A 48,900-nucleotide genomic window follows, 5' to 3' on the forward strand; every position below is an offset into this window, starting at 1 on the left:
AAGATTCCAAAGATTCCAAAGATTCCAAAGATTCCAAAGATTCCAAAGATTCCAAAGATTCCAAAGATTCCAAAGATTCCAAAGATATATTAGAGCAAATACTCTACGCTCAACCTATATTTCTTTCTTCTTATTTGCTTTGATTACTTTTTCATTATTACGATGATTAGATTGTTCCACGTGGAACGTTGAATTGTTTTTGTAATCCTTAAATAAAAAAAGCAGGATTACTCCTGCTTTTTATCACGACACAACATTCTTAGTCAGTAAACGTTACACGTGCAATTGCTTTTTTACCTGACTGGATAATGAAAGTACCGTTTTCTTTTACAGAGAAACTTGCATCAACAGCTTTCCAGTCAACTTTTACTGCACCACGAGCTACCGCATCTTTTGCAGCTGCTGCATTTGGATTCAGGCCTGCTAAACGTAGAATCGTGGCAATAAAGATTTCTCCACCAAACTCACCACGTGAAATAGTCACTTCTGGGGTGTCTTCGGGTACTTCACCTTCTGTAATAAGGTTGCCAGCACTTTTATGTGCATTAGCTGCAGCTTCTGCATCATGGAAACGTTCAACTAGTTCAAGTGCAAGAATACGTTTTACTTCTTGCGGATTACGACCAGCAGCAATTTCATCTAATAAAGTTTTGATCTCATCTAGAGATTTAAAGCTGAGTAAATCGAAATAGCGTTCAATTAAAGAATCAGGCATTGATAAAACTTTTTGGTACATTGCCCCTGGTGTATCAAATACACCAATATAGTTACCTAAAGATTTAGACATTTTATTTACGCCATCTAAACCTTCTAGAATCGGTACAGTGATACACACTTGTGATTCTTGGCCATAACGACTTTGTAAAGTACGGCCCATAAGTAAGTTAAAAGTCTGGTCTGTACCACCTAACTCTACGTCAGCTTCAAGTGCAATAGAGTCATAGCCTTGAACTAAAGGATATAAAAACTCGTGGATCGCAATTGGCTGATGGTTGCTATAACGCTTTGTAAAGTCATCACGCTCTAACATACGAGATACGGTTTGTTGGCTTGCCAACTGAATAAGGTCAGCAGCAGACTTCTGATTAAACCATTCTGAGTTAAAACGTACTTTTGTTTTATTTGGGTCTAATATTTTGAAAACTTGTTCTTGATAAGTTTTAGCATTGGCTTCTACTTGTTCGCGTGACAACGGCGGGCGTGTTGCGCTTTTGCCTGTCGGGTCGCCAATCATGGCAGTATAGTCACCAATCAAGAAGGTTACTTCATGACCTAAATCTTGGAACGTTTTTAATTTATTAATAAGAACCGTATGTCCTAAATGTAAATCTGGTGCTGTAGGGTCAAAACCAGCTTTAATTTTAAGAGGACGGTTCTCTTTGAGCTTTTTCAGTAAATCTTCTTCTGAAATAATTTCGTGCGTGCCTCGTTGGATGAGGGCAAGCTGTTCTTCGGCGGGCAAGAAATTTGACATCACAAAACCTAAACACATCAGTTATTCAATTTGTGCGATATACTAACATTTTTTCAGCGTCTTGCAGGGGAAGTTGCATATGAGCGCAATCTATATCGGCGTAATGACTGGCACTAGTATGGATGGTGTAGATATTGTTGCGGCTTCATTTGAACCACTACAGCTTCATGCCACTCTTACAGTTCCATTTGAACCCGAGTTACGTGATGAGCTTATGGCATTAACTTTACCCGATGACAATGAAATTGACCGCATGGGTAAAACTGATGTTGCTCTAGCGAAAATGATTGGTCATGGTATTAATACTCTCATTGAAAAACATCAATTAGATCGTAGTCAAATTAAAGCGATTGGTTCACATGGGCAGACAATTCGTCATCGCCCAGAGCATGGTTTTACTTTACAAATTGGTGATCCGAATATCATTGCAGAAATCACTCAAATTCCTGTCGTTTCTGATTTTCGTCGCAGAGATATGGCAGCTGGCGGTCAGGGTGCACCATTAGTTCCAGCTTTTCATCAAGCATTATTTCAGCACCCAAGTATTCATCGTGTGATTTTAAATTTGGGTGGTATTGCCAATGTGAGTATGCTACCTGCCAACAATGCAGATGGTGTATTTGGTTTTGATACAGGCCCCGCAAATATTTTGATGGATGCGTGGTGTCATCGCCACACGGGTCATCCATATGACGAAAATGGCGATTGGGCAGCTTATGGACACCCTATCCGCTCTTTACTCGACCGTCTTCATGCACATGAATATTTTTCTAAAGAACCACCGAAAAGTACAGGACGTGAAGATTTCAATATTGACTGGTTAGATGATCAGTTAATCGATTGGCGAAACGATTTAACTTATGATGAGTTGGAAGACACACCTGAAAACATTCAAGCCACCTTATTAAAGCTTACTGTGCGTGCCATTCAAAAAGCGATTTACCGTTCTGAGATGGAAACAGGTGAAGTATATGTATGTGGTGGTGGTGCTTATAACTCTTATTTATTAGAACAATTACGTTGGCGTTTACGTAAACACAATTGGTCAGTTCAACCTACAGATGTGTTAGGACTATCCCCGACTTGGGTCGAGGCTACAGCGTTTGCTTGGTTAGCAATGCGTTTTGTAAACGGATTAAGTGGTAATTTGCCAGCGGTAACAGGTGCTTCGGATTTCAGAATTTTAGGGACGATCACGGCAGTATAAAGCTATTTATTGATTTGATTGGTCAGATTCGACCTCATAGCACATTTACTGACCCGAAATGCTGTTATTTAAATGAGTATAAAAACTCATGATAAATGCCGACAAAAATAATTTAAGGCATGTTTTCATGGATCTGACCAAACGTATTCATCAATACACACGTGGGGCTTGGACATTCGATGTAATTGATTCCGGCCCTATATAGATGGTCCACTCGTTGTTTTATTGCATGGTTTTCCAGAAACTGCTCATAGTTGGGAGCAAACCTCCAAGTTATTGCATCAACATCAATTTAGAACACTTGCAATTCATCAACGCGGTTATAGCTTAAATGCTAGACCTCAAAGCCGATTTCAATATTCACTGAGTGAACTTGTAGAAGATGTTGCAAGTTTTATTAAGCAATTAGATCAACCCGTCTATTTAATTGGGCATGACTGGGGATCGGCAATCGCTTCAGGCGTAGCAATGAAGTATCCACAATATATTCAACATCTCACTTTAGTTTCAGTTCCTCACCAAGCTGCATTTTTAAAAGCCTGCCTAAGCAGCAGCCAACTCTTTAAATCTTATTATTTTGCAGTTTTTCAGCTTCCTCTTCTTCCTGAATTTTTATTTAAAAAGTTGCCTAAATTAGGTCGTAAATTTCTTAAGTCATCTGGTATGACCGAAGAGCAAATTGCGATATTTGAGGCTGAGTTTATAAAGGAAAATAGATTATCTACGGCGTTGAATTGGTATCGTGGCTTTTTTTGGGATAAGCCTCAAAGCCCGTTTAAAACAATAGATGTTCCTACTCTTTTTATTTGGGGTAAACATGATATTGCCGTTACAGAAAAAAGTGCCAAGTTAAACTCAAGTTATTTTAAAAATAGTTATAACGCAGTTTTTATGGATGCTTCGCATTGGATTCCATATCAGAATGCACCTGAACTTGTGCAATACTTTTTAGAATCTATCCGTGAAAAGTAATGATCTGATCAATAAAAAAACCTCTCAAAACAGAGAGGTTTTTAAATTTTAAAATTCTTTTTAAATCGAGAACGAAGAACCACAACCACATGTTGTTGTCGCATTCGGGTTTTGTATGATAAAACGTGACCCTTCAAGGCCTTCTACATAGTCAACCACTGAGCCAATTAAATATTGGTAACTGAGCGAGTCAACAAGCATTTTTACATCGCCATTTACAAATTCTGCATCATCTTCATTTGCGCTTTCAGCAAAATTAAAGCCATATGAAAACCCTGAACACCCGCCTCCTGTCACATATACACGTAACATGAGATCGTCATTCCCTTCACTATCACGGAGTTGGCGTACCTTATTGGCAGCATTATCTGTCAAAACTAGAGCTTGGGCATTCATGAGATTGTTCCTCGGATTTTGCTGTGTCTTTCAAAATAAAAAAGACCCTATATTGAGTATAGCATAATCAATATAGGGTCTGTCTTCGAAGTTTAAAGCTAATCTTGAGTGTTTTTATCAAGATTATTTGTAATTCTCGTCTTGCAAGCCACATTCAAAGTTTTTAGCATCTTGCTTACAGCGGAATTGCCATAATAATTTCATCATACGTTTATCATATACACCACGTTGTGTAAGGCTAATTCGTGACTCACGCATCAGCTTTTGGTAACCCGGTTTATCTGCTGGTGGAACATCCATCCAGTATTTTTGTGGAATATCAGCTTTCATTTTACCTAAAATGGTAAAGGCACGTGGTAACTGACCCGAAACCCACTCTCTAGATTTCTGACCAAAACCAGCTGGGAACTTATCAGGACGGATAATAATATTTCCTGTCACTTGTAAGATCGGATAGTTCACGATCGCCCCTTTTGTCCCTAAACCTTTTTGTAGTTCCAAAGGTTTAAAGGCCGCCGCTGGCGCACCAATAATGTCTACCTGATGGTTATTAAATTTAGCACCGAAATTTGTTATATCGGCACTAACAGCCTGCGCCCCTACCTGCTGAACCATAATCTTTTGCGCTTCATCATAATCAAGAACAGCAATTTTTTTACCTGCGGCTTTTGCTACTGTATTGATGCTACGGTCATTTACTAACAGATAGGCATCTCCAACTGGTATAACACCTACAACCTCATAGCGGCCATTAACCATATATTTACTAAAAGTCGAACTTGCCAGACCTTGCATCACTTTTACAGCAAGCTTGAGGTCAGGAATGGCACCAATGGCATCTAATGAGCCTGTAAAAGAGTTAAATTGACGACCACGCATGCCTGATACACTAATACCGTCACATTTGCCTGCTTTAAAATCTTCGGCAATCACGGCTTCATTTTGGTTTACTTTAAGTTCGATATCAGCTCCCCAAGTTTTAGCGGCAAGTTGATAGTCCTTCATCAGCGCATATACATCACCATTTTTACCAACGAAGTCAAAAACACATACTGTTTGTTTAGCCTGAGCTGCAAAAGAAACTGTTGTAAGTCCCATCGCAAGTAATAGCATTTTGGAAAATCGCATATTCTTTTTCCTTTCCTTGTGGAGTTTTTTGTTTTTCGATACCAAGAAATTTCACACCAATATGGTATGAGTCGGATAGTCTTCATATAAAAAATCATGTTGAAGATATTTTTACGGATCCATTTTGCTTTTATGATTTTATTTCCATCAAAAATAGATAGTCGTCTATCTATTAGCAATTATTTTAATCACAGAAGTCCTTGATCCATTTTTATACCTTCATATTTCCTTATGAAGTTTTTATCTAAATTTAGCTTAACGTCTTTCTAGTTATCCACAATGGCAGAATTGACAACATATACAAAACAAAAAGCCTAGAACTAAGTCTAGGCTTTCTGAGAAAAATTAAGATTATTCACCAGGCATTGAACATTCAAAGTTAGCCTTGTCTACAGAACAACGTGCTTTTTTCAATACAGACATCATACCTGCATCGTAAACACCGCGTTTAGTTAAGTCCATGCGGCCATCACGCAACATTTTTTGATACTTAAGTTTGTCTTCTGCACTTAAGTTCATTTTGTATTTGCCAGGAATTTGCGCTTCTAAACGATTGATCATTGCAAAGTTCTTAGGCAACTGTTTAACGAACCAGTCACGAGATTTTTGACCAAAACCAGCTGGGAATTTATCAGAACGTAATACTAGATCTGCTGTAACGTGCAATACAGGGAAGTTCCACATTACACCGTTTGCACCTAAACCTTTATTTAACTCTAATGGTTTATAAGCGTAAGCGGGCGCACCAACCATATCTACTTGGCCATTATTAAATTTAGCAGCAAAGTTTGAAATATCAGAAAGAACTGCTTGAGCACCTACACGCTGCACCATAATTTTTTGTGCATCGTCATAACCTAATACAGCGAATTTTTTACCCGCAGCTTTTTCAACAGAGTTGATGTTTTTGTCACGTACGAAAATGAATGCTGAACCTAGCGGAGAAATACCAGCAACTTCGTATTTTTTACCACCCATATTAGTGGTCATTTTTGCTGCATTACGCGCATCTAATACATAAGTAATTGCACGTTGAGCGATTTGGTTATTTGGAACACCACCGAGTGAGTCGATAGATCCTGCGAATTTGTTATATTGGCGGGCACGCATTGCTGTCATTGCTACAGCATCACATTTACCAGCTTTAAAATCATTATCAGCAACAGCCTCGTCCTGACGAGGTACCAAGTTAATTTCAGTACCCCAGCCTTTTGCAGCTAGAGCCCATTCTTCCATCATTTTATATGAGTCGCCTGCTTTTCCTAAGAGGTCGAATACACATACGGTACTCGCTGCTTGCGCTGAAGCAGAAAAACCAACAACAGAAGCGGCAGCCATAGCAAGTACGATTTTTTTCATTTTCTTCATCCTTCCACGGAATAGATTTTTTGTTTGAAGTTTCCTTTCAAAGACAGATATTAATCATGTTTTCTACAAAAAAATAGAGCTTTTACTCAATTTTTTTTACTCTCTTGGACCATTGTTTGTCTGCTATAAATTATTTACTAGCCAGAAAAATGGCTGATTTTACGTAAGTTATTTTTTATATTCATAATTTTCATATCCATATTTAGTTTTGAAATATATGTAGCGTTTTTGTGATGAAAAAACAATCTACTCTCCAGTCAGTGTGCATTCGAAATTTGTCCGCTCAATTGTACAACGGGCACGCTTCAGTACATTCATCATTGTCACATCATATACGCCCTGTTTTGTTAATTTGAGACGTCCTTCACGCAAAAGTTTTTGGTATTTGGTTTTATCTTCTGTTGAAAAACTCATTCTAATTTTTGAGGGTACATTCATTTCTAGCCGTTTAATCATGGCAAAGTTCTGAGGTAATTTTTGTATAAACCAATCGCGGGACTTTAGGCCAAAATCCGCAGGGAACTTATCACTTCGCGTAATTAAATCTCCAGTGACATTTACGACTGGAAAGTTAAACATAGCTCCATTTGTTCCAATACCTTTGCCAATCTCTAATGGTTTATAAGCATAGGCCGGAGCGGCAATTGCATCGACTTGCCCACTATTAAACTTTTTCACAAAATCGGTTATTTCAGAGGGGATGGGCTCAGCCCCTACACTTTCTACCATAATTTTTTGAGCAAGGTCATAATGTAAAATAGCGAATTTTTTACCCTTTACTTTTTCGATCGAATTAAGGCTCTTATCTCTTACAAATAAATAAGCCAAACCAATCTGAACAATACCAACAACCTCATAGTTCGTTCCATTTTGGATAGTTACTAAGCGCTGTTTATTGCGTTTATCTAGAACATAACTAATTGCTTTTTGGGCAATAGCGTTACTCGTCACACCACCAATTGCATCGATAGAACCCGCAAATTTATTATAATTTCGCGCGCGCATTGAAGTCATATAAGCTGCGTCACATTTGCCTTCACGCAGTTTACGGTCAACCAGACCTTCATCTTGAAATGGAATTAAAGTGATATCAGCTTGCCAGCTTTTAGCTGCAAGTGCCCACTCTTCCATCATTTTATAAGATTCCCCTGATTTTCCTAATAGATCAAATACACATACATTTTGTCCCGCATGTGCTGTCCCCATAGCACAGCAAAATACTGTACTCATCATCCCCAATCCCTTTTTCATTTTACTTTCCTTAGTCTGGTTTTATTAGTAGCTTATTAATCAACCAAATTTTAAACTGTTTTTATTTTAGTCATATTTTTTTAAATGTGTTCTATCTTATTCAATATTTTGAAAATTTCGGATGAATAGCTGAGTCTAGAGTTTTTCTATTTCTATAATTATTGTCTGCTTCTAACTAAAATCCGGAAAGTTTTGTTTTCATCGGCAGTTCTCTTTAAAATACAGCATCCCTAACTCACCTCGATACAATAAGATGATTCAATTTGACCAAGTTTCTTTACGCCGCGGTGGACGTGTTCTATTTCAAAAAGCGTCTATGCAATTACACCCAGGCTGGAAGATTGGTCTGACGGGAGTGAATGGTGCAGGCAAATCCACCTTATTTGCAGCTTTACTTGGAAGTTTAGGTGCCGATGAAGGTTCGCTGACTCGCCCTTCAGGCTGGATCGTGGCGCATATGGCGCAAGAAGTAAAAGCACTAGACATGCCTGCAATCGATTTCGTTCTTTCAGGTGATGAAGAGTTTTGGGATATTCAAAATAAGCTTACCCAACCCGACCAACTTACTGACTCTGAACTGGCTCAATTGCATGGTCGCTTTGATGAAATTCATGGTTATTCAGCACCATCTAAAGCGGCTCAACTCATGGCTGGTCTTGGTTTTCTAGAAAATCAATTACGTTTAAACGTTGCGAGTTTCTCTGGTGGATGGCGTATGCGTTTAAATTTGGCGCGTACCCTAATGAGTCGTTCAGATTTATTATTACTAGATGAACCAACAAACCACTTAGACTTAGATGCAATCTTGTGGTTAGAAGATTGGCTTAAAGCTTATGAAGGTACACTCATTTTAATTTCGCATGACCGCGACTTTTTAGATGCGATTACAGATCATATTCTTCACATTGAAAATCAGGAACTCACCCTTTACACCGGAAACTACTCTACATTTGAAACTACGCGTAGTGAACGTCTTGCTCAGCAGCAACAAGCTTTTGAGAAGCAAGAAGAAACACGTGCTCACCTACAAAAATTTATTGATCGTTTTAAAGCAAAAGCGACGAAAGCTCGTCAAGCACAAAGTCGAATTAAACAACTTGAGCGCATGCAAGAGCTCGCTCCAGCCCATATTGATACACCTTTCACTTTTAGTTTCCGTGAACCGACCAAAATGAGTTCGCCGTTACTGACTTTAGACAATGCCAGCATTGGTTATGGCGATAAACAAATCGCCGAAAAAATCAGATTACAAATTACACCAACCTCTCGTATTGGTTTACTTGGTATGAACGGCGCAGGTAAATCGACCCTAATTAAGAGCTTAGTGGGTGATTTGCCGCTCTTAGCTGGTGAACGCAAGGCATCAGAGTTACTTAATATTGGTTACTTTGCACAGCACCAAATGGATGCTTTAGATGGCCATGCTACTCCAATGTTACAAATTGCCCGTTTAGCCGATAAAAAAATTAGTGAAGCGTCTTTACGTTCTTTTTTAGGTAGTTTTGGCTTTAGTGGTGAGCGCATGGATACACCATGTGAAACCTTTTCTGGTGGAGAGCGTGCTCGTTTGGCCCTTGCACTGATTGTATGGCAGCGTCCAAATGTTTTGATTCTGGATGAACCGACGAACCATTTAGATCTTGATATGCGTCATGCATTGAGCATGGCATTACAAGATTTTGAAGGTGCTGTCGTATTGGTTTCCCACGAACGTCAACTCATTGCAAGTGTTTGTGACGAGCTTCTTTTGGTACACGGCGGGAAATGTACCGAGTTTGAAGGTGATTTACAGGATTATGCAAAATGGCTACGTGAAGCACGTCAGCAACTCATCAATGCTCAAACTACTGTAGGGCAGAATAATTCTTCCTCTACCGCTCCTGCCCCAGCTAAAGTCGATAAAGAAGCACAGCGTAAAGAAGCAGCTCGCCGTCGTGAACAAACTCGACCTATTCGTAAAAATATCGAAAAAATTGAGTCTCAAATTGAGAAACTTCAACTACAACTTGCCAAAATTGAAGAGTCTTTAGCAGATACATCTTTATATGATGCAGCACGTAAAGATGATCTACTCAAGCTTATGAATGAACAGACTGAGCTGAAAGCTAAACTTGAGCAATATGAAGAACAGCTTTTAGAACTCATGATGGAATTGGAAGAGATGGAAGCCTCTTTTGATTAATCTATTTTTCAAAATAAAAAAGCCGATTTCTTAATCGGCTTTTTTATTCATTAATAAGGGGTATAAAAAGCCCCTAATTCATTTAAACTGGTATTGATTGGCAAAGGCCAAACATTGCTTGATAAACTATCTGCAATATATAAATCATAACCACTACGATTTCCAGTTTGTCCAGCAAGAGAAACCACCATGTAACGCTGGTCTAAAGGTGCTGGGTCTGATGTATCTACAACAGTGCTGTTAAATGGCAAACGTGTAGTTTGTTTAGTACTCGTATCATAAACATAAATCTGATCATGTTCATTCGTTGCGCTATACCAGCGTACATATAAAAAACGGCTTCCCTGCCACCATACTGGATAATATGAGGCAATATTAGTCAACTGCGTATCATATGCACCTGACTGATCAATACTAAAAATTCTAGAATTACTACTCGCACCTTTGGCATATAAGATTTGCGTAGTATTGACCATTGGATAAGGCATAGACTCTTCGATATCCCAACCATTTTGAGTGACTGAAGTAATTGCACGATCAGTCATTTTGACGATTTTTAAATCACCATTTTGCTTAAAAATAATACGTTGATTATCTATAAATTTTGGATCTTCATCCCGTTTATTATTTCCCTGAGTCAGATTAATAGGTAATTCCGTACTTCCTACTTTCCAGGCATACACATCCCATGCATCGCCATAATGCTGTCCAGAATTAACCCCCATAAAAGTGAGCCATTTACCATCTGGGGAAAAATGACCATTCATCATGTGGTCAATTTTCCAATTTGCGCCCAGTAATGTGGTTTGCTGCGTGGTGAAATTATAAAGATAAAGCTTACTGTCCCATGCGTCATAATCACTATAACGATGAAATACTAATTTTCCGTAAAAAGTGGGTGCTGTAGCCGCATGTAGTTGAAATAAGCAATTAAAAAATAAAATTACAATACATAAAAGTTTTTGTGTTTTTTTCAAAATTATATTCTCTTGTAATAAATGAGTATCCAAGAGAATAGCAGTTTGCAAATTTATTTTCTTATAAAACAAAAGGCTTTGTCTCAAATTAAACAAAGCCTTTTCTTAATCATCATAAAAAAGAATTATCTAAATTTTTTATGATTTTCATTTCGAATTTTGACTAAATTCATTGCTTCAGTTTTTGCTTGATCTAACTGTCCGTGCTCAACCAATGCTGTTACTTTATCAATCTCGGCAACAAGCTGATCTAAACCAGCTTGGTACTCTTTTATCTGTACATTTTCTGAGGGCAAACCTTCGAGTTTATGCGGCAAATATTGCTTAGAAGAAACCGCTGCTTCACGCATTACAACAAGTTGTTGTTTCGCATTAGCAGCATCTTTCGTTTCAGCAAATGCTTTAGTGCTCTTAGCTAAAGTTTTCATATTCGTTTCTAAATCAGCTGCCCAAACCGCAGAGCTTCCTAAAAACACACATGAGATTAACAAACTAGCTAATACTTTCTGACCCATCATCTTCTCTCCCTAGACTGATTTAGAATCATGTTATGAATTAAGCATCAATATCTGCATTTAAAGCATTCTCTTCAATGAATGCACGACGTGGTTCCACATCATCACCCATTAAGCAAGAGAACATACGATCTGCTTCAATCGCATCGTCAATGGTTACCTGCAACATATGACGGTTTTCAGGGTCCATTGTCGTTTCCCAAAGCTGTTCAGCATTCATCTCGCCAAGACCTTTATAGCGTTGGATCATCATACCGCGGCGCGAATCTTGTAAAATATGCTGCCAAACTTGATGGAAGTTAGCCACTTGAATACGACGGTCACCTTTTTGTAAATAGGCTCCATCTTCAACTAAACTGAACCAGCTTTTCGAATTTTTCAATAAACGTGCATATTCAGCTGAATTTAATAAACCTGCATCAAGCAAATAGGCATGTGGCAAGTTATGAACATATACTGTAATACGTGGCCAATAATGTGCAGATTTTTCACCTTGAGCATTTTCACGTTCAAATGCTTCAAGCGTAATTTCCGGACGTAAACTTGGCTGTAATTTAACAATTGTTTCACGTACTTTCTCAGCCCATTGCTCTACATAAGCCTGATCATGATTTTGATCAGCTTTAAATGCTTCTACTTCAAGTAAAGCATCAAGCAGACTTGCAGGATAACGCAACGTTAAGCGCTGTAAGCTCTTTTGTGAAACTTGGTAATCCTGAATAACCTTTGCAAGGGCTACACCAGTAATTGCAGGAGCTTCAGCATTGATATGTAACGACAATTCATCAATTGCATTCGAAATTAGGTAGTTTTCCAATGCATCATTATCTTTGATGTATTGTTCTTGCTTGCCTTTTTTCAACTTATATAAAGGTGGCTGTGCAATATAGATATATCCACGCTCAACCAACTCTGGCATTTGACGGAAGAAGAACGTTAACAACAAGGTTCGAATATGCGAACCATCAACGTCGGCATCGGTCATGATAATAATTTTATGATAACGTAACTTATCAGGATTATATTCTTCGCGGCCAATACCACAGCCAAGTGCGGTAATTAAAGTACCCACTTCCTGACTAGAAATCATTTTGTCAAAGCGTGCACGTTCAACGTTCAGAATTTTACCTTTCAACGGCAAAATAGCCTGCATTTTACGGTTACGACCTTGCTTGGCACTACCACCCGCCGAGTCACCCTCGACAAGATATAATTCAGAAAGTGCAGGATCTTTTTCCTGACAATCTGCCAATTTACCTGGTAAACCAGCAATATCAAGTGCGCTCTTACGACGCGTCATTTCACGCGCTTTACGTGCAGCATCACGAGCACGTGCAGCATCAATAATCTTACCCGCAATTGACTTCGCAGCTTGCGGATTTTCAAGTAAGTAAGCTGAGAACTCTTTGTTCATCGCTTGCTCAACCGCCGGCTTTACTTCACTTGATACTAGTTTCTCTTTAGTTTGAGATGAGAATTTCGGATCAGGTACTTTTACCGAAATAATAGCCGTCAAACCTTCACGTGCATCGTCACCCGTTACATTAACTTTTTCTTTCTTGAGAATATTTTCACTTTCAAGATATTGGTTTAAACCACGAGTCAAAGCTGCACGGAAACCAGCTAAATGGCTACCGCCATCTTTTTGAGGAATGTTATTGGTAAAGCAACGAACATTTTCTTGATAACTTTCATTCCACTGCAAGGCTACTTCTACGCCAATACCGTTATCTGTATCCGCAGTAAAATGGAAAATCTCATTTAGATGAGTTTTACCTTCGTTAATGTATTTTACAAACTCAGATAATCCACCTTCGTAATCATATACATGTTCAAGGTTAATACGTTCATCACGCAAAACAATACGTACGCCTGCGTTTAAGAATGAAAGCTCACGTAAACGACGCGCTAGAATTTCTACGTTAAAAATGGTTTGAGTAAATGTTAGTTCACTTGGCCAAAAGCGTACCGTTGTACCGCTCTTATCCGTTTCACCAATCACACGTAATGGGTATTGCGGATCACCATGTTGATATTCTTGCTCATGCACTTGACCAGCACGAGAAATCATTAAATGTAATTTACGCGACAGTGCGTTTACTACAGAAACACCTACGCCGTGTAAACCACCGGAAACCTTATAACTGTTGTCATCAAACTTACCGCCTGCGTGCAGAATGGTAAGAATTACTTCCGCTGCTGAAACACCTTCTTCAGGGTGAATATCGGTAGGAATACCACGGCCATTATCGGAAACACTTACTGATTCATCTTCATGAATAGTGACAATAATTTCATCACAGTGACCAGCTAAGGCCTCATCGATTGCATTATCGACTACCTCGAATACCATATGGTGTAAACCGGTACCGTCGTCTGTATCCCCAATATACATACCTGGACGTTTACGAACTGCATCTAATCCACGTAATACTTTAATACTAGAGGAATCATAAGCCTTTTCATTGGTTTGTTCTGTTTGAGAGGCTGATTGAGACTCTGAACTCATGGTTTCTCCCTAGCAAATATAGATTTATTCAAAGATGGGTAACATCAAAAAATTATGGTGAAGCAAGACTAACTTGACCGGATTCAACACTGAATAATTGATATGAAATAGACAAATCATGTAAATGTTTTTTTACCAATGCATGATCTAAAGTTGTCATAAAAACCTGGCTACCAAGTTGGCTTAATCGTTCAATTAAACGTTGTTGTGCGGTTAAGTCTAATTCTGCTGTCAGATCATCTAATAATACCACAGTTTCCTTATTACTCGCATGCAACATTGCAATTTGTGACAGTTTTAAGGCAATAATCAGGAGTTTTTTCTGACCTCTTGATAAAACCACGTCAGCATGTCCATAAGGGGTTTTTAAGCGTAAATCTGCTCGATGTGGACCATATTCGGTATAACGTCGTTCGATGTCTTTTTGGTGTTGATTAAGCAGATCTTGCATGAGTCCCTGCTCTGTATGAAAACCTGGACTGTATTCCAGTTCAATTTCAAGATCAGGCAGTAATTGACTTAAATCATTTTGAAAAAAGACATTCCATTGTTCCACAATACCCAAGCGTTGAGAGTGTAAAATTTCACCATAGTCACTCAGCATTTTATTCCAAGGCTCTAAATCAGCCAAAGACAAATTCCGTCGGGTTTTAAGTAACGTATTTCGCTGTTTTAATGCACGCGAATAGTATTGCCATGCAAAATAAAACTCAGGTTCCACGTGGAACATCAGCCAATCCAAAAGTTGGCGCCGAGGTTTTGCCCCATGGTCAATAATATCTGTACTTTGTGGATCAAGATGCTGCAAAGGAAGTAATTTAGCAAGTTGGCCTTGGGTAGCCACGGTATCGCCATTGACCTTCATCAATTGCTCACCAGATGCCAACTTTTGCATGCCAATTTTTTCAGTTGTAGATTGCGCAAAGACTATCGCATCTTCGGCAGCATACTGAATATAATTTTTAGGAATATGAGTGCGGAATGAACGCCCTGTTGCAAGCAAATGAATTGCTTCCAGAATTGAGGTTTTTCCTGAACCATTGGCGCCATAAAATATATTAAACGGTTGCAATCCTTGGAGTGCAACCGTTTTTAAATTACGCACACGTTCAATATTTAAGCGCGTAAGATGCATATAAGATAACCAGACTATACACGCATCGGCATAACTACATAAGTTTGATCAGCATGGGCCGGATCTTGAACTAAAACAGACTGATTTGCCTCACTCATACTCATATTTACATCATCGCCATCAAGTACACTCAATACTTCAAGTAAATATTGCGCATTAAATGACATTTCGAGCGGTATATTTTGATATTGAATAGCTAAATCTTCAATAGCCTCATCTTGCTCAGGGTTATTCGCACGAAGCTGTAAAGAATCCTGATTAAAGTTCAAGAAAACACCACGCAACTTTTCATTACTCAAAATTGCGACACGCTGTAATGATTGCTTAAATACATCATGGTTAATTAATACATGCTTATCGCCACCACGTGGAATTACACGACGATAATCAGGGAATTTTCCATCAATCAATTTTGTAGTAAAACGAACAGTAATATCACCCTGTTCCTTATCACGACTTGGCGTATTGATGGTTACATTTAACAACTCACGACCAATCAGCAAAGTTAATTGTTCATCTTCAATACTCAGTAAGCGCTGTAATTCACCCACAGCTTTACGCGGTACAATGGCCTGAACCAATTGAGATGATGTAGAAGAAGCCGTAATTTCACAAAGTGCTAAACGGTGACCATCTGTTGTTACTGCACGCAATTGATTTTCATCAATTTCCAATAAAGTACCCGTTAAATAGAAACGTACATCTTGTACAGCCATCGCAAAAGCAGTTTTTTCAAATAAACGCTTTAACTCACGTTGGGTTACATGTACTTGAGTGCCTTGACTATTTTCAGTCGTCAATAATGGATAATCTTCTGCTGGTAAAGTTCCTAATACGAAACGGCTATTACCAGACTTTAAGATACATCTTTGATCTTCAGTAATTTGTAAATCAATTAATGCAGCTGTAGGCAATGATTTACAAATTTCCATTAACTTACGGGCAGGGACTGTGGTTTCCCCTGCTTCAAGGCATGCCCCTTCTGTTAAAACAGTGCTCGCAACCAGTTCGACTTCTAGATCAGAACCAGTAATGGTGAGCGCCTGAGCATTAGTCTGAATTTTGACGTTTGAAAGAATATTCAATGTATGACGACGTTCTACTGCACCGACAACATGCGATAAAACATTGAGTAAACTTTCTTTAGCGATTTTCAAACGCACGATTCATTCCTCTAGCAACTTGGAGCAAATATTTCATTTTTTAGCTGTGTACTATGCTGCACTTGCGTAGACTTTGCAACAAGCTCTTATTATTTCATTAACTCTGAAGTAGACGCAGTAGATTTTTATAATCTTCGTCAAAAATTGGATCTTCTCCACGCAGACTGGCTACTTTTTCACAAGCATGCATCACAGTACTGTGATCGCGCCCACCAAAAGCCATTCCAATTTCTGGAAAACTATCACCAGTCAACTCACGAGCAAGTCCCATTGCCAACTGACGTGGTCGGGCATAAATTCGCGTACGTTTCGGTCCTACTAATTCTTTTAATGGGATACGGAAATATTCACTAACCACACGCTGGATATTTTCTACGCTAATTGTTCGTGCACGGATCGCCAACACATCTTTTAAAGACTCACGAACGACATCCAGATCGATTGGTGCACCTTTAAAACGGGAAATTGCAACGACTTTATTAAGTGCCCCTTCAAGTTCACGCACGTTCGCAACAACTTGTTGTGCAATAAATAATGCACAATTTCGAGGTAAATCAACGCCGCTATTTTCCGCTTTCTTTAATAAAATTTCGATACGAGTTTCAATATCTGGTGGTTCAACCCCTACTGAAAGTCCCCAAGAAAAACGAGAAACTAAACGCGGATCTAACTCTGTTAATTCTTTTGGATAACGGTCTGAAGTTAAAATAATTTGTTTAGATTCATCAAGTAAGGCATTAAATGTATAAAAGAACTCAACTAGACTCGCCTCTTTACCAGCTAAGAGATGAATATCATCGACTAATAACAAATCTAAAGAACGGCAGTTTTTCTTAAATTCTTCTACTTTGCCTTTTTGTAAAGAACTCACAAAATCCTGAACAAAACTTTCAGAAGTCATATACATCACACGGGCATTAGGTTTGGCTTGTAATAAAGCATTACCAACTGCCTGCATTAAGTGCGTCTTACCTAGCCCTGTAGGTCCATATAAAAACAAAGGGTTATGCTGTGATGCACCTAACTGAGTTAATACTTTTCTACATGTTTCAGCAGCCATCTGATTCGAACGGCCTTCAACAAATAAAGAAAAAGTAAACTGAGGATTGAGCAGTTTCTTTTTCGATGTTTTTGGATTGACCACGCTATTAGCATGAGGACTAGAAATAGATTCGGGTTCTTTTTTTACTTTAAAACTTTGTGGTGGCGCACTTTGCAAAGCAGCCGTAGTGGTTGCTGGTTGTTCAGCAGATGACAAAATACTCCCAGGACGAGAATCAACTAAAATCTCAACCTGACGGACACGCCCTTCTGATAACTGCTCAGCCAATATAGAAATTAATTCTAAATGATTCTCTTGAATGTAACGCGTCCAATAAGGGTTAGGAGCATAAAGACGGAGTATTCCTTCTACTTCTTCAGCAACTAATGGGCGAATCCACATCGCAAAGACGTTATCAGAGAGCTCTTGTCGCAAGCGAGTTAAGCAGTCTGTCCAAAGCATGTGTATCCCCTATTTCTGCGTTTTTAAATTCAAATAATCCAAAGATCAACCCTTCCTGATGAGAAGGGGTCGCCATTCTAACCAAGTTATCCACATCTGTCATGACGAATTCGACTGATTTTGCTTAAAAAGAAATCTCTTGTGAATAAATTTAAATTCAAAACCACTTGTGTATAACTTTTTGCACAACCTGTGGATAAATTATCACATAAACTTATCCACAATCCATAAATATAATAGAAACAGGGTTATCAACAACCCAAACATATGTTTTTTAAATTTAAAAGTGCGAAATCCACAGAAAAAGTGCCTCCTAATAAGAATAAATATAAATTTTAAAATTTGAATTTATTTAATAGGGGTTAGATCTTTTGTGGATAACTGCAAAATGTGAATTTAAATTCAAAAGTAGAAAATCAAAGCCAAGATGATATCTTATTTTGTTGATAAGTATGTATATAAGGTATGTATATAATAAAAGCTTTAATAAAAATAGACAATTACTTTGTGTATAACTTTGAAAACTATATATTGCACTGAATTATGAGAATCGTAAAAAAGAAGTAGAGAGATTAAAATTTGGGTTAAATACAAAACTTTCTTGGTTTTTCATTGACAGCGTAAACATTGCACAATAAAATCGCGGACCTTATAAAAGATCATTTTTGGGAGTTTCGATATGAAACGTACTTTCCAGCCATCTGAATTAAAGCGTAAACGCGTTCATGGTTTCCGTGCTCGTATGGCAACTAAAGCTGGTCGTCAAGTATTAGCTCGTCGCCGTGCAAAAGGTCGTCATAGCTTAACTGTTTAATACTGTTACGCTGACCAGACTTGGGTGTGATGACACTTTACAATTTTAGCACAGATGTGCGAATACGCTGTGCTGCAGATTATAAAAGTGTATTCGATGGTGCGCTTTTTAAAGTGCATCAACCCCATTTTTTATTTCTTGCAAAATTAACCGAACAGCCTAATAGCCGTTTGGGTATTGTTGTTGCTAAGAAAAAAGTGCGCCGTGCGCATGAAAGAAATCGAATAAAACGTCTTGCTCGTGAGAGCTTTCGTCTACATCAGCCGAATTTTGGATCAGACATAGATATTGTGGTCATGCCGAAAGTTGGTATAGAAACGATTACGAATGCTGAGCTATATCAACAATTAGATTTTGCTTGGCAAAAATTACAACGTTTGGCAAAAAAACATTCTAAAGTTGGCACAACCTCGCAAAATTAAGAGATAGCCAATGGTTCGTTTTCTACGTTGGTTGATTCGACTGTATCAAATTGCGATTAGTCCGCTTCTTGGACCCCGTTGTCGTTATATTCCGACCTGTTCCCAATATGCGATAGAAGCATTGCAAACTCATGGTGCGATAAAAGGCGTTTGGTTATCTTCTAAACGGATTTGTCGTTGTCATCCGTGGGGAGGATCTGGATATGATCCGGTACCGCCAAAAGCAATTCGTTTTATTTCGTTTCATCAAATAGATTCTCAAACGCATCATGTTGCTGTACCCTTTCGTGATCGTTTACTGAAGCAAAATCTCTCTAACCATTTGGGGTAATAGATATGCAACAATGGGCCAGGTTTGCAATTCTCGGGGCCATGTTTGTCACCGCATATTTGCTCATTTTGGCTTGGCAAAAAGATTATGGAAATGCTGCAACTGCACCGCAAAAACAAGCGGCGGCTGTAAGTTCACATGAAGTATCTGCTGATTTGCCAAATGCTAAAAATGCAACAGTGGCTTCCGATGTGCCACAAGCAAATATTGCGCAGTCACAAACCACAGATGCAACTGCACCTGTGAATCAACAGCTTATTTCAGTACAAACTGACCTTTACCATATTTGGATCAATCCAAAAGGTGGTGATATTGTTCGTATTGAATTACTCTCACACGACAAAAGCAAAGACAGCGATCAGCCATTTGTTATGCTTGAAAATGATGCCAAGCGTACATACGTTGCTCAATCTGGCTTAATTGGTTTGAATGGACCAGATAGTAGTCGTGGTGGTCGACCATTATATGCTGTTGAAAAAACATCATATACTTTGGCTGATGCTAAAGGTGTACAGGATCAAAAGGGTCAATCTGAAAAAGTTTTAAACGTTCCGATGGTATTTAAAACACCTGAAGGCGTTGAAATTATTAAAACTTTTACCTTTACCCAAGGGCAATATCCAATTGTTGTAAGACATCAAGTTATTAACCGTAGCCAACAAAGCTGGCAAGGTCAGATGTTCGGACAATTAAAGCGTGATAACTCTGACGATCCTGGTAAATCTTCTCAAGGTATTTTCACTCTAGGAACTTTCTTAGGTGGAGCTTGGGGAACACCTGATTCACACTACAACAAGCTTAAGTTTGCTAATTTCTCAGAAGAAAAAGTAAGCACTGAAGCTAAAGGTGGATGGGTTGGGATTGTTCAGCATTATTTTGTAAGTGCTTGGATTCCTGGAAATCTTAAACTGACTCAAGCAAATGGTCAGCCTTATGTAGCTAAACTTGAATCTCGTCAATCTGCTGATCATATGAATATCATTGGTTTTACCTCACCAGTGATTAATGTTCCGGCAGGCACTTCAATGGAAGTGGACGCAAAACTTTATTCAGGTCCAAAAGTACAATCTGAATTAAAAGATTTAGCGGTTGGCTTGAATCAGACTGTTGATTATGGGTGGTTATGGCCGATTGCCAAGTTATTGTTCTTAGGTCTTCAATTCTTCCATAGCATTGTGGGCAACTGGGGATGGTCAATCATCTTACTTACCGTTATGGTGAAGATGATTTTATGGCCTTTATCTTCAAAAAGTTATCGTTCTATGGCGAAAATGCGTGTGATTGCACCAGAAATGCAACGCATGAAAGAAGAGTTCGGTGAAGACCGCATGCGCTTTTCGCAAGAAATGATGGCTTTATACAAACGTGAACAAGTGAATCCTCTTTCAGGTTGTTTACCATTGTTGCTACAAATGCCAATTTTCCTTGCCTTGTACTGGGTACTCATGGAAAGTGTGGAATTACGTCACGCACCATGGTTAGGCTGGATTCAAGACTTGTCAGCAATGGACCCTTGGTTCATCTTACCGTTAATCATGGGCGTAACCATGTTTGCACAGCAAATGCTGAACCCGCAACCAGCTGACCCAATGCAGGCAAAAGTGTTCCGTATTATGCCAATCATGTTTACGGTATTTATGCTGTTCTTCCCTGCAGGTCTCGTGTTGTATTGGATTGTGAACAACAGTATTACTATTTTACAGCAGTCGTTTATTAATAAGAGTGTTGAAAAAAGTCGTTTAAGTAAGACTGAATCAGCATCTTAATCGTTGAACTTTTGCTGAATAAATCCGCTTAAGATGGTAATCTTAGGCGGATTTTTCTTTGGCTGGATTTTAGGTTTTTAGGTGAATAATATGCAAAGTCAAACCACAATTGCCGCAATTGCAACGCCGCCAGGGCGTGGTGGTGTGGGGGTTATTCGCCTATCGGGACCTAAGGCTTATGAAATTGCTCAAAACCTGACACAGAAAAACTTGCCTGAAGCACGTATGGCGGGTTTCCGTAAGTTTTATGATGTCGATGGGAGCATTATGGATGAAGGCATTGTTCTATGTTTTCCAAATCCTCACTCATTTACAGGTGAGGATGTTGTAGAGCTACAAGGCCATGGTGGCCCAGTTATCCAAAATGCCTTGCTAGGTCGACTATTTGAACTTGGTGCCATTGCCGCAAAAGCGGGTGAGTTTTCCATGCGAGCCTTTGAAAATGGCAAGATGGACTTAGTTCAAGCTGAAGCGATTGCAGATTTGATTGATGCGACATCGCAAGCTGCTGCACGTTCTGCTGTTCGTTCTTTGCAAGGCGCTTTTTCAACAAAAATTAATACCGTTTTAGAAAAACTGATTCATTTACGTTTGCATGTGGAAGCCGCAATAGATTTTCCTGAAGAAGAAATCGACTTTTTGGCTGATGGCAAAATTTTAGCTTTACTTGAAGACGTACAACAGTCTGTACATGGCGTGCAAATGTCTGCACGACAAGGCCAATTACTACGTGAAGGTTTGCAAGTTGTGATTGCTGGTAAGCCAAATGCGGGTAAATCGAGCTTGTTGAATGCGCTTGCTGGCGTTGAGCGTGCAATTGTGACAGATATTGCTGGTACAACTCGCGATGTTTTACATGAAAAAATTAGTTTAAATGGTTTGCCAATTACCTTAACAGACACCGCAGGCCTTCGTGAAACGGGTGATATCGTTGAAAAAGAAGGGATTCGCAGAGCAATTAAAGAAATTGAACAGGCTGATTTGTTATTGTTGGTTTATGACTTAAATCAAGGCGATGATCCATTAAAACTAGCTCAAGAATATTTTGCTGAACATATTGAGCCGCGTCGTTTAATGTTAATTGGTAATAAATGTGATTTAACGGGTCAGTTAGCTGAAATAAGTGATTTTCAAGGGTTCCGTCATATTACCGTTTCTGCCAAACAAGAGATGGGCGTACAAGGCCTCGTAGAGGCGATTACAGCTCATGCAGGCTTTCATCCTGAGGAAGACACCTTTATTGCCAGAACACGTCATTTAGACGCAATGAAACGCACACAGCGCTATCTCTCAGAGGCCCATGAACAACTTGTGGTATTTAACGCAGGTGAACTTGTTGCTGAATCATTACGACTTGCTCAGAATGCTTTAGGTGAAATTACCGGTGACTTTAGCGCCGATGACCTGTTAGGCAAAATCTTTGGTTCGTTTTGTATTGGAAAATAATTAAAAAACTGAATGATGCAGAAGGCTGTGTCATTCAGTCATCTCATTAGCCGTATCTTTTTAGAACTTTTAAAAACTCATCTAATTCATTTTGATCAACCTGTGCTTCTTTGAGCACATGGTGATGTAAGTGTTGTTCCATCAATTCACTCATCAGGCCGTTTATCGCCCCTTTAATTGCAGCGACTTGCTGTAGTATTTCTATGCATGAAATATCCGATTGTTCAACGGCATGCTCAATACTGTTAATTTGCCCTTTTAGTCGTTTTACACGATTAAGTATTTTTTTATCCTGACCAATGTGACTCATCTGTGTTCTCTTGTATAATTCAATATACTGGTAGGGAGTATATTGGGTTTAAATTTTATGCAGGATCATAGTGTATCACGTCATCATCAACATCAGTTTGATGAAGGAAATCCACTTGCACAAAAACGTATTTTGATTGCAACCATTTTAACGGCATCCATGATGGTGTTAGAAATATTCGGTGGATGGTTTTTCAATTCAATGGCGCTTCTGGCTGATGGTTGGCATATGAGTTCGCATATGTTGGCACTCGGTTTAGCCTATTTTGCTTATCGTGCGGCTCGTCATTATTCCAAAGATCATCGGTTTAGTTTTGGAACTTGGAAAATTGAGATTTTAGCGGGTTATAGCAGTGCGATTTTGCTAATGGTTGTAGCCATTTTTATGGCGTTTCAGTCGATACAACGTTTATTTAATCCGGTTGAGATTTTTTATAATGAAGCTATTCCCATTGCAATTCTAGGGTTGATCATTAACTTGATTTGCGCATGGTTACTTCACGATGATGGTCACCATCACCATCACCATCACCATCACCATCATGAACATGGGCATCAGCACCATGATTTAAACCAAAAAGCTGCCTTTTTACATGTGGTTGCAGACGCCGTGACCTCTGTTTTTGCAATTATTGCGCTTTTCGCGGGTAAATATTTTGGATGGGATTTTTTAGATGCACTTTTAGGCATTTTAGGGGCTGTTTTAGTCGCGAAATGGTCTTTGGGATTAATGAAAGAAACAGGAAAAACCCTTCTAGATGCAGAAATGGATCATCCTGTGGTTGAAGAAATTCGTGAAGTGATTACTGAATTTCCTAAATATATTGAAATTACGGATATTCATGTCTGGAAAGTCGCAAAAGGCAAGTTTTCTTGTATTTTGGCCCTAGAAACCGATGACATTTCTTTAACCGCAGACCAGATTCGTCAAGCTTTATCGATTCATGATGAAATTGTGCATATATCCGTGGAAATTAATATTCTAAAACCTACTTATGTTCCACGTGAAACATTGGCGTAAATGAGTGGCAGTTTGGTTATAACTCGGTAATCAGTTCTGTTTCAAAGAGCGGAACTGATTAAAATGAGGTCCTCTCCTACCTATGAGTCGGTTTTATGCTTAAAAAACTAGGAATATTGGCATTATTTAGCTTAACGGCAAGTTTGAGTTTGGCTAATGTGGATACTGTTAAGGAAAATATTAAAAAACAGTACCCTAATTTGAAAATTAGCAATATCCAGAAAACCGAAATGCAAGGATTATATAGCGCTAATCTGGATGAACAAATCATCTATGTCGGCGAAGATGGTCAGCATATGTTTGTTGGCTCTATGATTCGATTAAAAGATCAGAAGAATTTGACCAAAGATCTAGTTTTAGGACAGAACTCAATTGACTGGAAACAGCTCCCTTTAAAAGATGCAATTAAAACGGTTAAAGGTAATGGACAGCATGTTTTAGCAGTATTTACTGATCCAAACTGCCCTTATTGCAAGCAGCTTGAACCTGAACTCGACAAGTTGAAAGATGTGACCATTTACACGTTCATCTATCCTTTAAAACCTCAGTCTATCGTTGTTTCTAGGCAGGTTTGGTGTGCGCCAAATCAATCATATTCATGGAAAAAATTGATTCAGCAAGGTGTTAAACCAAAGGTTACGAGCTGTGCTAATCCAATTGACCGTAATTTAGAGCTCGGAAGAAAGTTAGGCTTTAATGGTACTCCTACTCTGATTTTTGCAAACGGATTTAAACTGGTAGGTGCTCGATCTGCCGAAGAAATTCAGTCAGTTTGGAAAGAGTTAGGTCTATAAAATGAATTAAAAAAGCACCATCTGGTGCTTTTTTATTACCTAAAAGTCATTAACTTTTTCGTGCAATTAAATTATAAATAAAGAGAATAACGACTGCACCAATAACGGATGCGATAAAGCCCGCAGCTGAATTTTCTCCGTAGAGGCCAAGTAAACGGCCACCATACGTGGCTAGAAGTGAGCCTGCAATACCAATTAAGGTAGTTACGATAAAACCTGCTTTATCATCTCCAGGATGTAAGGCACGAGCGATTAAGCCAGCAAAGAAACCAACCACAATAGCGACAATGAGTGACCACATATTTGTTCTCCAGTTGTTTTTTTGATGAAGTTAATGATTTTGCTTCATATTCTATCGTGCTTGAGAGCTGTCTATTTTGTCTGTAGCAGATTGCGACTTTTTGTGTCTTTTTTGTTCGAAGCTAAGTTTTATATAAAAAAATAGCACCTCACGGTGCTATTTTTTTAAATTTATAAACCAATTTCGCCAATAAATGGTAAGTGGCGATATTTTTGGTCGTAGTCTAATCCATAACCCACAATGAACTTATCTTCAACTTCAAAACCTAAAAATTTAACTTCGAGATCAATTTCACGGCGAGATGGTTTACTCACCAATGTGCACAATTGAATTGAATTTGGATCTCGAGTTTGCAACATTTCCATGACTTTGCTTAAGGTATTACCTGAATCGATAATATCTTCAACAACTAACACATCTTTACCGCGAATTTCACCATCAAGATCTTTTAAGATTTTAACATCCCGACTTGAAGTCGTACCGCCGCCGTAGCTAGACACTGTCATAAAGTCGAGTTCATGCGGTTTGGTAATTGTTCGGCATAAATCTGCCATGAAAATAACAGAACCACGCAGTAGCCCAATCAGGACCAACTCTTTGTCACTATTGGCGTAGTGAGCGTTAATTTGCTCGCCGAGCTCTTTGACTTTTGCTTGAATTTCTTCGGTTGAAATCATGATGCTCATTGCAACAGTCATGTCAGATTCCTACAAGATATAAAAGAAAAAATAAAAAAGGTGTTGACCTGCAACACCTCTAAAATCTGAGTTAATGGTAAAATTTTAAAGCAAAATGACTTTTCATGCACCCTTTGATGACTCTGAAATTTTATCATTTTGAGAGATATGCCGATCCCGCTTTAATGCAAGAGCACATATTCCAAATAATAACAAAAATTTAACGGCCCGATTTTTATTGGGCTGTTTCTTTTTGATAAGCACGTTTTCCATAAATATAAGTCGCCTCAATATTACGGTCATCACCTAAAGTGAATAATGCAAACAGCGCATCTTCAACAGACTTAGATTTAGACTGGCGAAGTTGCTGTAATGCTGTTGGCTTAAGATTCAAGACAACAAAATCTGCTTCTTTACCGATGTTGAAATTGCCTAACCGGTCGTGCAGATCAAGTGCTTTTGCTCCACCTAACGTTGCATGATAAAGCGCTTCAAAAGCAGAAAGCTTATCGCCTTGTAATTGTTGGACCTTATAAGCCTCGTTAACGGTTTGTAATAAGCTAAATGATGTACCTGCACCGATATCTGTACCTAAGCCCACCTTCACTTGTTTTTCCCATGTTTTTTTCAACGGGAATAAACCACTACCTAAAAACAAGTTTGAAGTTGGACAAAATGCGATGGCCGATTGTGTATCGTGCATACATTGCCATTCTTCATCTTCTAAATGAACACAATGAGCAAAAACAGATCGTTTGCCAGTTAAACCATAATGTTGATAGACATCTAAATAGCCTGATTGTTCTGGAAATAGAGATTTCACCCATGCGATTTCATCTTTATTTTCACTTAAATGCGTATGGACATAGACATCAGGGAATTCTTGTTTTAACTGCCCTGCTCTTTCTAACTGTTCAGGAGTAGAGGTTGGCGCAAAACGTGGGGTAATCGCATAAAGAGCACGACCTTTACCATGCCATTTTTCAATAAGTGCTTTTGTATCGCTGTAAGCGGTTTCTGGTGTGTCACACAGCGCATCTGGCGCATTGCGGTCCATGAGTACCTTACCAGCAATTAAACGCATCTGAACGTCTTCTGCGGCTTCAAATAAAGCATCTACTGACTCAGGATGAACTGTACAGAAGACTAGAGCGGTGGTTGTACCGTGTTTTAAGAGTTCCTGAACAAAGAACTGGGCAATTTCACTTGCATATGCTTTGTCTTTAAACTGGATTTCAGTTGGAAAAGTATAGGTATTTAACCAACTCAAAAGTTGTTCGCCGTAAGCTCCAACCATTTCAGTTTGTGGGAAGTGAATATGGGTATCAATAAAGCCGGGTACAATCAACTGTTCTGGATAGTGTTGAATTTCAACTCCAGCAGGAAGATGCTTTTGAGCTTCTTCCCATGCGCCAAACCAAATGATTTTTCCATGTTCACTAATCAATACACCATCTTCCAAATAGCGCACATAATTTGGAATATCAGTTGGCTCTGAGACAGTTTGTTGGATATCTAAAAAACGACCACGAACTACAGTGGTATTTGCTATCAATGACATGGAAAGCCTTTATATTTTCACTTTTTTCGGTTGATTGTACCCCAGTTAGCCAAGATTTAAACGGTATAACGTTCACTTAGTCCCCATTCAGCCAAAATCCGGCGGTAAGTTGTTGAAGAGCGGTCTGCTTCAAAATGAGCTTCCATCATCAAGTCCAAAGGAAGCTCTTCTGGCTTTTGTGATTCGATGATGTCCTGATCTTCGGCAAAAATTTGGGCATTAAATGCATATACTTTTTCTAAATCACCTGTTTGATCAAAGTTACGTGTTAAAGGAACAAATAATCGGGTTTTATTGCTTGATACAGGACAACAAGCGTTCAAGATTTTTAAAATGCCGCCTTCTGGAAAATCGACAGTAAGTATTGCTGAAAAAGGTGGATAAATATCAAAGGTGCGTTTCCATAAAAAGCCTTTCGGCTCTAAATGTTTTAGCTCATGTGGATAGTTGCTGACATTACTGATATAGACCGTTTTTAAGCCATAATTGGTACGTTCAGTTTGGTATTTGGGCACTACAGGGTTATCGCGATCAGCAAATGCATTGTGATGTACCCATGCAAAATGTGCGACATCGATAAAACCTTCAAGTTGACGTCCGCTAGTACCGCCAATATCGACAAAAGGTGGCAAAATCGCTTGATGATTTGTCTGGTCCCAAGTATCTAATACAGGAATATTGGCTTGAACAACATCACGACCATGAATACTGGTCCAGATTAGACCATAACGTTGCACGACTGGAAATTTTGTTAAAGAAAAGCGATCTGAAATTTTGGTTAATTCGGGCTGTGCGGGAATTTGGGTACATTTCCCTTCGGTGTTGTAACGCAGACCGTGATAGGGACACACAATTTCCTCCCCTTCTACCCACCCTTTGGTTAAAGGCACACCACGATGAGGGCAAATGTCCCGAACGAGGTGAATTTCACCACTTTCTGTTTTATACAGAGCCATATTCACGTCTAATAGCGTCACTCGTTGTGGTGCAGTAGAGACGTCTTGAATACGGGCAACTGGGTACCAGTGACTAGATAAAATTTCCCAATCTTTTGCATCAAAACTGCTGTTACACGGCATAGCAAGTGGGGTTAAAGTGGGAATAGCATTCATGGCATCACTCCTTAAAAAAATTAGGGCTCTCACGAGCCCTTAAAATCTAGGCTTTTTTCTTTTTAGGAGATGCAAAGAGCTTGCCAATATAGATTTTTAATAAAGAAAAAGAGAGTAAAATTTTTAAAATACAAAAGATTAAAGGGTTCTATTTTTGAGTATTCGTTATAGTCTATGTTTAAAAAATTAAGGTGATTGTTGGCAATGCACTTAAATGACACTCATTAATTACGAAGAAGCCACAATAAAAAGCACTTTTAGGCGGATATATAATATTTCTGTATTTTTAAATACAGCCTACTTTGAAAATTTGAATATCAAGGCATCTCATCTGTAGATGCCTTGATATGATGAATTAAGACTGCAACTGCTTTTTGTTGTGTCGCAATGATAGATAAGCAGTAATTGCTAACACCAATACGATAAAGCTTAACGAGATCCAGATTGGCATATGGAATACATCAAGCAACAACATTTTTGCACCAATGAACAATAAGATGATGCCTAAACCGTATGGCAAGTAATGTAGTTTAGTTGCAGCGCCAGCAAGTAAGAAGAACATTGCACGTAAACCTAAAATTGCCATTAAGTTCGCTGTTAGAACAATAAACGGATCGCTGGTTACCGCGAAAATAGCAGGAATAGAGTCGACTGCGAAAATCACGTCAGACGCTTCAACCAAAATTAAAACTAAAAATAACGGCGTTGCCCACAATAAACCATTCTGACGAACAAAGAACTTGTCACCTTCAAGCTGTGGCGTAATACGCATGTGGTTACGTAACCATTTTAGAACTTTGATGTCTTCAATATTGGTTTCTTCTTCTTGACCTTTTAAGAACTTAAAGCCTGTGTAGACCAAGAACGCACCAAAGATATAAAGCACCCAAGAAAACTCTTGAACGAACCATGCACCAATAAAAATAAAGAGAGTACGAAGTACAATTGCACCTAATACGCCGTAGAGCAAAATTTTACGTTGTAGCGCAGGTGGAATAGCAAAAGCTGCGAAAATCATTAACCAGACGAAAACGTTGTCAATCGCGAGTGACTTTTCAAGTAAGTAACCTGCAAAGTATTCCATGGTTTTTTGGTTTGCTAAGGTCACACCAGCAGTTTGCTGTAGATACAACCATAAACCACCACCAAATAATGCCGCGACACTCACCCACGCCACACTCCAGTAAGCTGCTTGCTTAATTGAAACATCCTGACCTTGCTTTTGCTTAAAGCCTAAAAAGTCAATCAGGAGCATTACGATGACAATGCCAAAGAACGCTATATACAGCCATAAATTGCCGATCGATTCCATAAAACCTCCACATCCGGCAATTGGGCATAAAAAAACCTTGACCCGTTGCCAGATGAATTAAACATCTGTACCAACATGATCAAGGTCTTGCCTACATCATGAATTTCATGATGCTCAGATACCGACTTTTTAATAAAAGTGTATTGACGATATCTGACACATAACATTGCTGCTATGTTTGGAGGAGGCTACTCCCCTTGTCAAACTAAATTCTGTTTTGGATAAAACATATCCAACTACGCATAGAATGGCAGATTTTTTAGGATTACGCAACTGAACTTAATTTCGTGTTTTTTAACACAACAATGGATTTAGAAGCTATTTAATTAAACCCCGATCTAAAAGCGGTTTGCATATGATTTTGTAGAGATGAATAAAAAATGCAGTTAAGCGTGTGCCGTAAGCATTCCAGAAATAATAACCAGCTGTATTTACCAACAGAGCAACAATAAAAGCGCCAAACATATCTAAAGGGAAATGCACACCTAAATAAATACGCGACCATGCCACGACAAATGATAAGGATAGAAGAATAATTCCAATCAGTTTGCGCTGAGCAAATAAATAAGACAGGGCTATGGTGCTGAAAATCAGCATATGATTACTTGGAAAAGATGCGGTTGGCGCATGTTCGATAAAAGTGGTACCAACACCCATCACAAACGGCCGTGAATGATGGTAAAACAGAGAAATAACATAACCTACTAAAAGCGACACACAGGTCAAAAATACAGATTTAACGACCCTATTTTTTAAATCTTGGTCGCCATAAAACCATAAAAAAGTAAGAATGAATAAAAGGATATACAGGAGATCATTAGCAAAAAAGATAGCAAGACGAATGATAAATTGACTCGCATCCTGAGCACCATTAATGACATGGAATAAGCTAAGGTTGAGTGTTTCTAAAGACATTCATATTCCAAACAAGAACAAAAACGTGAGCTATCATAAAGAATTCAGCTTAATGTCTTGATAAAGAATTGTCACAAAAATGAAATATAGTTTATTTGTGAGTAAAGATTAAACAGCAAATCTAGATAATTTTTAATGCGTGATCTGGGCGTTAATATTAAAGTGCTAACGTGTTGGCATTTTATTCGAGAACGTTATTTTATGACTACTCAAGAAAAACAGAAAAAATTAAGTTTGAGGCCTTTATCTCCAAGAGATCCAGAACAGCCGCATAGAGCAGCAACTCCCCTCGAATTATTGTTCGATTTAATTTTTGTGGTCGCGATTGCAACAGCAGGTCAGCAGTTACATCACGCCATTATTGAAAATCACCTATGGCATGCGTTACCAAGTTACCTGATGGTATTTTTCGCGTTGTGGTGGGCATGGATGAATTTTTCATGGTTTGCTTCGGCTTACGATAATGACGATGCGTTGTATCGGTGCCTCACTTTTGTGCAAATTGCAGGTTCATTGGTGATGGCAGCAGGCATTCCCGATGTATTTCATAGTCAGGATTTTGACGTAATGATCATCGGTTATGTCATTATGCGAATGGCGTTAGTGACCCAGTGGTTGCGTGCAGCAAAATATGATCCTGCTCGACGTATTACGGCTTATCGCTATGCAATAGGGATTGTACTGGTACAGATTGGTTGGTTAGTTGCCAATTTTACCCATGTACTTTCAGTCCCTTTATTTTTATTTCTGGCTGCGATGGAGCTATTTGTTCCCTACTATGCAGAAAAATATTCACCTACGCCGTGGCATCCACATCATATTGTAGAGCGTTATGCCCTGCTTACAATTATTGTGTTGGGTGAATCAATTATTGGTAGCTTTAATGCAATCCGCGATGCGCTGACTGCTCAATCTATTAATATTCCTGCCGTTTTTTTAATGATCGGTGGATTGATGCTTATGTTCGCGATGTGGTGGGCTTATTTTGACCGTAGTGAACAGCATCACCATTTGAAAGGTGTGCGCCCGTTTGTATGGGGATATGGTCATTACTTTGTTTTTGTGAGTATTGCTACGGTGGGCGCTGCGCTTGCAGCGGCAGTGGATGTCACAACCCATCATGCACATATTTCCGATTTATATATGGGAATAGTGGTTGCGGTGAGTGTGGTGCTTTATACCACCTGTATTTGGGTACTATACGAATTTGAATGCTTAGCGGGAATCAGCAAATGGTTTTACCCTATTACGGCCCTCATCATTTTATGTATTCCGTTTATTTGTAATAACGTGGGATATAGTGTTTTTGCGATGGGTATTGTCTATAGTTTACGTTTAATGGTTTCTAATAAATTTATAGCCAATATAGATCCAGAACAAGTTTAAAACGGCTGAATAAAAAAAACGGGTTTCCATTTGAAACCCGTTTTTATTGAATCTTTAAAGCAAAAGTTAAGCAGCTTTTGCTTTTAATGCATTCATTAATTTTTGATGTAATCCGCCAAAGCCACCATTAGACATAATCACAACTGCATCACCCTCACCTGCTTCATTAACAATACGCTCAATAATTTCATCAAGTGAACGGCTGACTTGAGCATGGTTAGACGCAGCTTCAATCACGGGTTGTAAATCCCAATCTAAACCTTCTGGCTGATACCAGATGACTTCATCTGCTAAGCGTGCTGAGTGTGCTAAACCTTCTTTATGGCTGCCCATACGCATGGTGTTTGAACGTGGTTCGATAATCGCCCATAAACGACGTTCGCCTAAACGTTTACGTGCGCCATCTAAAGTCGTGTCAATTGCAGTCGGATGGTGAGCAAAGTCATCATAAACCTCAATGCCATTGACTGTGCCGAGTAACTCCATACGACGTTTCACGCCACCAAAGTTAGACAAAGCTTCACAGGCTTGTTCAAGCGCAACACCCACATGCTGAGCAGCTGCAATCGTTGCCAAAGCATTAGCTACGCTATGTTGTCCTGTCATTGTCCATTTCACTTCACCGATGACATTGCCATTTTCGAGGACTTTAAAATGGCTACCATCAATTGAAATGAGTTCAGCAGATAAAGCCGCTTTTTCATTCGCTTCTAGACTTGTACGAATCACTGGTGTCCAGCAGCCCATTTCAAGTACTTCATCAATATGAATTTCCGTAATTGGCGCAATAATGCGGCCTTCACTTGGAATGGTACGCACAAGGTGATGGAATTGCTTTTGAATCGCTGCAAGGTCATCAAAAATATCGGCATGGTCAAATTCAAGGTTGTTTAAAATCGCCGTTTTTGGGTGATAGTGAACAAACTTAGAGCGCTTATCAAAGAAAGCTGAGTCATATTCATCGGCTTCAACGCAGAAGTATTTGCCGCCACCTAAACGAGCGCTTTCACTAAAACCAAGTGGAACACCACCAATTAAAAAGCCTGGGTTTAAACCCGCCTGATCAAGTACCCAAGCAAGCATAGTCGTAGTCGTAGTTTTACCGTGAGTACCAGCTACACCAAGTACATGTTTACCTTGTAAAACATGGTCAGCAAGGAACTGTGGACCAGAAATATATGGCAAGCCTTCGTTCAGCATATATTCCACAGCATCAATACCACGTTTCATGGCATTTCCGACAATGACTAAATCAGGATGAGGCTGCAAATGACTACGGTCATAGCCTTGCATGAGTGTAATGCCTGCATTTTCTAACTGGGTAGACATTGGCGGGTAAACGTTTGAATCGGAACCGGTTACCTTATGTCCTAAATCACGAGCTAAAAGTGCTAAAGAGCCCATAAAAGTGCCACAAATACCCAAGATATGCAGATGCATTGCTCGTCTTCTCCACTGCTTCTATACACAGCACGTCAAGTGTCTGCGCGTTCATTATTGATAAATTTGGCAGCAACGATAGCAAGGCTAAACGGGAAAAGATAGTCAAAAATCGTTGTTGTTCTATATGGTTGAAGCCCCAATGAAAACGTGTCTTTTATTTTTTGTATTTAAGCTGAATGACAGTTTTATCTTTTATAATGTTTTGTATCTTTAAAATACTTAAATCATCGTAAAGATGAAGGATGTGCCTTTGAGCCCAACGGTTTTAGCTTTTGCGTTATTAGTTATTTCTAACTGCTTTATGACCCTTGCATGGTATGGGCATCTAAAATTTTTACATCACGCTCCCCTTTGGCAAGCGATTTTATTCGGCTGGATTATTGCTCTGCTTGAATACAGTTTTATGATTCCCGCAACTCGTATGCTGAGTGCGCAAGGCTGGCTACTCGGCGAGATGAAAATCACTCAGGAAGTCATCACTCTGATTGTGTTTGTACCGTTTATGCTTTTCTTGTTTAAGCAGCCATTTAAATTGGATTATTTGTGGGCAATGGTATGCCTATTTGGTTGTGTCTATTTCGTATTTAGAAGCCAATAAGCTGTAATAGCTTGTATAGAATCAATTATTCACTACAAGCTATTACTTTTCCAAATACCTGATTATTTTGCAGGATGTTTAAATAATATTAATAAAATTTGAGAATGTTTCACTGTTAAACCATGACATTTTTTTATGAGATTAAAAATATTCGCAGAGCTGGTCAGTTAAATTTTCGTGAGATGAAAAATCAGTCTATAATAATGGGCTTCCGAACCATTTAAAACTTGGCTCTCGTCGAGATTTATCTTCTTTTACTTTTGTCTCTGGAACATTAGCAATGAATGCGGCCGCAGCACAAGACGCTCAACCTCTCGTTGGAATTATTATGGGTTCTCAATCTGATTGGGCAACTCTCGAAAACACAGCCAATATGCTTAAACAGCTTGGTGTCCCATTTGAAGCGGAAGTGGTATCTGCTCATCGTACTCCAGATCGTTTATTTGAATATGCAGAAACTGCGCGTGATCGTGGTATTCAAGTGATTATTGCTGGTGCTGGTGGTGCAGCGCATTTACCTGGAATGTGTGCCGCAAAAACTGATTTACCAGTTTTAGGTGTGCCAGTTAAATCATCAATTTTAAATGGCGTAGATTCTTTGCTTTCAATTGTACAAATGCCAGCTGGTATCGCAGTAGGTACTTTAGCGATTGGTCCAGCAGGTGCGACGAATGCTGCAATTATGGCGGCACAAATCTTAGGTTTAACTCGTCCTGAAATCGCAAAAAATGTTGCTGATTTCCGCGCTGCGCAAACCGATAAGGTTGCAAGCAAAAATATTCCGGGTCAGGTGTAAGAGGCTGAGATGGATAAAACTATCGGTATTTTTGGTGGTGGGCAATTGGGCCGAATGATGGCTCAAGCAGCATTACCATTAAATATTCAATGTACTTTTTTTGAAGCAAATACAGATTGTCCAGCAGGTGTTTTAGGCCAAGTCTTTTCTAGTCAAGATGAGCAAGGTTTAAAGCAGTTTATTGAAAGTGCTGATGTTTACAGTCTTGAGTTTGAAAACACCCCCGTGGAAGATGTTGATGTTTTAACAAAAACTAAGGCATTGCACCCTCCCCGTGTTGCTTTAGCGACTGCGCAAAATCGTTTATCAGAAAAAGCATTATTTGATGAACTTACTATTCCTGTTGCGCCGTATCGTGCTGTAGATAGCTTAGAAAGTTTGAAAAAGGCTGTTGCTGAGCTTGGCTTGCCGATTGTGCTCAAGACTGCAACTGGTGGATATGATGGTAAAGGTCAGTTTGTACTTCGTTCAGAAGACCAGATTGACACCGCGTGGGCTGAACTTGGTCCTGCAAAGAGCCTAGTTGCCGAAAGCTTTGTTAAATTCTCTCGCGAAGTTTCAATTATTGCGGTGCGCGGCCAAAATGGTGAAGTAAAAACTTGGCCATTGGCTGAAAATCACCACCATAATGGCATTTTATCGCATTCAATTGTTCCAGCACCGAATAGTGAAGCTTTACAGCCTGTTGCTCAAGACTACATTACACGCTTGTTGAATCACCTCAACTATGTTGGTGTGTTGACTCTAGAGCTGTTTGTGACAGAGCAAGGTTTATGTGCAAATGAGATGGCACCGCGTGTGCATAACTCAGGCCACTGGTCAATTGAAGGCGCTGTTTGTTCTCAGTTTGAAAACCATATTCGAGCTGTTGCTGGTCTTCCATTAGGTTCAACAGACGTTGTTCGTCCAACGGTCATGATCAATATTATTAGTCAGCATCCTAAAACTGAAGATGTACTTGCCTTAAATGGTGCTCATCTACACCTTTATAACAAGTCAGAACGTGCTGGCCGTAAGTTAGGTCATATCACTTTAATGCCTTTGGATAGTAATGAATTGACGACGTTATGCCGTCAATTGGCAAAAATTTTGCCAGAACCACTCGCTCTAACAGAAAATATGACTCTCTAAAGTAATTTTAATTTGCTAAAAAGCGGTCTTCGGATCGCTTTTTTCGTCTTTTAAATTTAAAAAATAATAAATCATGAGCATTTTTAGGTGTGGATAACTTTTTACGTGAATTTTTGAATTTAAATATTGGTAGTGTTTTTAAATTTAAAAAAGTGAAGACAAGTTTTTTACATTTTTTGAATTTAAAGTTAGTTATCCACAAGAGGGTTTAATTTATAACAGACGTTAGGGTCATATATTTTGAATTCAAAACGAATGATGTTTGTTGAAGTGTTTTAAATTCAAAATAACGTGGCAAGTTTGAATTTAAAACATGGGTCGATTTTTGAATTTAAAAATACAGATTGTTCAGTTGAATGACTTTCCTATGTTTAAGGAATGATGAAATATAGAATAGAATCAATAAATAGGGGTATTTTTGTTTGGTTGTGGATAAGTTTATCCACAGAAACACTTGTTTTATAGTTTAAATTTAAAATAAGTTTTTTGAATTTAAACTATGCGCTATTATTTTGAATTCAAAACTGGTAATGCGCATTGCAGAGGTTTTAAATTCAAAAACAACGTAAGGAATTTGAATTTAAAACAATAGAAATGAATTTAAAGAAGAGATTATGAATTCAAATTTACGTTTTCTCTCTGAAATTTTAGACTCATAATGGTATGGTACTTAAAAATTTAAATTCAAAAATTGAAACTGGGATAATATGCGACGTTTTTCTTGTATTGTTGGCTCTGTATTTTTAGCAATGACTCAGGCTCAAGCAGAGCTCGTAATTAATGGTTCTACAATATCTAGCAGTGCCACTGTTCCGGCAGTGACTAACGAAAATTATACGCCTAATAATAATTTCCAAAGTTGTTTGGCAAATTTACGCTCTCAAGCGATTGCTGCTGGAGTCTCTGGTACAACCTATGACCGTTACACTCAAAACTTAACTCCAGATTATTCGGTGATTGATAAATTAAATTATCAACCAGAATTTTCGACTCCAATTTGGGATTATCTTTCTGGGCTAGTCGATGAAGAGCGAGTTGAGTTTGGAAAACAAAAACTGGCGCAATATCGCGATGTTTTAAATCGTGCTTCTCAAACCTACGGTGTACCTCCAGAAACAATTGTGGCAGTGTGGGGTGTGGAAAGTAATTTTGGTGATATTTCTGGAAAATATCCTTTATTACAGGCACTCGGAACTTTAAGTTGTGAAGGCCGCCGACAAAGTTATTTCCGTACTGAATTTTTTGCCACCATGCGTATTTTACAGCGTGGTGATTTAACCGAAGATCAACTGAAAGGTTCATGGGCTGGGGCATTTGGACATACGCAATTTATGCCATCGACCTATGAACGATTAGCTGTTGATTTTGATGGAGATGGTCGTCGCGATTTGGTGTCTAGTACAGCTGATGCACTGGCTTCAACAGCGAATTTCTTAAATAAAGCGGGCTGGCAAGCAGGAATGCCATGGGGTTTTGAAGTAAAAGTTCCCCAAGGTATGTCAATTGATGGAGAAGGGCGACGTTCAAAGAAAGCTTTAAGTAGCTGGAGTGCAAGAGGTGTTACTCGGATTGATGGCTCTCCACTTGTTCAAGGCGCTTTATCTAGCAGTACTTCGGCAGGTTTAATGGCACCAGCAGGTGTAAATGGTCCAGTATTTTTAGTATTTAAGAATTTTGATGCTATCTATAGTTATAACGCTGCTGAAAGTTATGGTCTTGCAATTGCTCACCTATCTGATCGTTTAAAAGGCGCTCGTCCTTTTGCAACATCTTGGCCAACTGATGATCCAGGAACTTCACGTATGGAACGTCGTGAAATTCAACAATTTTTGATTAATCGTGGCTATGATATTGGCGCGGTTGATGGCCTTATTGGTGATAAAACCCGTGTAGCTATTCGTCAGGAGCAAACTCGTTTAGGTTTAAATCCAACAGGACGGGCTGGGCAACAAATCTTACGTGCATTCCGTCAAGAACAAGCCCAAAAAATGATGCAATAAAATGAAAATAATAAAAAGGTCTGCACATGCAGACCTTTTTTATAAATATTTTTATAAGATTGCTAATCTAATTTAACCGCTTCCAAAATATCAAAAATAACTGAAGTGACATCTTGGCTTAAATCTCGATCATTAAAGATTTCATACGCAGTGATCGTAACATCTGTATCACTTGGTAATTGCTTTTGTTCTTCTTCAATTAAATGTTCAATCGGTAACAGAGTCTGTTTTACTTCAAGATGTAGAATATCTTTATATTCAATATTTTCATCTTCAAGCTCGATTTCATGCTCATTGAAAAAGGGGATTAGAATAGAATGAAGGTAAGGTTTAATTTCAATAATATCAAACAGTTCAATATCACGTGTTTGTTCAATTGTACTGATATGATCATTTACTTCAATCAGGATATGATAGTAACTCATCTTCATCTCCATTCTATTTTCGTTAGCTTTGATGACCACAATAACATGACTTTGACATGAATTTCGATGTATCTATTTAGAAATAGATACATCATTTTATATGAAGTTCTTAATTATTGAGGTAAAGCACTTAATAGATCGCGATCAGCATCGGTAAGGCCAGTGATTTTTTTGTCACCATCTTTACGAACGGAGTACATCAAGGCATTTGGTTGATCACTGTGTTTTAAACCAAGCGCATGCCCTAACTCATGAGCAATCGTTAAACGTAAATCATCAATAGACTTAAACTCGTAAATCACAATTTGTTTGCCGTTGTAGATACCTTTTTTAAAGACATCCGCTTGAGCATTTTGCTTAAATTGGTTTAATGAATCATTAAACTCATTATTAATCTGATTAAAGTGAGTAACTTTAGTATTTAAATCTTTAGCTTGCTCATTATATGCAGCAATTTCTTTCTTTAAAGCAACAGTTTGCTTTTGCAAATCTTTCTGGGTTTTAGCCAAAGATTTAGCACTGTATTCAGGTGCTAATTTGCCTTGGTTAAGTTGCATCATTTGCTGGTCTAGATTTTTCAATTTTCCATTCAAAATCTGCTTTTTATTTTCAAGGTCAGATTGAGTTTGACCAAGGGTTTGCTTTAATTGCTTAATTTGTTGCTGTTCATCAATTACACGTTGCTGTTCTTGCTGGAACTGAGCTGCAATTTTTTGACGCTGTTCAGAACGACTTTGACCATTATCGTAAACTAGGCGAATTTCTAACTTTGCATTTGGATCATAAGTAAAATAATCCTGCCCAGTACCTTGTTTCCAAATATCCGCAGCTTGTTGGCTAATCTGAATCAATTGATCTTGGCTCAAACCAAAACGTGGGTCAATTTCAGCAATTTTATAAGTCAGATGCTGACCTGTTTTTTGCTGAATTTGAGTATGAGCTGGGGTGGCAAGATTAGCATTGGCTTGAAAATTAGAAAAAGCAAAGGCTACGCCTAGTAACAAAGATGTTAAACGCATAATTGATGGGGGGAGATTTTAAAAAAAACGTATTATAAGAATATAAAGTGAAAAATCAATCAAAAAATATACAATTTCAATAAATAAATGAGACTTTAGTCTCGTTATTTTTTACCAAATGCCAAATTATTTTTTAGAAAAAATTCAATATATTTGGTTTTATTTAGTTTTTTTAATCATTTAACTTTAATGATTTTCCTTAATTGAACTATAAATAGAGCCTAATAACTCTAAATCTGAATCTGTTAATTTGAAATTATAGATATCTTGCTCTTTTAAACGCGGGTACATTAAAGATTTAGGATCAGTAGTATGTTTTAATCCTAAAGCATGACCAAACTCATGAGCAAGGGTCAAACGTAAATCATTTAAAGAAGTATAACCATAAATTTGAATTTGGTTTTGACTAAATAGGCCTTTATGAAAAGGCTGAATACTGGCTTTTTGCTCTAGCTTAAATTGTGTCATTAAAGTCATTAAATCACTTTGCTCTTGATTTAGATTTTTAATTTTTGCATTAAGCAATTGAATTTTAATATTTAAATTATTTGATTCGTTTTGCAGATTTCCAGATTTTTGCTGTAGTTGATTTTGCTGCTCTTTTAACTCATCGGCACGATAGTATCGTTGTTCTCCTTGATTAAAGCGTGTCACGTCTCGTTGATATTGTTCAAACTCAGCTTTTAGACTGATCTTTTTTTTGTTTAAATCTGATGATAGCTGATCAATTTCTTGTTTGTTTAAAATAATCTCTTCATTTTTAATGCGCCATTGTTCCTGCTTTTGCAAAAGTGTATTTAAATTTTCCTGTTGCTCACTTTTCATCATTTGATGATCATCATAAATTAAGTTAACTGATAACTGTGCTCCTGAATCATAAATAAAATAGGTTTTTCCAGTCTCTTTATGCCAGATTTCAGCAGCTTGTTGGCTTACTTCAATAAATTGTTCTTTAGTGAGTTGAAACCGTGGGTCAATAAAAGCAATTTGATACTTCAAAGGTTGATGAGATGAACCCATTGGTAGATTACTTTGAGCAAAGATCTTCGTTTGAAAGCCTATGCATAAACACAAGCTCAATCCCCACCATAGAAATTTTTTCATGGCAAAATAAAAAATATAAATAAATCTTATTGTTAGCTACTTAATCAATTTCGTCAAAATGATAAAAAAGACAAGAGAGTGGGCAAACTTTGTGATCTTGGTACAAAAATTGAAAAAGATGTTTTTACACTTGGCAATAATGGAATAATTAATGGAATAAGTAACAATGTATTTTAGTTTATAAAATCTTTTTTATAATTAATAGATTAGTTTTTATAATTGACTTTTTTGACATTAGACAATTAAAAAATATAATTAATAAACCTATTGTTATTTTTTGTAACTAATAAAAAACCGCGCCTAAGCGCGGTTTTTTATTAAAGAAACAAATTATTTTTTGTCATCTTTAACTTCAGTAAACTCTGCATCTACAACACCATCATCAGCTTTTTGTTGACCTGCATCGCCACCTTGGAATGCATTTGGATCAAAGCCTTCTGCACCACCAGCTTGCTGTGCTTGTTCATAAGCACGTTGAGTGATAGGCATTAAGATGTTTTGTAAAGCTTCAGTTTTAGCTTTGATATCTTCAACATCATTTTCTTTTGTTGCTAATTCAAGTTCAGAAACTGCAGTACTTACAGCTGTTTTTTCATCTTCAGTAACTTTATCACCAAGATCTTTAACTGCTTTGTTCGAGCTTGAAATTAATGCATCAGCTTCGTTACGAGCTTTTGCAAGTTCTTCAAACTTACGATCTTCTTCAGCATTCGCTTCAGCATCTTTAATCATTGCTTCGATTTCAGCATCAGACAAACCTGAGTTTGCTTTAATCTGGATCGATTGCTCTTTACCAGTGCTCTTATCTTTAGCAGATACTTTCAAGATACCATCAGCATTGATGTCGAAAGAGACTTCAATTTGTGGCACACCACGTGGAGCAGGTGGAATGTCACCTAATTGGAAGTTACCCAACAATTTGTTTTGTTGAGCCATCTTACGTTCACCTTGGTAAACAGAAATGTCTACAGCAGGCTGGTTGTCAGCAGCAGTAGAGAACACTTGTGATTTCTTCGCAGGAATCGTCGTGTTTTTCTCAATGATTGGTGTTAATACACCACCCATTGTTTCAATACCTAAAGTTAATGGTGTTACGTCTAATAAAAGAACGTCAGTTTTGTCACCAGACAATACCGCCCCTTGAATCGCAGCACCAATTGCAACTGCTTCATCAGGGTTCACGTCTTTACGTGGCTCTTTACCAAAGAATTCTTGTACTTTTTGTTGTACAAGCGGCATACGAGACTGGCCACCAACCAAAATTACGTCAGAGATGTCAGAAGTCGAAAGACCAGCATCTTTAAGCGCAATACGGCAAGGCTCAATTGTACGAGCAACTAAATCAGCAACCAAACCTTCAAGTTTTGCACGTGTTACATTGATCACTAAGTGTTTAGGACCAGTCGCATCAGCAGTGATATATGGAAGGTTGATTTCAGTTGCATTCGATGAAGAAAGCTCGATTTTTGCTTTTTCAGCAGCTTCTTTCAAACGTTGTAATGCAAGTGGATCATTTTTCAAGTTCACACTTTGTTCTTTCTTAAATTCTTCAACCAAGAATTCAATTAAAGCGTTATCAAAGTCTTCACCACCAAGGAAAGTATCACCATTTGTTGATAACACTTCGATTTGTTGGTCGCCATCAAGGTCTGCGATTTCAATGATTGATACGTCAAAAGTACCACCACCTAAGTCGTAAACAGCAATTTTACGATCGCCTTCTTTTTTGTCCATACCGAACGCAAGTGCAGCAGCAGTTGGTTCGTTAATGATACGTTTAACGTCTAAACCAGCGATTTTACCCGCATCTTTAGTTGCTTGACGTTGAGCATCATTAAAGTAAGCAGGAACAGTAATAACTGCTTCTGTAACTGTTTCACCTAAATAGTCTTCTGCAGTTTTCTTCATCTTTTTCAAGATTTCAGCAGAGATCTGTTGAGGTGCTAATTTTTTATCGTTTACTTCTACCCAAGCATCACCATTGTCAGCTTTGATGATTTTATAAGGTACAAGGCCGATGTCTTTTTGTACTGCTTGATCTTCATAACGACGACCAATTAAACGCTTAATAGCGAATAATGTATTTTTCGGGTTAGTTACTGCCTGACGCTTAGCGCTTTGACCAACCAAGATCTCGCCATCTTTATAAGCGATGATCGATGGAGTTGTACGTGTGCCTTCAGCGTTTTCGATTACTTTTACTTTATCGCCTTCAAGTACAGCAACGCATGAGTTGGTAGTACCTAAGTCAATACCAATAATTTTTGCCATGTGACGTTTTCCTCAAAAATTCTTTTGCAATGTTTTTGCTTGTTATCCGATATGAGAGTGAATCTATTTTTTTCAAGCATTTTAGCTAAAAAAAATCTAAAAACTCTCAAAAATTTACTTATTGACCGACCATAACCATAGCAGGGCGCAATAAGCGGCCATTTAAGGTATAGCCTTTTTGTAAAACAGTACCGATTTCATTCGCTTTAGCATTTGGATCAATACCGACTGCTTGATGTAAATCTGCATTGAAACCATTCTTAGTGTCAGCTTCTACAACGCCAAATTTTTCAAGCGCAGTTAACAGTGACTTCAAGGTTAATTTAATACCTTCAAGTACCGGTGTTTCTTCATCACCCGCCGCTTGAATTGCGCGCTCTAGATTGTCTACAGAATCCAGTAATTCTTTTGCAAATTTTTCAAGCACAGTTTCCTTATGCTTTTCAGACTCACGTTGAATACGCTCTACACTCTTTTGTGCTTCGTAAACAGCATTTGCTGTACGTGCTTTTTCAAGTTTAAGACTTTCTTCTAATTTAGTGATTTGCGCTTGTAAAGATTCAACGGTAACATCGTTTGCTTGCTCTCCACCTTCAGCCTGAGTTTGCTCATTAGATTGCTCTGCTTGCTCGTGTTGAATGTCTTGAGCTTGCTCATTTTGCTCATTAGCCATTGATGATCTCCGTTTAAATGGGTTTTTAAACATGTACAGTCCTTTTGGCATCAGTATTTACTGTGTAAAACCTGAACTGCCATGCATATGCTGTAATTCATTAATAGGGATGAAGTATGGGCATTGCCTAAAAATTCAAGCGTACACGGCAATTTAAAACTTTTAATTTTGCGGTTTTAAGTAAAAATCTAAATTTTCGATCATAAAAGCAATAAATTCCTGCGTTATTTTGGGTAAATGTTGCCTAGATGCATATACCACTGACAGGCTTAATTCCGGAGCTGAAAAGTTTTTAAATAAAGGAATTAGTCGTTTTTCTTTTAAATCTTTTTTAACTAATAGTGACGGCAACATAGCCACACCTTGGGCATGTAGACACATATCATAAACAGCATTTACATCATTACTTTTAAAGGTGACGTTTAAAGGATAATTCTGCGGTTGTTGTTCTTCATCAAAAAGTGTCCAAAATTGATGTTGGCTATGGTGAGTTAAACATTCATATTGAATAAGTTGTCTTGGGTGAGAGAGGGGACTATGCTCTTTTAAATAGTCTGGATGGGCACAAAATATCGATTCGATCTGACAGACTGGTCTCGCAATTAATCCATCTGCAACTTTTTGCGTTATACGCAAGGCTAAATCGACCTGTGCATCAATCAAGTCAATTGTATTTTCAGTAAGATATACGTCAAATTGAATATGTGGATGTTGTTTTTTAAATTGACGAATACATTCCCCAACACCCAATTGAAATAAAAATAAACCACAGGTAAAGCGAATCGTACCGTTATGTTGTTCGGGTGCTGCCAGCTCTTGTAGAAGTTGTTGTTGTTGTAAAATATTTTCGCAGTAGAGTAGGGCTTTTTCACCGGCTGAAGTGAGAGATATTTTTCGGGTATTCCGCTGAAATAGTCGAGTTGAGAATGTATGCTCTAGGTGTTCAAGATAGCGAGAAACCATGGCACGGGAATAATTAAGGTGTTCGGCGGCTTTGGTCAAATTGCCGTGCTGAGCAATAGAAACAAAGACCTGTATGGCTTTTAAAGTATCCATATGCTTTATCATTATTACAATATATGCAACAGTTTATCTTAATTTTGGGCATTTATCTTGCAGGAATTGCAATTTAAAGTGTTCTTTATGAAATTGGAGAATACACAATGAAACTTTTTAAAATAACTGCTTCAGCCCTAGCAACTGCCACAGCTTTAACGATGGCTTCCTCAGCTTTTGCACAGGATCTAAAAATCCAGAATTTTCTGGCTAAACCAGAACATTTTGGAGTGACTTCCACTTTAATTGAAGGTGATAAAGAAGTTCTATTAGTGAATGCACAATTCTCAAAATCTGAAGCATTACGTATTGCTGCTGATATCCTTGATAGTGGTAAAACTTTAAAAACAATTTTCGTAAGTTATGGTGACCCAGACTTCTATTTCGGATTAGATGTATTTAAACAATATTTTCCGAATGTACAAATCATTGCAACTCCGGAAACCGTTAAACATATTCAAGATACTCAAGCACTGAAAGTGAAATATTGGGGACCACAGATGGGTGCCAATGCACCTAGCCAAATTATTGTGCCTAAAGCTTACACTGCCAAAACTTTAAAACTTGAGAATGAAGCAATTGAAATTAAAGGTAAAAAGGATCTTACTTATTTGTGGATTCCTTCTGCAAAAGCAGTAGTAGGCGGTATTCCAGTATCTTCAGGTATCCATTTATGGATGGCAGATACTCCTAAAACTAAAGATCGTGCTGAAGTGATTCAATCTCTAGAAAGTATCAAAGCTCTTCAACCTCAAACGGTAGTTCCTGCCCATATGGTTGAGGGCGCTCCACAAGGTTTGAATGCAGTTAACTTTTCGATCGATTATCTCAAGAATTATGAGAAAGCAGCCAAAGTAAGTAAGAATGCTAGCGAATTGAGTCAGCTCATGCAAAAACAATATCCAGCCTTAAAAAGTGTGGATAGCCTCGAGTTAGGTGCAAAAGTTGTAAAAGGCGAGATGCAATGGCCATAATTTAAAGCCATATATCTTAAATTTTTAAAAAAGCCGTGATCTATACACGGCTTTTTTGTGGGAAAGAGGATTTTTTAAGCGAAAAATCTCTGTAACAGTCTACGTACCTTATATTGCGTTTCTATAAAGAGAAATTTTTTAAGCCAATAAAAAGGGCAGTGTAAAAATTAGAAATTGATAAAGTTAAACAAAAGCTTAGCCTCAAGCATTTATATAAAAGATAGGAGTAAGGGTAGGGAAGTGAATTTAATAAAAAATTGCACAATTTGTACTTCTATTACTACAAAAGACAACCAATGATACGCACGCCAGAAAAAAAAATTGTGAATTATAGGCAGCGCGAAGATGAACTTTGCATTTAAGTGTTTGTCGTAATGAAAGGAAAACGATTATGAAAAAATTAGGTCTTATCTCTGCAGTACTTGCTGGTGTTGCTTTTACAGCTGTTGGTTGTGCATCTGAAGCTGGTTTAAATGCATCGGGTTCTGCTCAAACAAGTGCTAGCCCATCTGGCGTAGAAGCTGGTGTAGGTGTTGATGCTGGCGTTTCTGGCCAAGCACAACCAAGTCAAGTTGATGCTGGGGCTTCAGGTTCAGTTTCAGGTTCTGCAACTGCTCAGTAATTCTTAGCGATAAGAACAGCTAAAAGATTATAGAATACATATATTCAAGATGCCGATTTATATATGAAATGAGCTGCTACTCATTATTCTATAATTAAGAGAGTTTAGAATTCTCAAAAAAGCCCCAAAAGACGTAGCTTATTGGGGCTTTTTATATAGTAAAGAATTTAGTCATCATGACGATAATCTCGATGATTATGATCACGATCTTCTACCCGTTTTTTATCCCATTCGTGGCGTCTTTTATCGTCATCACGGTGTTTTTTATCCTCGTCATGGCGTCTTTTATCCCATTCATGACGGTTTCGGTCCTGTTCGCGAGCAACTCTTCGTTGTTGTTCATATATTCTTTGACGTTCTTCCCAACGTTTTCGTTCCCAATCATTATATCGACGTCCATCATTGCGATCATAGCGATTAGTATCATGGTAACCATAACCACCACGATAAGAAGGGTCATCCGTATAAGCCACACAGCCTACAGTTAAAAGACTGGTTGCTAATAAAGTAACTATTAATTTTGTTGACATAACCGTACCTCTTTTTGTCTGGTAACAATAATTGGCAAAAAAGTCCTGTTTTAAGTGACACATTTGTTAATGACATTTGCTTTAAATCAGATTAGCGTAATTTGGGTTTTACCTTTGTATCTTGATTACATGAGTTGTATGCGAATATAGTCAAATAACAACAGAATTCTGTAGAAAATATGAAGGATAAGAGGAATTCATGGAGATAGGCATGACAGCATTCAATCAAAAAATTCAAACATTGCTAGATAAGGGCCAAGGGCCCGCTGCTCGAGCTCTTGATAAGTTACCTCGATTGGCTCAAGAATCACTTGCCAAAATTCTTGGATATTCTTACCAATATCCAGATCTCGACTCATTTACTAAATGTATGATGGCTGTACAAATTAAACAGGGTCGTATCGGTTTCATTGGTTCAGACCCAATTGAATCTAGAAGGCTGTTCGATACTCAAATGCTGGCTATACGCCAGAAATCAACAGATATTGATTCAGTAGAAGATATTCGGTTACCTCTTCAAAGCGGAACTGTTTTCGCAAGACACTATCATCCGGCACCTAGTAAAAAATTACCTCTTCTTGTTTTCTATCATGGAGGAGGGTTTGTTGTTGGTGGTTTAGATACTCATGATGAGGTTTGTCGTATATTGGCAAAATATGCAAAAGTACAAGTACTCAGTATTGATTATCCTCTTGCACCTGAGGTTTCTCCTCAACATTTAATCCAATCCTGTGAAGATGCTTTGGCTTGGGTATATCAAAATCGTAGACAATTAAAAATATTAAAAGGTCGAATTGCTGTAGCAGGTGATAGTGCAGGTGGAAACATCAGTACAGTCGTGGCTCAAAGATCAGTAAATAAACCGTATGCTCCACAGGCACAACTTCTTATTTACCCTGCAGTGGATTTCAAGAGCCGACATCCATCCTTCTATGCCTATAACGAAGGATTAGTTTTAACAGATAAAGATATCAATAATGTCACTCAATATTATGCAACTCAGCATAATGTAGAGTTAGACGATCCTATTATTTCTCCAACCTATGGTAACTTGAAAAAGAATCCACCGGCTTTTGTGATTACTGCTGGGCATGACGTATTACATGATGAAGGAAAAATCTATAGTTATAAGCTACGCCAAAATGGCGTCAAAATGCATTATGAAGAATACGCAGATCAAACTCATGGATTTATAAATTTGACGCCTATTTCTAAAAAGGCCAAACGCTACACCATCGAGTTCAGTAAAAACTTTAGAAAATTTTGGGATAAAAATAGCTAAATAAAAGTTTGGTCCATGTTTCACGTGGAACGTGGGCTTATACTCAAATCTAAAATATAAGGCTTTAAATAAAAGATAATAAATACTCACTAGAATTCTTTTATATAGACGATTAAATTTAACCTTTATTAAGCTTTGCATTTTACTGTAGGAAGATATGAAAAAATTATTAATGCTATGTTGCTTGGGTTTAAGCAGTCATTCAGTCTGGGCTGACACTTTAGTTGAAATGCAAACGAATTCAGGCAACATTGAAATACAGCTTTATGATGAGAAAGCTCCAATCAGTGTGAAGAATTTTAAAAGCTATATAAAGTCGAACTTTTATAAAGATACGATCTTCCACCGCGTAATTCCTGGATTCATGGTACAGGGTGGTGGACTTACTGCAAATATGCAGGAAAAAACTACTCGAGCACCAATTAAGAACGAAGCTGGAAATGGAATTGCTAACACACGCGGAACCTTAGCAATGGCTCGTACCGCAAATCCTGATTCAGCTACTAGTCAGTTCTTTATTAATGTTGCTGATAATAGTTTTCTAAATCGCTCAGCGGGTAATGCGGGTTATGCAGTTTTCGGAAAAGTGGTTAAAGGTATGGATGTCGTTGACCGCATTGTAAAAGTGCCAACAACCAATGATGGAGCGCATCAGAACGTACCTAAACAATCTATTAAGATAATAGATATCAAAATCAAAAAAGAATGAAAATAAATTCCATATAGTTTTTTGTTTTATATCAATGATATATGCTTAAATTAAGCTTTATTGTTAATTTATTTGAGTAAAAAAGAGACGGTCGAGTGCATGTGTTTGGAAAAGTCCTTGCGTACTAATTTTTTTCCCCTATAATGCACTCATCCCGACGCGATACATGAGAATATCTTAGCTTACAGGGTTAAGATGAAAACTTGGTATTGCGTTGAATTCTGTCTCTGACGAAGAGCAGAAAGATCATTAAGAGATTATGAAGAACAACTTGTGTGGATTTTTACTGATTGATTGATCGAAATATTATCATTGATTG

General features: G+C 38.1%; 42 protein-coding genes and 3 pseudogenes. 19 read left to right on the top strand and 26 right to left on the bottom strand.

Translation table 11 applies throughout. From position 1 onward, the window contains the following. Positions 1–259: 259 nt before the first annotated feature. Complete coding sequence (gene tyrS / locus KTH84_RS18035; RefSeq protein WP_133971046.1) at positions 260–1,492, bottom strand: tyrosine--tRNA ligase; 1,233 nt, start codon at positions 1,490–1,492, stop codon at positions 260–262. A gap of 61 nt (positions 1,493–1,553) precedes the next feature. Between tyrS and KTH84_RS18040 the strand changes: the two genes are divergently transcribed. Then, positions 1,554–2,681, top strand: coding sequence for an anhydro-N-acetylmuramic acid kinase (locus KTH84_RS18040; RefSeq protein WP_262474574.1), 1,128 nt, complete (start codon positions 1,554–1,556; stop codon positions 2,679–2,681). Between the two features lie 127 nt (positions 2,682–2,808). Next, positions 2,809–3,653 (top strand): annotated as a pseudogene (locus KTH84_RS18045) (alpha/beta fold hydrolase). Positions 3,654–3,713: 60 nt separating this feature from the next. On the opposite strand, the gene erpA reads toward KTH84_RS18045, so the two are convergent. The 4 genes from erpA to KTH84_RS18065 all read right to left on the bottom strand — a co-directional run bounded on the left by erpA (position 3,714) and on the right by KTH84_RS18065 (position 7,796). Further along, a complete protein-coding gene (erpA, locus tag KTH84_RS18050) occupies positions 3,714–4,049 on the bottom strand; it encodes an iron-sulfur cluster insertion protein ErpA (RefSeq protein ID WP_133971040.1) in 336 nt (111 codons plus the stop codon). A gap of 123 nt (positions 4,050–4,172) precedes the next feature. Continuing rightward, positions 4,173–5,177, bottom strand: a complete 1,005-nt coding sequence (locus KTH84_RS18055) for a putative solute-binding protein (protein ID WP_262474577.1) — start codon at positions 5,175–5,177, stop codon at positions 4,173–4,175. 351 nt (positions 5,178–5,528) lie between these two features. Beyond that, a complete protein-coding gene (locus tag KTH84_RS18060; protein ID WP_003656045.1) occupies positions 5,529–6,536 on the bottom strand; it encodes a putative solute-binding protein in 1,008 nt (335 codons plus the stop codon). A gap of 255 nt (positions 6,537–6,791) precedes the next feature. Continuing rightward, the gene (locus KTH84_RS18065; protein ID WP_262474579.1) at positions 6,792–7,796 is read right to left on the bottom strand and encodes a putative solute-binding protein; all 1,005 of its coding nucleotides are present in this window, start codon (positions 7,794–7,796) and stop codon (positions 6,792–6,794) included. A 253-nt stretch (positions 7,797–8,049) separates the two neighbouring features. On the opposite strand from KTH84_RS18065, the gene KTH84_RS18070 reads away from it, so the two are divergent. Further along, positions 8,050–9,978: an ATP-binding cassette domain-containing protein gene (locus tag KTH84_RS18070; RefSeq protein WP_262474581.1), complete on the top strand. Its 1,929-nt coding sequence runs from the start codon at positions 8,050–8,052 to the stop codon at positions 9,976–9,978. Between the two features lie 50 nt (positions 9,979–10,028). Here KTH84_RS18070 and KTH84_RS18075 read toward each other — a convergent pair whose 3' ends face one another. The 6 genes from KTH84_RS18075 to dnaA form a co-directional block, all read right to left on the bottom strand. Continuing rightward, a complete protein-coding gene (locus tag KTH84_RS18075; protein WP_133971032.1) occupies positions 10,029–10,955 on the bottom strand; it encodes a hypothetical protein in 927 nt (308 codons plus the stop codon). A gap of 125 nt (positions 10,956–11,080) precedes the next feature. After that, positions 11,081–11,473, bottom strand: coding sequence for a cytochrome b562 (gene cybC, locus KTH84_RS18080; protein ID WP_262474584.1), 393 nt, complete (start codon positions 11,471–11,473; stop codon positions 11,081–11,083). Between the two features lie 37 nt (positions 11,474–11,510). Beyond that, positions 11,511–13,979, bottom strand: coding sequence for a DNA topoisomerase (ATP-hydrolyzing) subunit B (gene gyrB, locus KTH84_RS18085; protein WP_133971028.1), 2,469 nt, complete (start codon positions 13,977–13,979; stop codon positions 11,511–11,513). Between the two features lie 52 nt (positions 13,980–14,031). After that, positions 14,032–15,114, bottom strand: a complete 1,083-nt coding sequence (gene recF, locus KTH84_RS18090; protein WP_042898301.1) for a DNA replication/repair protein RecF — start codon at positions 15,112–15,114, stop codon at positions 14,032–14,034. Between the two features lie 14 nt (positions 15,115–15,128). After that, positions 15,129–16,277 (bottom strand): DNA polymerase III subunit beta, encoded by a 1,149-nt coding sequence (gene dnaN / locus KTH84_RS18095; RefSeq protein WP_042898300.1) that lies wholly within the window; start codon positions 16,275–16,277, stop codon positions 15,129–15,131. A 97-nt stretch (positions 16,278–16,374) separates the two neighbouring features. Next, complete coding sequence (dnaA, locus tag KTH84_RS18100) at positions 16,375–17,781, bottom strand: chromosomal replication initiator protein DnaA (RefSeq protein WP_042898299.1); 1,407 nt, start codon at positions 17,779–17,781, stop codon at positions 16,375–16,377. Positions 17,782–18,460: 679 nt separating this feature from the next. Here dnaA and rpmH point away from each other — a divergent pair. The 5 genes from rpmH (at position 18,461) to mnmE (ending at position 22,560) form a co-directional block, all read left to right on the top strand. Next, entirely contained in the window at positions 18,461–18,595 is a 135-nt protein-coding gene (gene rpmH, locus KTH84_RS18105; protein WP_000831329.1) for a 50S ribosomal protein L34, read from the top strand. A gap of 29 nt (positions 18,596–18,624) precedes the next feature. Then, positions 18,625–19,017 carry a ribonuclease P protein component gene (gene rnpA / locus KTH84_RS18110; protein WP_004640245.1) on the top strand — a complete coding sequence of 131 codons (393 nt, stop codon included), beginning with the start codon at positions 18,625–18,627 and terminating at the stop codon, positions 19,015–19,017. A gap of 10 nt (positions 19,018–19,027) precedes the next feature. Further along, the gene (gene yidD, locus KTH84_RS18115; protein WP_003656027.1) at positions 19,028–19,348 is read left to right on the top strand and encodes a membrane protein insertion efficiency factor YidD; all 321 of its coding nucleotides are present in this window, start codon (positions 19,028–19,030) and stop codon (positions 19,346–19,348) included. 5 nt (positions 19,349–19,353) lie between these two features. Continuing rightward, positions 19,354–21,114, top strand: coding sequence for a membrane protein insertase YidC (yidC, locus tag KTH84_RS18120; RefSeq protein ID WP_133976099.1), 1,761 nt, complete (start codon positions 19,354–19,356; stop codon positions 21,112–21,114). A gap of 90 nt (positions 21,115–21,204) precedes the next feature. Beyond that, positions 21,205–22,560, top strand: a complete 1,356-nt coding sequence (mnmE, locus tag KTH84_RS18125; protein WP_262474588.1) for a tRNA uridine-5-carboxymethylaminomethyl(34) synthesis GTPase MnmE — start codon at positions 21,205–21,207, stop codon at positions 22,558–22,560. 46 nt (positions 22,561–22,606) lie between these two features. Here the strand turns inward: mnmE and KTH84_RS18130 are convergent, their stop codons facing one another. Next, a complete protein-coding gene (locus KTH84_RS18130; protein WP_133976095.1) occupies positions 22,607–22,870 on the bottom strand; it encodes a metal/formaldehyde-sensitive transcriptional repressor in 264 nt (87 codons plus the stop codon). Between the two features lie 42 nt (positions 22,871–22,912). On the opposite strand from KTH84_RS18130, the gene dmeF reads away from it, so the two are divergent. Together dmeF and KTH84_RS18140 are read left to right on the top strand one after the other, a co-directional pair. Beyond that, the gene (gene dmeF / locus KTH84_RS18135; protein ID WP_262474591.1) at positions 22,913–23,890 is read left to right on the top strand and encodes a CDF family Co(II)/Ni(II) efflux transporter DmeF; all 978 of its coding nucleotides are present in this window, start codon (positions 22,913–22,915) and stop codon (positions 23,888–23,890) included. A gap of 95 nt (positions 23,891–23,985) precedes the next feature. Beyond that, positions 23,986–24,684 (top strand): DsbC family protein, encoded by a 699-nt coding sequence (locus KTH84_RS18140; protein ID WP_262474593.1) that lies wholly within the window; start codon positions 23,986–23,988, stop codon positions 24,682–24,684. A gap of 49 nt (positions 24,685–24,733) precedes the next feature. Here the strand turns inward: KTH84_RS18140 and KTH84_RS18145 are convergent, their stop codons facing one another. The 6 genes from KTH84_RS18145 to KTH84_RS18170 all read right to left on the bottom strand — a co-directional run bounded on the left by KTH84_RS18145 (position 24,734) and on the right by KTH84_RS18170 (position 30,562). Continuing rightward, the gene (locus KTH84_RS18145; RefSeq protein WP_016139726.1) at positions 24,734–24,985 is read right to left on the bottom strand and encodes a GlsB/YeaQ/YmgE family stress response membrane protein; all 252 of its coding nucleotides are present in this window, start codon (positions 24,983–24,985) and stop codon (positions 24,734–24,736) included. 170 nt (positions 24,986–25,155) lie between these two features. Continuing rightward, positions 25,156–25,683 carry a hypoxanthine phosphoribosyltransferase gene (gene hpt / locus KTH84_RS18150; protein WP_004640259.1) on the bottom strand — a complete coding sequence of 176 codons (528 nt, stop codon included), beginning with the start codon at positions 25,681–25,683 and terminating at the stop codon, positions 25,156–25,158. Between the two features lie 214 nt (positions 25,684–25,897). Continuing rightward, positions 25,898–27,223 (bottom strand): guanine deaminase, encoded by a 1,326-nt coding sequence (gene guaD / locus KTH84_RS18155; RefSeq protein WP_262474595.1) that lies wholly within the window; start codon positions 27,221–27,223, stop codon positions 25,898–25,900. Between the two features lie 56 nt (positions 27,224–27,279). Next, a complete protein-coding gene (locus KTH84_RS18160) occupies positions 27,280–28,335 on the bottom strand; it encodes an aromatic ring-hydroxylating oxygenase subunit alpha (protein WP_262474597.1) in 1,056 nt (351 codons plus the stop codon). Between the two features lie 355 nt (positions 28,336–28,690). Continuing rightward, entirely contained in the window at positions 28,691–29,647 is a 957-nt protein-coding gene (locus tag KTH84_RS18165; RefSeq protein WP_262474598.1) for a TerC family protein, read from the bottom strand. A gap of 318 nt (positions 29,648–29,965) precedes the next feature. After that, positions 29,966–30,562 (bottom strand): phosphatase PAP2 family protein, encoded by a 597-nt coding sequence (locus KTH84_RS18170; protein ID WP_262474600.1) that lies wholly within the window; start codon positions 30,560–30,562, stop codon positions 29,966–29,968. A 135-nt stretch (positions 30,563–30,697) separates the two neighbouring features. Between KTH84_RS18170 and KTH84_RS18175 the strand changes: the two genes are divergently transcribed. Next, positions 30,698–31,948 carry a low temperature requirement protein A gene (locus tag KTH84_RS18175; RefSeq protein WP_262474601.1) on the top strand — a complete coding sequence of 417 codons (1,251 nt, stop codon included), beginning with the start codon at positions 30,698–30,700 and terminating at the stop codon, positions 31,946–31,948. Between the two features lie 66 nt (positions 31,949–32,014). Here the strand turns inward: KTH84_RS18175 and mpl are convergent, their stop codons facing one another. Further along, entirely contained in the window at positions 32,015–33,388 is a 1,374-nt protein-coding gene (gene mpl, locus KTH84_RS18180) for a UDP-N-acetylmuramate:L-alanyl-gamma-D-glutamyl-meso-diaminopimelate ligase (protein WP_202743905.1), read from the bottom strand. A gap of 238 nt (positions 33,389–33,626) precedes the next feature. Between mpl and KTH84_RS18185 the strand changes: the two genes are divergently transcribed. From KTH84_RS18185 to KTH84_RS18200, 4 genes are all read left to right on the top strand, one after another. After that, on the top strand, positions 33,627–33,989 hold the full coding sequence (locus KTH84_RS18185; protein ID WP_262474604.1) for a DMT family protein: 363 nt from the start codon (positions 33,627–33,629) through the stop codon (positions 33,987–33,989). Positions 33,990–34,269: 280 nt separating this feature from the next. Further along, positions 34,270–34,785, top strand: coding sequence for a 5-(carboxyamino)imidazole ribonucleotide mutase (purE, locus tag KTH84_RS18190; protein WP_002115451.1), 516 nt, complete (start codon positions 34,270–34,272; stop codon positions 34,783–34,785). 9 nt (positions 34,786–34,794) lie between these two features. Further along, positions 34,795–35,916 (top strand): 5-(carboxyamino)imidazole ribonucleotide synthase, encoded by a 1,122-nt coding sequence (locus tag KTH84_RS18195; RefSeq protein ID WP_262474606.1) that lies wholly within the window; start codon positions 34,795–34,797, stop codon positions 35,914–35,916. 707 nt (positions 35,917–36,623) lie between these two features. Next, positions 36,624–37,916 (top strand): lytic murein transglycosylase, encoded by a 1,293-nt coding sequence (locus KTH84_RS18200; RefSeq protein ID WP_202743904.1) that lies wholly within the window; start codon positions 36,624–36,626, stop codon positions 37,914–37,916. Between the two features lie 62 nt (positions 37,917–37,978). Here the strand turns inward: KTH84_RS18200 and KTH84_RS18205 are convergent, their stop codons facing one another. The 6 genes and pseudogenes from KTH84_RS18205 to KTH84_RS18230 form a co-directional block, all read right to left on the bottom strand. Further along, complete coding sequence (locus KTH84_RS18205) at positions 37,979–38,353, bottom strand: hypothetical protein (protein WP_080645631.1); 375 nt, start codon at positions 38,351–38,353, stop codon at positions 37,979–37,981. A 101-nt stretch (positions 38,354–38,454) separates the two neighbouring features. After that, a pseudogene (locus KTH84_RS18210) lies at positions 38,455–39,468 on the bottom strand (M57 family metalloprotease). Positions 39,469–39,546: 78 nt separating this feature from the next. Further along, positions 39,547–40,464, bottom strand: coding sequence for a matrixin family metalloprotease (locus KTH84_RS18215; RefSeq protein ID WP_262474612.1), 918 nt, complete (start codon positions 40,462–40,464; stop codon positions 39,547–39,549). 330 nt (positions 40,465–40,794) lie between these two features. Then, the gene (gene dnaK, locus KTH84_RS18220) at positions 40,795–42,735 is read right to left on the bottom strand and encodes a molecular chaperone DnaK (RefSeq protein WP_003656004.1); all 1,941 of its coding nucleotides are present in this window, start codon (positions 42,733–42,735) and stop codon (positions 40,795–40,797) included. A gap of 118 nt (positions 42,736–42,853) precedes the next feature. Beyond that, a complete protein-coding gene (grpE, locus tag KTH84_RS18225; protein WP_133976072.1) occupies positions 42,854–43,408 on the bottom strand; it encodes a nucleotide exchange factor GrpE in 555 nt (184 codons plus the stop codon). A gap of 127 nt (positions 43,409–43,535) precedes the next feature. Continuing rightward, positions 43,536–44,464 (bottom strand): annotated as a pseudogene (locus KTH84_RS18230) (LysR family transcriptional regulator). A 107-nt stretch (positions 44,465–44,571) separates the two neighbouring features. Between KTH84_RS18230 and KTH84_RS18235 the strand changes: the two are divergent. Together KTH84_RS18235 and KTH84_RS18240 are read left to right on the top strand one after the other, a co-directional pair. Then, positions 44,572–45,438 carry an MBL fold metallo-hydrolase gene (locus KTH84_RS18235; RefSeq protein WP_262474617.1) on the top strand — a complete coding sequence of 289 codons (867 nt, stop codon included), beginning with the start codon at positions 44,572–44,574 and terminating at the stop codon, positions 45,436–45,438. Positions 45,439–45,829: 391 nt separating this feature from the next. Beyond that, positions 45,830–46,060, top strand: coding sequence for a hypothetical protein (locus tag KTH84_RS18240; protein WP_262474619.1), 231 nt, complete (start codon positions 45,830–45,832; stop codon positions 46,058–46,060). Between the two features lie 167 nt (positions 46,061–46,227). On the opposite strand, the gene KTH84_RS18245 is transcribed toward KTH84_RS18240, so the two are convergent. Continuing rightward, positions 46,228–46,590: a hypothetical protein gene (locus KTH84_RS18245; RefSeq protein ID WP_262474621.1), complete on the bottom strand. Its 363-nt coding sequence runs from the start codon at positions 46,588–46,590 to the stop codon at positions 46,228–46,230. Between the two features lie 211 nt (positions 46,591–46,801). Between KTH84_RS18245 and KTH84_RS18250 the strand changes: the two genes are divergently transcribed. Both KTH84_RS18250 and KTH84_RS18255 read left to right on the top strand, forming a co-directional pair. After that, the gene (locus KTH84_RS18250) at positions 46,802–47,872 is read left to right on the top strand and encodes an alpha/beta hydrolase (protein WP_262474623.1); all 1,071 of its coding nucleotides are present in this window, start codon (positions 46,802–46,804) and stop codon (positions 47,870–47,872) included. Between the two features lie 157 nt (positions 47,873–48,029). Then, positions 48,030–48,581, top strand: coding sequence for a peptidylprolyl isomerase (locus KTH84_RS18255; RefSeq protein WP_262474625.1), 552 nt, complete (start codon positions 48,030–48,032; stop codon positions 48,579–48,581). Positions 48,582–48,900 lie beyond the last annotated feature (319 nt).

This window comes from Acinetobacter sp. WU_MDCI_Abxb74, from assembly GCF_025513915.1.
GTDB lineage: Bacteria > Pseudomonadota > Gammaproteobacteria > Pseudomonadales > Moraxellaceae > Acinetobacter > Acinetobacter calcoaceticus_C.

Coding starts and splice junctions, on each gene's coding strand:
- KTH84_RS18160 (WP_262474597.1), bottom strand. CDS start 28,335: ATGAATGCTATTCCCACTTTAACCCCACTTGCTATGCCGTGTAACAGC.
- KTH84_RS18235 (WP_262474617.1), top strand. CDS start 44,572: ATGAAACTTTTTAAAATAACTGCTTCAGCCCTAGCAACTGCCACAGCT.
- mpl (WP_202743905.1), bottom strand. CDS start 33,388: ATGCATCTGCATATCTTGGGTATTTGTGGCACTTTTATGGGCTCTTTA.
- erpA (WP_133971040.1), bottom strand. CDS start 4,049: ATGAATGCCCAAGCTCTAGTTTTGACAGATAATGCTGCCAATAAGGTA.
- KTH84_RS18130 (WP_133976095.1), bottom strand. CDS start 22,870: ATGAGTCACATTGGTCAGGATAAAAAAATACTTAATCGTGTAAAACGA.
- hpt (WP_004640259.1), bottom strand. CDS start 25,683: ATGACTGTTGCAATGAGCATCATGATTTCAACCGAAGAAATTCAAGCA.
- KTH84_RS18070 (WP_262474581.1), top strand. CDS start 8,050: ATGATTCAATTTGACCAAGTTTCTTTACGCCGCGGTGGACGTGTTCTA.
- KTH84_RS18200 (WP_202743904.1), top strand. CDS start 36,624: ATGCGACGTTTTTCTTGTATTGTTGGCTCTGTATTTTTAGCAATGACT.
- guaD (WP_262474595.1), bottom strand. CDS start 27,223: ATGTCATTGATAGCAAATACCACTGTAGTTCGTGGTCGTTTTTTAGAT.
- KTH84_RS18060 (WP_003656045.1), bottom strand. CDS start 6,536: ATGAAAAAAATCGTACTTGCTATGGCTGCCGCTTCTGTTGTTGGTTTT.
- dnaK (WP_003656004.1), bottom strand. CDS start 42,735: ATGGCAAAAATTATTGGTATTGACTTAGGTACTACCAACTCATGCGTT.
- KTH84_RS18215 (WP_262474612.1), bottom strand. CDS start 40,464: ATGAAAAAATTTCTATGGTGGGGATTGAGCTTGTGTTTATGCATAGGC.
- KTH84_RS18165 (WP_262474598.1), bottom strand. CDS start 29,647: ATGGAATCGATCGGCAATTTATGGCTGTATATAGCGTTCTTTGGCATT.
- gyrB (WP_133971028.1), bottom strand. CDS start 13,979: ATGAGTTCAGAGTCTCAATCAGCCTCTCAAACAGAACAAACCAATGAA.
- KTH84_RS18170 (WP_262474600.1), bottom strand. CDS start 30,562: ATGTCTTTAGAAACACTCAACCTTAGCTTATTCCATGTCATTAATGGT.
- KTH84_RS18205 (WP_080645631.1), bottom strand. CDS start 38,353: ATGGAGATGAAGATGAGTTACTATCATATCCTGATTGAAGTAAATGAT.
- grpE (WP_133976072.1), bottom strand. CDS start 43,408: ATGGCTAATGAGCAAAATGAGCAAGCTCAAGACATTCAACACGAGCAA.
- purE (WP_002115451.1), top strand. CDS start 34,270: ATGAATGCGGCCGCAGCACAAGACGCTCAACCTCTCGTTGGAATTATT.
- KTH84_RS18195 (WP_262474606.1), top strand. CDS start 34,795: ATGGATAAAACTATCGGTATTTTTGGTGGTGGGCAATTGGGCCGAATG.
- dnaA (WP_042898299.1), bottom strand. CDS start 17,781: ATGCTTTGGACAGACTGCTTAACTCGCTTGCGACAAGAGCTCTCTGAT.
- KTH84_RS18065 (WP_262474579.1), bottom strand. CDS start 7,796: ATGAAAAAGGGATTGGGGATGATGAGTACAGTATTTTGCTGTGCTATG.
- KTH84_RS18185 (WP_262474604.1), top strand. CDS start 33,627: ATGAAGGATGTGCCTTTGAGCCCAACGGTTTTAGCTTTTGCGTTATTA.
- KTH84_RS18140 (WP_262474593.1), top strand. CDS start 23,986: ATGCTTAAAAAACTAGGAATATTGGCATTATTTAGCTTAACGGCAAGT.
- KTH84_RS18245 (WP_262474621.1), bottom strand. CDS start 46,590: ATGTCAACAAAATTAATAGTTACTTTATTAGCAACCAGTCTTTTAACT.
- KTH84_RS18250 (WP_262474623.1), top strand. CDS start 46,802: ATGACAGCATTCAATCAAAAAATTCAAACATTGCTAGATAAGGGCCAA.
- recF (WP_042898301.1), bottom strand. CDS start 15,114: ATGCATCTTACGCGCTTAAATATTGAACGTGTGCGTAATTTAAAAACG.
- rnpA (WP_004640245.1), top strand. CDS start 18,625: ATGACACTTTACAATTTTAGCACAGATGTGCGAATACGCTGTGCTGCA.
- KTH84_RS18040 (WP_262474574.1), top strand. CDS start 1,554: ATGAGCGCAATCTATATCGGCGTAATGACTGGCACTAGTATGGATGGT.
- tyrS (WP_133971046.1), bottom strand. CDS start 1,492: ATGTGTTTAGGTTTTGTGATGTCAAATTTCTTGCCCGCCGAAGAACAG.
- KTH84_RS18240 (WP_262474619.1), top strand. CDS start 45,830: ATGAAAAAATTAGGTCTTATCTCTGCAGTACTTGCTGGTGTTGCTTTT.
- KTH84_RS18255 (WP_262474625.1), top strand. CDS start 48,030: ATGAAAAAATTATTAATGCTATGTTGCTTGGGTTTAAGCAGTCATTCA.
- yidC (WP_133976099.1), top strand. CDS start 19,354: ATGCAACAATGGGCCAGGTTTGCAATTCTCGGGGCCATGTTTGTCACC.
- rpmH (WP_000831329.1), top strand. CDS start 18,461: ATGAAACGTACTTTCCAGCCATCTGAATTAAAGCGTAAACGCGTTCAT.
- mnmE (WP_262474588.1), top strand. CDS start 21,205: ATGCAAAGTCAAACCACAATTGCCGCAATTGCAACGCCGCCAGGGCGT.
- KTH84_RS18175 (WP_262474601.1), top strand. CDS start 30,698: ATGCGTGATCTGGGCGTTAATATTAAAGTGCTAACGTGTTGGCATTTT.
- KTH84_RS18055 (WP_262474577.1), bottom strand. CDS start 5,177: ATGCGATTTTCCAAAATGCTATTACTTGCGATGGGACTTACAACAGTT.
- KTH84_RS18145 (WP_016139726.1), bottom strand. CDS start 24,985: ATGTGGTCACTCATTGTCGCTATTGTGGTTGGTTTCTTTGCTGGCTTA.
- cybC (WP_262474584.1), bottom strand. CDS start 11,473: ATGATGGGTCAGAAAGTATTAGCTAGTTTGTTAATCTCATGTGTGTTT.
- yidD (WP_003656027.1), top strand. CDS start 19,028: ATGGTTCGTTTTCTACGTTGGTTGATTCGACTGTATCAAATTGCGATT.